Below are 43735 nucleotides of genomic sequence, written 5' to 3'. Positions count from 1 at the left end.
CGCTTGCGCCCTCGCTATTTAGCAACAGTCAACAAGCACAAACAAAAACGCAGAAGCCATGGCTTCTGCGTTTTTGTTTGCCGTCGCTCGGTCAGCTACATGACTCGCCCTGGCAGCCGAGGAACACTTCGGTAAACGACTCCAGTAGCGACTCGGTGTAGATCATGCTGCGGTGCGGCAGTGGTGAGTGGATCGAGGTGTGCAATTGGCCTGTCACGTTGTGGGCCCTGAGCAGTTGTTCCGAATACCGCACTTGCTCCAGGGTTTTATGCGACAGCGACCACCAGCAACTGGCCTTGACCTTGAGCAGCGGCAGCGAGAAGGCATTGAACGCGTCCACCAGGCGATCGTGAATCGCATAGGCCTGGGCGTTCATGATTTCCTGCTTGATGCCTTCCAGGGTCGCGATCATCTCTTGCTCGCCGGTGGCCGTCTGTTCGCTGGCCCAGCGATAGAAGGCCTTGAGGTCGGCCGTCGGGTTCCGGGCGATGAAGCTCGCCGCCGCCGGTTCCAGATGCGCGAACATCAGGTTGAAGACTTCGAGTGCTGCCAGCAGTTCGTTTTTCGCGCTGAGGTGGTTCGGGTTGTCTTCTTCCTGAGGCTTGCGCGGTAGATCGGCGGGCAGGTCACGTTCCGGCAGAGTGGTGTCAACGAGGCCGAGGAAGGTCACTTCCTTGCCCTGGCGCTCCAGGTGGGCGGCGACGGCCATGGCAATCGCGCCCCCCAATGACCAGCCCATCAATCGGTAGGGGCCGTGGGGCTGCTTCTCGACGATCTGTGCGCTGTAGTCGGCAATCATCTCGGCCCATGTCTGAGCGTTCGAGTCTTTGTCGGCAAAGCCCTTGTGCATCACGCCGAAGGTCCGGGCATGGGCACTGAGTTTTTTCGCCAGCGGCTGATAACAGAACACGATACCGCCGCTGGGGTGCAAGCAGAACAGTGGCGGTGCCGACGCTGTCGAGGCATTGAGTTCGATCACGCATTGCACATTCTGCTGATGCTCCCGTGCGATGAATCTGGCCAGTGCCTGGACATTGGGGTGAGCCAGCATGTGTTGCAGCGCCAGTTTGATGCCCAGGCGCGCGTTAAGGGTCGAGATGAATTGAATGGCCAGAATCGAGTGGCCACCGAGTTCGAAAAAGTTGTCGTCCAGGCTGACACGCTCGACCTGCAACGCTTCTTGCCAGAGTTCGGCGAGCGCCTTTTCCAATGGCGTTTCGGGGGCAATGAAGTGCCGCTGCGTCTGGCTGAGGTCGGGCTGCGGCAGGGCCTTGCGGTCGAGCTTGCCGTTGGGGCTCAACGGCATGGCGGCCAGTACCAGCAGATGACTGGGCACCATGTAGTCCGGCAGATTGGCCTTGAGCTCAGCCTTGAGGGTTTCGCGCAGGTCGAGTTGTTGCTGCTCGCTCAGCGAGTCGCTTTGAGCCACGACATAGCCGACCAACTGCAAACCCATCGCGCCTTCCCGGGCAACCACTAACGCCTCGCGGACCTGCGGCGATCGCAGCAGGCATGACTCGATTTCCCCGAGTTCGATGCGGAAGCCGCGAATCTTCACCTGGTGATCCAGCCGGCCTGCATACTCGATCACACCGTCGGCGCGATAGCGCGCCAGATCGCCGGTGCGGTAGAGACGACCGCCGCCTTGAACATCGAACGGGTCGGGGATGAAACGCTCGGCCGTAAGCTCAGGTCGCTTGAAGTAGCCGCGAGCGAGCAGGTCGCCGGCAATCATCAGTTCACCGACGACGCCCACCGGCACTGGCTGGCCGCCGGCATCGAGCAGGTAAATCGCCCGTCCGGCCAGAGGCTGGCCGATCGGCATGCTTTTGGGCAGGGCGATTTTCCCTGTCACGTAGTCGCTGCAATCCAGCACCGTGGTGCTGACTGTCGTTTCCGTCGGCCCGTAGGTGTTCAGCAGCTTCACGTGCCCGAGGCCGGCCTTGCCCCAGGCCGCCACGCCCTCCGGTGGCATCGCTTCGCCACCGACGATCACTTGCCGCAGTGCACCGTAGTCGCGCTGACCGGCTGCGGCGAAGTCCTTGGCCAGCATGTTCCAGTAGGTGGTGGTCAGGTCGCTGACGCTGAACTGTTTGTCGAGCAGTTCGCGGTACCAGGTTTCACTGTCCCAGATATCCGGCCCGCGCAGCACCACCGAGGCGCCGCAGATCAACGCCGGGTAAAGCTGCTCGACAAAGGCGTCGAAGTTGAACGTGGCGAACTGCAGGGACCGGTCCTGTGCGCTCAGGCCGAGAAACTCCAGCGCCACCTGAGCGTGACGGGTCAACGCCGCCTGGGTGATGCCGACCCCTTTGGGGCGACCGGTGGAACCGGACGTGAACATCACATAGGCGAGGTTTTGGCCGGTGGTGCGGCAGGGCGGGTCAAGTGCGGGCAGCGTCCCCCGGACATCGATGTCGTCGACGCAGCGTCGCTGGACGCCGGGCATCGATGGCAGCCGATCCAGCAGCGAACGCTGGCTCAGCAACACGCTCAGGCCACTGTCTTCAATCATCCAGGCCAAGCGTTCCTGCGGATAATCGGGGTCCAGTGGCACATAAGCGCCGCCGGCCTTGAGCACCGCCAGCAGGCTGACAATCATCTGCGCCGAACGCTCCACGGCAATGCCCACCAGCACCTCGGGGCCGACCCCGCATTCAATCAGGATGTGGGCCAGGCCGTTGGCCGCATGGTTGAGCTGCGCATAACTGAGTTCAAGGTCGTTGAAGATCAGCGCCACCGAATCGGGGGTTGCCAGCGCCTGGCGTTCGAACAACTGATGCACACCGTCCTCAGGCATGGCTGACGCGGGCGGATTCCACCGCTGCAACTGAACCTGGCGTTCGTCGCTTGCCAGCAACGGCAATTCGCCGAGCGCGCGATCAGGATCATCGACCAGTGCCTGGAGCAGATTCTGCCAGTGCCGGGCCAGACGCTCGATGGTTGCAGGGGTGTAGAGATCGCGGCTGTATTCCAGGCTCGCTGCCACGCCGTGTGGCGAGTACGTGACGTCCAGTGACACATCGAATTTGGCCTGGCTCGACCCCGCGTCAAGGAACTCCAGCGTCAGTCCGTCCAGATCGATGTGCGCCGGCTCTGCGCTGTCGGCACGCCAGTTGAACAGCACCTGGAACAGTGGATTGGCTTGCGCGCTGGTCTGCAATTGCAGGGCATCGAAACTCAACTCCAGCGGGTAATCCGCGTGGTCCAGCGCCGCCAGGGATTCACGGCGCAGGCGCTGCAGGAAATCGCTGGCGGACAGCAACGGATCAAGGCGTACGCGATACACCTGACTGCTGACAAAGAAGCCGACCAGCGCTTGGGTTTCGCTGCGATTGCGCGTGGCATTCGGCACGCCGACGGTAAAGTCCTGCTGACCGCTGTAGCGGCTCAACAACAGTTGCCAGGCCCCGAGCGCGACCACGAACGGCGTCAGGCCCTGTTGCTGGCAGAAGCGGTTCAGGGCAGCCGAAAGTGACCCCGGCAGTTCGAAATCATGCTTGCCGACCGGATGGCGGTGTTGCGCGCTGCGGGGGAAATCCACCGGCATATCCAGGGTCGGCAACGGAGTGCCGAGGTAGTTTTGCCAGTAGTCGGCGCTGCTGGCGCAGGTTGCGCTGTGCAGGTATTCGCCACGCTGCCAGGCGGCATAGTCGGCGTACTGGATGGCCGGGCGGGGCAAGGGTGATGTATCGCCGCTGCCGGCCTGGGCAAAGGCCCGTGTCAGGTCTTGCATCAGAATGGCATTGGACCAGGCATCGGAAACGATATGGTGCATGTTCATCAGCAATAGATGCTCGTCGGCCGAAATCTGCAGCAGTGTCGCCCGCATCAGCGGCGCCTGACGCAGATCGAACGGCGTGCCGGCCTGGGCCTCGATACGTAGCGCGATCCGGTTGGCGCGGGCCTCGACCGACAAACCCGACAGGTCTTCATGGCCGAGCACCAGTGTTGCCTGCGCATCCACCACCTGCATTGCGCAACCATCGATTTCGACGAAGGCACTGCGCAAAATATCGTGACGCTCAAGCACCTTGTTCAGGGCTGTTTCCAGCCGCCGGGGCGCCAGGGGGCCGGTGATGCGCATGACACGGGGCAGGTTGTAGGCGGCGTTGTCCGGTGACAGTTGCTGGAGAAACCACAGCCGCTGCTGGGCGAAAGACAGCGGCGCCGGGCGCTGGTTGGCGCGGGCGGTTATTCCTTGGGGTTGATCACCGGCATCGGCCAGCAACAGCGCCAGTACATCATCATCGATCAAATCGTTCATCGGGGCTCTCGTAGTCGGCGGTGGATCGTTCAGGCGGTCGCCAACGGTTTTTTTTGCGCGACGACCTTGCCGCCTTCCATTCGCACCAATTGGTCAGCGACATCGAAGTAACGGTCGTCGTGGGAAATGACGATGATGGTCTTGCCCAGGTATTTGAGTTCCGGCAACAGCTCGGTGTAGAAGATGCGCCGGAAGGCCGGGTCCTGGTCGGCCGCCCACTCGTCGAACACCAGCACCTGGCGTTCTTCCAGCCAGGCGTTCAACAGGGCCAGGCGTTTGCGCTGGCCGGTGGACAGGTCGGTGGTGCTGAAGGCGCCATCGCGGATGCTGACCTTGTGCGAGATTTCCAGGCGTTCCAGGTAACGGTTGGCGTCTTCGGGAACGTTCTGCTCGCCTTGTACCAATTCGTCGAACAGGTAGTAGTCGGCGAAAATCGTGGTGAACAACTGGCGATAGTCGTCGCGGTCATGCGCCAGGACCGGCTTACCGTTAAGGATGATTTCCCCGCCCTGCGGCGCATACAGCCCCAGCAACAACTTGATCAGCGTGGTCTTGCCGCCGCCATTCTCGCCGACGATAAACACGATCTCGCCCTGGGCGATGGACAGGTTGACCGGCCCGAGGGCGAAGGGCTTGCTGCCGTCCACCGCCGGGAAGGCGAAATGCACGTCGCGCAGTTCAAGGTGCTCGACCACCGGTTTCGGCGCGTCTTTGTCACTGAGCAGCAGGTGCGGTTCCGGCGAGGAAAACTGCTCCGCCAGGTCGGCAATGCGCTTGAACGCAATGTTGGCGCGGCTGACCACCGGCAGGGTGGTAACCAGGTATTCCATCGGGCCCTTCATGTACAGCAGCACCAGCACGAACCCGCTGAGCACCGCTTTATCGGTGCCCAGCCACAGCGATTGCAGGGCCAGCGCCAGACCGATCACCACGAAAAACAGCATCGAGCCAAGGGTCTTGGCCACCACGAAGGTGTTGACCGCGCGGATGTGCGTGTTGCAGATGAAGTCAGCGGTGCCTTCGATGCGCTGGCTGAACATGCGTTGGCGGCGCGGACGATGGATGCGCAGTTCCTTGGCGCCAGCGGCAATCGCGCTGTAGTGCTTTTGCAGTTCGTCCTCGGCTTCGCGAGCCGCCTGGAAACCCTTGATGCCCTTGGTCCGGGCCACGTATTGCAGCGCGGTGCCGATCACCAGGGCCACCAGCAGCAAGGCAAACATCGGCAACGACAGGTAGGCCAGGTAGCTCAGGCAGCCCAGGGTGACGGTGAACGCAATGGCCAGCGGCGCGAAGGAAAAGGCGAAATCACTGACGGTGTCGACGTCATGGGTCAGCACCGGAATCAGTCGATAACTGCGAAAGCGCTCGATCTGTTCGATCGGTGCCAACAGGACTTTTTCCCCCAGGGATTTACGCAGCCCGGCAATGATGTGCTGCCCGACATGGTTGGTGCCGATGTCCGACAGGATCGACGTCAGCAACGCCACCGCGCACAGGCCGATAAACGTTGCCAACACTCGGGTCGACGGGGTGTCGGCGGCGTTCAGCGCGTCATTGATGGTCGCCAGTAACGCGGTGATGCTGAGGCCACCGAGCATGCCGAGCATGATCGACACTACAACGATGACCCGGAAAGGCCTGAGCAGGCCGAGGACTTCACTGAAGGCTCCGCGGGATTTTGAGGTCATGGAAGTTTCCGCTTCAAGTGCCGCTAAAGGGCAAAGGTTCAAGAGTTTGGCTGCTTGAAAGACGAAACCCGTGGGCGGCGATTTAGCCGCGCACGGGTTCGTTGCAGGTCATGCGACAGGAGGTGGGAGCCTCAAAGATCCCGCGCGACGCGAAAACCGAGCCAGTCGCCACGGGTGTCGGGGTAGGTGGCATTGCGGTTGCCCGAACGCGAGAACACCGGAGCTTCGCCCCAGTCATTGCCGCGAATGCGCCGGGCGGTGCATTCGCCGGTCAACCAGGCGCTGCCATCGCTCGGTGCGCCGACGTAGTTGTCGTTGTAGCAATCGGCGGTCCACTCGTAGACGTTGCCGTGCATGTCGTACACGCCGAAGGCGTTGGCCGGGAAACTGCCCGCCGGTGAGGTGAAGTTGTAGCCATCGGCGGCGCCGTAGGTGTTAGCGTGCTTGGCGATGCTGTATTCCTTGCCTTCATCGAACGGGAAGGGGAACGGGCCGCTGCTGCCCGCACGGGCGGCATACTCACGCAGGGATTCGCTGACCAGTCGATAGTGCTTGCCGGTCTTCTTCGAGAGCCAGGCCACATAGGCATTGACCTCGGGGAAGTTCATGCACACCGCCGGATGCCTGGCCGTGCGTTCATAGCGCGGCACGCCAGCCTTGCACTCGCGGCCCGGGCGGGTGTCACCGTCGGGCATGACGTAACCGCTGTCGCGCAGGTACGCGTCCCACTCGCCGGCCAGCACCTGAAAGCGGCTGATGGCCAGCGGTTTGGCGAAGGTCACCGGGTGCAACGGACCTTCGTCGGGCTCACGACCCACCTCATTGTCCGGGGTGCCCATGGTGAAAGTCCCAGTGGGCAGCACGACCATCTCAGGGCAGTCCTTGCAGTCCTTGAACACTTTGCCGGGCGGGGCGGGGGCGGCGGCCTGAGCGGCGCCCGGCAGCAGGCCTGCAACCACGGCGGCGAAGGCCAGTGCGGGGAGCGTCTTCAGGGAAAAGCTACGCAGCTCACTGTTCATCATTGCTCTCGATAAAAAGTTAAAAGGAATCAGAGGGGGCTGGTGATCAGAGCTGTTTGCCGAGCAACGCGATGAAGCGGTCAACTTCAGCTTCGCTGTTGAGCAGCCCCGGCGCGGTGCGGATCACCGGGCCCACGTCGCGCTCCACGGCATCGGCGATCACGCGGTTTTGCATCAGCCAGGCGGCGATCTTGTCGCAGTTTTTGCCCTTGACCCGGAAGAAGCTGAAGCCGGACGACAGCTCGGGGCTCAGGGGCGTGACCAATTCGATCTGCGGGTGCGCTTGCAGGCGTTTTTTCATATAGCTGTTCAGCGTATGGATACGTGCCTGAACATCGGCCTTGCCCCATTGCAAATGCAGCTTGAAGGCTTCGTTCAGTGCCCAGCGGTGCTCGAACGAGTGGTAGCCGCCCGGGGTCATGGTGGTGGAGAACGCCGTGGCTTCGGAGAAGGTCGGAATGATCGGCGTGACGTATTTGACCTGTTCACTGCGGCTGCAAACGATGCCGGTGCCACGGGGGCCGAATAGCCATTTGTGGGTGCCGGCGATGAAGAAGTCGCAGTTCATGGCGGGAAAACTCAAGTCCTCGACACCAAAGCCGTGCACGCCGTCGACCAGGTAAATAATGCGGTCCTGGTCGGCGCGATTGCGGTTGTGCTTGTCCACCAGTGCGCCGATGTCGGCGATCGGCAGTTTCACGCCACTGCCGGAGTGCACCCAGGTCATGCCGAGTACGCGGGTTTGCGGTTTGATGTTCTGATCGATCGAGGCAAGGATCTCGGCTTTGGAGACCGTCTGCGGATTCTTGAACAGCTTGATCTTGCGCACCCGGGTGCCGTCCCGTTGGGTGCGCAGATCGAGAATGGTGTGGGTCGCGTAATGCTCGTGGGCCGTGGTGAGGATTTCCTGGTCGGGGCGCACATGAACGCCGCCGAAAATCATCGCCAGGCCTTCGGTGGTGCTGCCCGTCAATGCGATCTGTTTGGCATTGGCTTGCAGGTAACGACCGGCCCAGACACGCACCTCTTCTTCACGCTGCTCGATCACGCCCAGGTCCCAGTCCATCGCCAACCCGGGGTTTTTATCGAGGGCGGCACGGTGCATCTCGATCGCTTCACGCACAGGCTTTGGGTGCGAGGTGATCAGGAAATTGGAGAAATGCAGGTAATCCGGATCCTGGTCGAACAACTGCCGCAGCTGTGCCCATTTGTCCCCAGGCGGCGAGGGCACCGGCGTGGCGCTGGCGACGTTGTTCAGGCCGGCAGTCAACGGCAGGCCGGCGGCGAGGATCCCGGCCTGTTTCAGAAAGGTGCGACGATCGCTCATGGTGTGCTCGTGCCTTGTTGTGAAATCAGCGCTGGCTTGGCGGCTTTCTGCACCTGATCCCAGACCCGCAGGAAGTTGCCGCCCCAGAGCTTGGCAATGTCCGCTTCGGAGTAGCCGCGCGAGATCAGTTCCGCCGTGACATTGCGAATGTCACCGACGTTTTCCCAGCCTTTGACGCCGCCCCCTTCGTTGAAGTCGGAGCTGATGCCGACATGGTCAATGCCGATTTTGCGCACCGTGTAATCGATGGCGTCGCCGAGGTCTTTGAGGCTGGCTTTGGGTTCTTCTTCGAGAATCGCGTAGAGACGGCTGGCGTACTGGCCGAATTTTTTCTCTGACCAGGCAGCGATGACCGGGTCGCCCGGCATCAATGCCACGGCGAGGTTCGGCAGGGGCGGCAGGTCGAACGCTTTGCGCAGTTCGTTGAGTTTGTCCTGGGTGGTCTGGGTCAGCGGGCGCAGGTATTGGGAGAAACCGACCACCTGCACCACGCCGCCGCTGTTCTTGATCAGCTGCATTTCCTTGTCGCTGAGATTGCGCGGGATATCGACCATCGCCCGTGGCGCCGAGTGCGAAGCGACCATCGGTGTGCGGCTCAATTGCGCGACTTGCTCCAGGGCCTTGGTCGACATTTGCGATACGTCGATGATCACGCCCAGGTCATTCAAGCGATGTACCGCTTGCTTGCCAAGGTCCGAGAGGCCGTCGAGGGCATCTGGCGAATCGTTGAAAAACGGCAAGGGACGCGAAGAGTCGGCCCAGTCGTTATTGCCGATATAGCTGAAGCCGAACATGCGCATGCCGCGTGCTGTCCACAGATCCAGCAGCTTCAGGTCGTGGCCCAGCGGGTAGGCATTGAGCATGCTGATGAAAATCGCGAACTTGCCTTCGCCGTGCAAACGACGGAAATCGTCGGGGGTGTAGGCAATGGCGACCTGATTGGGAAAGTCGCGGACCATCCCGGAAATAATCTTGTAGCGAATCTCCTGCTGGTTGCGTGCCTCTTCGACAAAACCGGCGGTGGGCTTGTGCGGCGCGTTGGCGCCATTCCACAGTTCCGGCCAGCCGAAAATCGTCAGGGCCGCGCCGGACAGGCGTCCGCGGTTGGCCTTGACCAGGTCGAACTGGCCCTCGCCATCCTTGTCGGCTTCGTTGCCCTGGGTGCCGAAGTTCTGCATCAGGCTGATGTGGCTGTCGAAGGAGAGCATGCGCTCGTGCAACTCGTCGGCCTGTTGCATGACCTTGATCGGGTAACCGGGGTTGTCCTTGAACCCGTAATACCAGACCGCGAAGCTGGCGCCGGCGCTGATCGCCAGGGCCAGCGGCAGGCCGATGTAAAGAGCCTTTTTCGAACGTGGTTTTGTCATTGCCATCTCTGTCAGGTTCGCCGCCCCGGTGCAGGCGCAGGGGCCTTTGCTATCTGGGAGGAACGAGTGGCTGACAGGGAAATTTAGGTGAGCTTGCGGGCCTCTTCGCGGGCAAGCCTCGCTCCTACAGGTTTTGTGTCGTCCACATCATTGTGATCCACCACCAACTTGTAGGAGCGAGGCTTGGTCCGGGCGGCGATCCGACGAAGCTTCTAAATTTCCGGACCGAACAAACGTTCTAGCTTGGATAAAGCCTGCTTCATGGCTGACACAGGTAGGGCAATGACGATTTCTCGACGATGGTTCATGGCAGGCCTGGCGCTGACTGGCGCTGCCGTGCCTGCGGCTTATTATGGGCATCGCGAATGGACGAAGCCGGACCCGACGATCACCCCCGGCGAGGCGACGGTCGACCTCGCAGACACCGCGGGTCAGCAGTTGGCCAACTCGCTGCGCGGCATCTGGGATATCCGCTTCGAAGGTTCGCAAGCGGGCCTCGACGGTTTACCGCAGCACGGGCTGGAGCTGTTTCTCGACATCGCCCAGCGCGGCCGCGGTTTGCGTGGCTGCCTCGATACCGCGCAGCAGTTGCGCGGTGAAGCCGAGCCGCGTTACCGGCTGATCGGCGACCTGGTATCGCCGGACGCCAGCCAGCTGTATTGGCGCCTGATCGATCGGCAATCGGCCAGCGGTGCACCGGCTTATGAGCTGGCGGTCACGCTCGATGAGGTCTGGGCCGATTTCGGCAATGCCGGCAGTGGCACGCTCAGCGGGCGGATTCTGCGTCTGGATCGCCCGCTCGGTTTGCCGGAACTGGACAATCGCTTTGTCGCGTGCAAACGGCTGTTTCCCGAAGCCCGTGAGCGTGTCGGTCTGAATCCGCCGTTGCTGGCGTGGCTGATATCCGCCGAACACCGCTTGTTCCACCAGCTCTGGCACGCCTCGCGGGACAAATGGCACAAACTCTCCAAAGACCAACAAGGTGCCTTGCGTGGCATCGGCTGGCAGCCGGGCCCGCGGGGTAACGAGCGCGATGCCCGGGGGCCGCGCAAAGACCGTAATGGCTCGGGGATCGACTTTTTCTTCATGCACCGGCACATGCTCGGCACGGCGCGTTCGATGCAGGACCTGCCGTCCTGGTCGAGCTTCCCGATGCCGCAACCGGAGCTCGAACGCGACCGTCAGGGCTTCGCCCGCTATTTCGACAATCTCGATGGCACGGCGCTGCCGCCCACCTGGCTGGCCGCCGAAGACACCGAGTACACCCAGTGGGTCAGCGACATCAAGACTGCCGAGACCTACCACAGCAATTTTCAGGTATGGGAGTCCCGTTGCCGCGACCCGCGTTATCTGTCGAAGCTGACCCTGGGGCAGTTCGGTTCGGAGGTGGAACTGGGGCTGCACGACTGGCTGCACATGCGCTGGGCCTCGGTGCCACGGGATCCCTCCAACGGTCAGCCGGTGCCTTTCGCCCGGGATCCGGCGGACTTTTCCGCGCGTTGGTATGCGCCGGAAAACGATTTTCTCGGTGACCCGTTTTCATCCCACGTGAACCCGGTGTTCTGGCACTTCCATGGCTGGATCGACGATCGCCTGGAAGACTGGTTCCGCGCCCACGAGCGTTTCCATCCGGGGGAACTCAGTCGGCTTGAGGTCAATGGCGTGCCCTGGTTCGCCCCTGGGCGCTGGGTTGAAGTCGATGATCCGTGGCTCGGCCCGAGCACCCACGGTTGCAGCACCACGCCGGGATTGCAGGTCGGCAAGTCGGTGGAAATGGACCCGGAAACCATGAAGCTGGCGTTGCGCATCACCTTTGGCACTGATGAAAAGAAACTGGCGGACTTGTTCCGGCGAGTGCCGCAACGGCCGTGGTATGCGCGGAATCTGAAGGTCAAACCGCTGAGGTCGTAAGCCAGGCACTTGTGGCGAGGGAGCTTGCTCCCGCTGGGCCGCGAAGCGGCCCTGAAACCTGCAATCACAACCGACTGCGCAGGTTTTGCGACTGCTGCGCAGTCGAACGGGAGCAAGCTCCCTCGCCACATAGTTTTTGGTGACAGATAACCTCGATCAAAGCACCTGCCACCCCCCACCCAACGCCTTGTACAACGCAATGCTCGCCTGCACCCTCGACAACCGCAGTTGCACATTCGCATCCTGCGCCGCGTACAGCGTGCGCTGTGTCTCCAGCACCGTCAGCCAATCCTCGGCGCCAGCCTGATAGCGGCTTTGCGCGATGTTGAACGCGGCCTGGGCCTGGTCCAGCTCTTCGCGTTGCCACTGCCGCTGCTCATCCAGGCCGCGAATGCTGTTGAGGGCTTTTTCGACATCGGCAAAAGCATTGATGATCGCGCCTCGGTAGGCTTCCAGCAGTTCTTGTTGGCGGGCCGTGGCCTTGTCGCGCTCGGCGCCGAGGCGGCCGTTATTGAAGATCGGTGCGACCAGCCCGGCGGTGAGGTTGTAGAACGGGCTGCGCAGAATATCGCTGGCCGTGTTGGCGCCCGAGCCGATGTCGGCGCTGAGGGTCACGGCGGGCAACATGGCCGCGCGTGCGACCGTGACGTTGGCCTGGGCGGCGGCCAATTGCGCTTCGGCGCGGGCGATGTCCGGGCGGCGGCTGAGCAGTTCGCTGGGCAACCCGGCATCGATGGCAGGCCATTGCAGTTGATCGAAGGATTCGTGGCTGGGCGGCAGTTGCTGAACCGGCCGGCCGAGCAGGGCGGCGAGGCTGATCCGGGCGTCCTCGGCTTGCTGGCGAATCAGCGGCAGTTGCCGTTGTTGCGCCGCCACCAGGCTTTTCTGTTGCGCCAGTTCCAGTGCGGTGGCCGAGCCTGAGTCGAAACGGGTCTGCACCAGTTTCAAAACGTTCTGTGCATTGGCCAGGTTCAGCTCGGCAATGCGACTTTGTTCATCCAGCGACAAGGCTTGCGCGTAGCTGTTGGCCACCCCGCTGAGCAAGGTCAATTCAACCGTGGCCTGATCGAACTCGCTGGCGCGCAGCCCGAATTGCGCATTGTCCCGGGACGCGCGTTTGCCGCCCCAGAAGTCGATTTCGTAACTGGCGCTGAGGTTGGCGTCAAAGTAGTCCACGGCCTTGTTGCTGCTGTCGGCATCGAGTTGGCTATAGCCGTTGCCGCGCAGCAATTTCTGGCGGTTGGCGTTCATGCCGGCCTTGACCTCCGGCAGCTGCGAGCCGCCGGCAATCACCGTGTCGGCCCGGGCCTGATGCACCCGAGCGATGGCGGCGGCCAGGTCATAACCGCCGACGCGGGCCTGTTCGATCAGGCGATCAAGCTGCGGGCTGCCGAACTGCGTCCACCATTGTCGACTCGTCCGGGAGGCACTTTCATCGTGTGGCGATTGCCAGGCCGGCGGTGGTTGAATGCCGCTGTCCGGGCGCGGAGACGGGTGGCTGCATGCGCCGAGTACCAGGCAAAGGGTCAACAGGCTCAGTTGCGGTTTCATAGATCGATCATTCACTGGTAAGGGCCGTGACCGGGTCGAGCCGGGCAGCTTTGCGGGCCGGCATGAAGCCGAAGACAACGCCGGTGATCAGTGCGCAGGCGAAGGCGCCGATGACCGCCGCCAGGGAGAAGGCCACCGCCACTTTGCTGAGCACTAATACGCCACCGACGATCAGCGCCAGGGCGATGCCGGCAATCCCGCCGACCACCGAGAGCATCAGCGCTTCGGTGAGGAACTGGCGCAAAATGTCGCGCTGACGGGCGCCGGTGGCCATGCGGATACCGATCTCCCGGGTCCGTTCGCGCACGGTCATGAGCATGATGTTCATCACGCCGATGCCGCCCACCAGCAGCGAGATCGCCGCAATCGAACCGAGCATCAGCGACAGCGTATTTTGCGTGCGCGCCTCGGCCTGAATCATCGCGGCGTTGTTGGTCAGTTCGAAATCGTGTTTGCCGTCGTGCAGGCGCAGCATCAACTGCTCGATGGCCTTTTCGGTCTCTTTGACCTTGCGCGCATCGGCCGCGGCAATGGCCACGTATTCGGGGTTGTGGGTACCGAACAATCGGACACTGGCGGCCGAGTAGGGCACGGCAATCCGGTTGTCGCTGTCGGAGTCGCCGGAGCTGGCGCCTTTTTCTGCGAGCACACCGACGACCTGAAAGGGCACGTTTTCGATCAAGATATATTGGCCGATGGGGTTGGCGACATCCTTGAGCAACTTGCTGCGCACCTTGTGGCCTATCACCGCGACCGCTGCGGCGTTGCGCTCATCGGCCTCGGTGAAGTAACTGCCCTCGACCACCGGCCAGTTGAAGATCGCCGGAAAGTTGGTGTCATTGCCGCCGACGTAGCTCAGGTGATCGAGATTGCCGAAGCGCACCCCGGCTTCGGCGCCGTTGACCGGCATGATCCGCATGACTTGCGGCAGGCTGGCCAGCGACGCGACGTCATCCAGGGTCACGATGCCGGGCGGCGTGCGTGGATTGGGAGCGGAGCCGCTGAGGTAAATGATGTTCGAGCCGAACGCGCCCATCTGCGCCATGACCTGACGCTTGCTGCCTTCGCCGACCGCCAGCATCACCACCACCGAGGCGACGCCGATGATGATCCCCAACAGCGTCAGGGCGGTGCGGAAGCGGTTGATCCACATCACCCGCCAGGCTGCGTGTACGGCATCCACCAATTCGCCTTTCCAGGCACCGGTGGCCTCGCTGCCTTCGCTCAGCCGCTTGCGCAAATCCACCGCTTGCAGTGCACCGGGATTGGCCGAGGCCTGCACGGCGGGGTTGTCGCGGGCGCTGTCGCTGATGATCAGGCCGTCACGGATTTCGATCACGCGTTTGGCCCGGGCCGCCACGTCGCGGTCGTGGGTGATGAGGATCACCACGTGGCCCTGGCTCGCCAGTTCGTCGAGCAGCGCCATGACCTCGGCGCCGCTGTGGCTGTCGAGGGCGCCGGTGGGTTCGTCGGCGAGGATGATGTGGCCGCCATTCATTAATGCGCGAGCGATGGACACCCGTTGCTGCTGGCCGCCGGAGAGCTGGTGCGGACGGTTGCCGGTGCGCTCGGCCAAGCCCAGACGGTCGAGCAGGGCGGCGGCGCGGGCGTGGCGTTCGGCCGCTGGGGTGCCGGCGTAGATCGCCGGCATCTCGACGTTTTCCTGGGCCGAACCGGACGGAATCAGGTGGTAACCCTGAAACACGAAACCGAATGCCTCGCGACGCAGCCAGGCCAGTTCATCGCTGTCGAGTGCCGCGACATTTTCGCCGGCGAACAGATACTCGCCGGACGTTGGTCGGTCGAGGCAGCCGAGGATGTTCATCAGCGTCGATTTGCCGGAGCCGGAAGCGCCGACGATCGCTACGAACTCCCCGGCGTGGATCGACAGGTCGATGCCGCGCAACACATGAACTTCAGGCGCGTCGCCGCCACCGTAGGATTTACAAATGTCCTGCAGGTCGATCAGAGGCGTTTGCATTCAACCTCCGCTGCCGTCGGCGGGGCCGATCAACAGGTGATCGCCTTCGGCCAGTCCGTCGAGGATCTGCACCCTCAAGCGATCGCTGATGCCGGTGCGCACAGACCGTTGTTCGATCTCACCGTTTTGAGCGACCACTCGAGCCGTTTGACTGTCGGCCTGCGGGCCGCCCTGCAACGCCGCGACCGGCGCGGTAAGGACGTTTTTTGCCTGATTGGAAACGAAGAACACTTGGGCGGTCATTTCCGCCATCAGCGCGTTGTCGGCGTTGTCGACATCCAGCAGCACCGTGTACAGCACCACGCGGGCCGTCCCGCTTTTACTGGAACTGGCCGGACTGCCGCCGCCCTGGCTGGTCTGATCCAGCGGTTTGGGTGGTATCGGCAAAATCTGCCGCACCGTGCTGCTCCAGCGCCGGTTGCCGCCGCTGAGCGTGGTGAACCAGGCGGTCATGCCGGGTTTGACGTGGCCGATGTCAGCCTCCGAGACCTCGGCCCAGACCGTCATCGGCGACAGTTTGGCGATGCGCAGGATCAGCGGCGTTTGTTGCTGGGCGTTGAGGGTCTGGCCTTCGCGGGCATCGAGGGCCACGACCGTTCCGCTCATCGGCGCGTAAATGCGCGTGTAGCCGAGTTCGGCCTGATCGCTGCGCAGGTTGGCCTGGGCCTGGCGGATCTGCGCCTCGAACATGTCGATGCGCGCCTGGGTGGTGCGCAGTTCGGCTTGGGCCGTTTGCACGTCTTCGTCCCGTGTCGCGCCGCCGGCGGCGAGGTTCTGTTGACGCTGATATTTCTGCCGGGCCAGGTCGTGCTGTGCCCGCTGCTCCTGCAGCTGCGCCTTGAGGTTGTCGATGGAAAAACGCCCGGCGTCGAGTTTGGCCTGTTGGGTGGAGGGATCGATTTCCACCAGCAACTGGCCTTCCTTGACCACGTCACCGACCTCCACATGGATCTTGTGGATCTGCCCGGAGGCCTGGGCGCCGACATCGACATACCGCCTCGGTTGCAGGGTTCCCAATGCCGTGACGCTGCTTTCAATGTCGCCGCGCGCGACCTGGACCGTGGCGAACCGGTCACGACCCGCAGGCAAAACCTGCCAGGCCGCGATGGCGATAACGGGGATCAGACAAAGGGCTACAAGCAGGGCGCGTCGGGTGTGACGGGGACGTTTCATGCAGGGTTCCGGCCAAAAGGATTCGGCCCGTCATTCAACTTGCGCGCAAAACCTGGCGACAGCTGAACGCTGTCGGTGGGCCGACAGACACGGGGAGCTGTCCTGTAAACGAGGGAAGGGGCGGGGAATTTAAGCGTTGAGGCTTTGAGTGACAGACAGGTATAGAACAGCACTATTTGGCAGGCAAATGGAAACAGCACTTTAAATCTATATGAGAATTACTATAAATTACACACTCGAAATCGCCATCATCGTGCTACTGCCTACCTGGCGGTCGCGGATCTGGCTCAAGGATAGAAACCGCACCCCCATGCGGCCGGGAGTCATGTTGGAAAACTACTATCGCGAGCTGGTGTGTTTCCTGAACGCCAAGCTAGGCAACCGCCAGGTGGCCGAAGATGTGGTGCATGACGCGTATCTGCGGGTACTGGAGCGTTCCAGCGACACGCCGATCGAGCAACCCCGGGCATTCCTTTATCGCACCGCGCTCAACCTGGTGATCGACGACCACCGACGCAATGCCTTGCGTCAGGTCGAGTCCCTGGACGTGCTCGACAGCGAAGAGCGCTACTTTATCCCTTCGCCTCACAACAGCCTCGATCACGGTCAGCGCCTGGACATGCTCCAGCGCGCGCTGGCGGAGTTGCCACGGCTGTGTCGCGAGAGCTTTCTGTTGCGCAAGATCGAAGGCCTTTCACACCCGCAAATCGCCGAGCACCTGGGGATTTCCAAGGCGCTGGTGGAAAAGCACATCGTCAACGCCATGAAGCATTGCCGGGTGCGCATGCGCCAGTGGGACGTCGCTTGAATCGGCCACGTTAAATTTTTTTTCATTGTCCTCGTTCCTATTCAACAGACGATCTGCTGGCGCGAGAGGCCGGTCAGGTCACCCAGGCTTTATCCCCGCCGCTGCGGGGTTTATCCAGAGGACACTGGAAATGACACAGGCAATTGCATCGCCCATCGTTCACGACCTGATCGGCGTCGGTTTCGGCCCTTCGAACCTGGCCCTGGCCATCGCCCTGCAAGAGCGCGGGCCGAGCCAGGGCGAGCTGGATGTGCTGTTTCTCGACAAGCAGGCGGACTACCGCTGGCACGGCAACACCCTGGTCACCCAGAGCGAACTGCAGATCTCCTTCCTCAAGGACCTGGTGACGCTGCGCAACCCGACCAGCCCGTATTCCTTCGTCAACTACCTCAAGCACCACGGTCGTCTGGTGGACTTCATCAACCTCGGCACCTTCTATCCGTGTCGCATGGAGTACAACGACTACCTGCGTTGGGTCGCCGGGCAATTTACCGGGCAGAGCCGCTACGGCGAGGAAGTGCTGACCATCGAGCCGGTGCTGCATAACCAGCAGGTCGAGGCTTTGCGGGTAATCTCGCGTGATACTCAGGGTTTGCAGCATGTGCGCACCACCCGTTCGGTGGTGGTCAGCGCCGGCGGTACACCGCGCATTCCCGAAGCGTTCAAGGAATTGAAGGATGACGGTCGGGTGTTCCACCATTCCCAGTATCTGGAGCGCATGGCTACACAACCGTGTGTGAACAACCAACCGATGAGCATCGCAATCATCGGCGGTGGGCAGAGCGCGGCGGAAGCCTTCATCGACCTCAACGACAGCTTCCCGTCGGTGCAGGTGGACATGATCCTGCGCGGCTCAGCCCTCAAACCGGCCGATGACAGCCCCTTCGTCAACGAGGTGTTTTCGCCGGAATTCACCGACCTGGTGTTCCAGCAGGCCAGCAGTGAACGCGAGCGTCTGGTCAACGAGTACCACAACACCAACTATTCGGTGGTGGACATCGACCTGATCGAGCGCATCTACGGGATCTTCTACCGGCAGAAAGTCTCGGGCATTGCGCGGCATGCGTTCCGTACCCTGACCACCGTCGAAAAAGCCACCGCCGCCGAACGCGGTATTGAACTGACTGTGCGCAATAATGCCACCGGAGAAGTCTCGGTTCGTCGTTACGACGCGGTGGTGCTGGCCACCGGTTACGAGCGTCAGATGCACCGCAAACTGTTGGCGCCGCTGGAGCAATACCTGGGTGATTTCGAGGTCGATCGCAATTACAAGCTGATCACCGACGAGCGTTGCAAGGCCGGCATCTACATGCAGGGCTTCTGCCAGGCCAGCCACGGCTTGAGCGACACCTTGTTGTCGATCCTGCCGATCCGCGCCGATGAAATTGCCGGCTCGTTGTATGACCATGACAAAAGTCGTGGGCATGGCCGGTCGGTGAGGGACGTGTTGTTGGCCACTGCCAGCTGAGATTTTGTGGCGAGGGGGCTTGTCGGAACGCCGCACCGCCCCCTCGCCACAGGTTTGCGATCAACCTGAACCCTTCCTGAAGAACCCCGAGATTCCCCCTGCAACACCCCTGCGCAGCGTTTACTCTCTAGATATCGCGGCGTAAGCTTCACGCGTTTTCATCAATTAGCGGAGACCCACAGTGGGTACTTGTTCGAGTGACAGTTGTCGGCCGGTCTCGGTAACCGGCATTTTCCCGGCAAGATAACGCGCAGCCTTTTGTGCCGTTGTCTCGCCGTAAAGCGAGCAGCGGCATCCCGATCGTGGCCGGTTTTGGCCCGACTCCCGACGTCCTCTCATCGACGCTGAACAGCGTGTGATGTTCGACCCCGTGTCGTCATCGCAGCGCCTCGACACGCCTGCTCGACGGTTTCCCGGCTGACCCTGGGGGGCACTGCCATGAACCTGACCTGGCTGAAAGAATTCTTCGCCGGATTCCTGCGTAACCGTCACATCGCCCGGCACTTCCGTCGACTGGCGCTGCTGGAAAGCTTCACCGACACCACGGTCAGCCGTGAAGTCCCGCCGACGCTCGCGCAAACCCTGGTCGCCGCTGCCAACAGCGACACCGGCCAATTGCTGGATAACCTCGGCAGCCACCCTGACGGCCTGACTGAACCCGAGGCCGATGCGCTGCGCGAACAATACGGCCTCAATGAAGTCGAGCACGAGCAACCGCTGCCGTGGTGGACCCACCTGTGGCACTGCTACAAAAATCCGTTCAACCTGCTGCTGACTTTGCTGGCGGTGATCTCCTGGCTGACCGAAGACATGAAAGCCGCCATCGTGATTTTCTCGATGGTGGTGCTCTCGACCTTGCTGCGTTTCTGGCAGGAAACCAAGTCCAACCAGGCCGCCGACGCGCTCAAGGCGATGGTTAGCAACACCGCCACGGTGATGCGTCGGGAGGTGGCGAACAACGGTGCGCAACGCCTTGAATTGCCGATCAAGCAACTGGTGCCGGGTGACCTGATCGTGCTCTCGGCCGGTGACATGATTCCTGCCGATTGCCGAGTGCTCAACGCCAAGGACCTGTTCGTCAGCCAGGCCGCGATGACCGGTGAATCGATGCCGGTGGAAAAATTTCCCCGTCAGCAGGACAACCACACCCACAACCCGCTGGACCTCGACAACATCCTGTTCATGGGCACCAACGTGGTGTCCGGCACGGCGATGGCGCTGATTCTCACCACGGGCAACAACACCTATTTCGGCGCGCTGGCGCAGCGGGTCGGTGCTACCGATCGTGCGCCGACTTCGTTTCAGACCGGGGTCAACAAAGTCAGTTGGTTGCTGATCCGCTTCATGTTTGTCATGGCGCCGCTGGTGTTGTTCATCAACGGCTTCACCAAGGGTGACTGGACCGAAGCGTTGCTGTTCGCGCTGTCGATCGCCGTGGGCCTGACCCCGGAAATGTTGCCGATGATTGTTACCTCGACCCTGGCAAAGGGCGCGGTGTTCCTGTCGCGCAAAAAAGTCATCGTCAAACGCCTCGACGCGATCCAGAACTTCGGCGCCATGGACGTGCTCTGCACCGACAAGACTGGCACGCTGACCCAGGACAAAATCTTCCTCGCGCGCAACGTCGATGTCTGGGGTAACGATTCCGATGACGTGCTGGAAATGGCCTACCTCAACAGCTACTACCAGACCGGCTTGAAAAACCTGCTGGACGTGGCCGTGCTGGAGCACGTGGAAATCCACCGTGAGCTGAAAGTCGGCACGGCGTTTCGCAAGGTCGACGAGATTCCGTTCGACTTCACCCGTCGGCGCATGTCGGTGGTGGTGGCCGAGCGTGATCAGCCGCATCTGCTGATTTGCAAAGGCGCGGTGGAAGAAGTGCTGGCGGTGTGCACCCGGGTGCGCCATGGCGATGCCGACGAGGCGCTGAGCGATGAATTGCTGGCGCGGATTCGCCAGGTCACCGCTACCTTCAATGCCGAAGGCCTGCGGGTGGTGGCGGTCGCGGCGCGGCCGATGATCGAGGGGCGCGACACTTACAGCCTGGCCGATGAACAGGCGCTGACGCTGATCGGTTATGTGGCTTTCCTCGATCCACCGAAAGAAAGCACCGCGCCGGCGCTCAAGGCTCTGGCCGCGCACGGTGTGGCGGTGAAAGTGCTGACCGGCGACAACGAACTGGTGACCGCGAAAATCTGCCGTGAAGTCGGGCTGGAGCAGCAAGGCCTGCTGATGGGCAACGACATCGAACGCATGAGCGACGCCGAGCTGGCGGTGGCGGTGGAGACCACCAACGTCTTCGCCAAACTCACGCCGTCGCACAAGGAACGCATCGTCCGCCTGCTCAAGGGCAACGGTCACGTGGTCGGTTTCATGGGCGACGGCATCAACGATGCGCCAGCCCTGCGCACTGCCGACATCGGCATTTCAGTGGACAGCGCGGTGGACATTGCAAAGGAAGCGGCAGACATCATCCTTCTGGAAAAGAGTCTGATGGTGCTGGAGGAGGGCGTGCTGGAAGGGCGGCGTACCTTCGCCAACATGCTCAAGTACATCAAAATGACTGCCAGCTCGAACTTCGGCAATGTGTTTTCGGTGCTGGTGGCCAGTGCGTTCATTCCGTTTCTGCCCATGCTGCCGATGCACCTGCTGGTGCAGAACCTGCTCTACGACATTTCGCAGATCGCCATCCCGTTCGATAACGTCGATGAAGACATGCTGAAACAACCCCAACGCTGGCAGCCAGCGGACGTCGGACGCTTCATGCTGTTTTTCGGCCCGATCAGTTCGATCTTCGACATCAGCACCTTTGCGTTGATGTGGTACGTGTTCGATGCCAACACCCCGGACCACCAGACCCTGTTCCAGTCCGGCTGGTTCGTGGTCGGGCTGCTGACCCAGACGCTGATCGTGCACATGATCCGTACGCCGAAGGTTCCGTTCCTGCAAAGCCGCGCCGCCATGCCGCTGTTGGTGATGACCGGCGTCATCATGGCCGTGGGGATTTTCCTGCCGATGGGGCCGCTGGCGCATTACTTCAAACTGCAGGCGCTGCCGTCGCTGTATTTTGTGTTCCTGCCGGTGATTCTGCTGGCGTACATGGCACTGACCCAGGCGGTGAAAGGTTTCTATATCCGTAGGTTTGGCTGGCAGTAAACCGGCTTCGGCAGTTCCTGCAGAGGAGCTGCCGAAGGTTACGATCTTATATTTGGGAAATTTCCTACAGGTCAGGAGGACGAATCTGTCCTGTTGATTCATCTCCAGTCGCCACTATGCCGATCTTCAGGTCTGCGAAGTGATGAATGGAAGATGACCTCCCCACGTATTCTGGTACTGGAAAATCATGGGTTTGCACGCAGCGTGACGGTCAAGCTGCTGCAGCGCCTGGGTGTGCGTGATGTGGTGCAAGCCAGTGACGGCGAGCAGGCACTGGTGCAAATGCATTTGTCCGGCGGGGTCGATATCGTCCTGTGCGACCTTGCCGACAAAGGCCTCGATTGCCTGGAGTTCCTGAGCTACGCCAGTCAGGCCGGCATGGTGCGCGCGGTTGTGTTGTGCAGTGAGCTACGGCCGGAACTGCAACGCACACTGGGACAAATGGGTTCGCTGTCGGGGTTGCAGCTACTCGGCGTCATCAAGCAACCGATTCAGTTGCGGGCTTTGCACCGGGTGCTTCACCGTTACCGGGTACCTCACCCGGTGATGGAAACGCAGGCATTGCCCAGCGAGTTGCCCAGCGAAGAGGAAGTCCGTCGCGGGTTGGCGCTGGGGGAATTTCGTGCCTGGTTTCAACCAAAATTTGTCATGACCACGGGTACCATCGCCGGTGCCGAAGCGCTGGTGCGTTGGGAGCATCCGGCCAAAGGGGTATTGCTGCCAGGGGAGTTTCTCGCGGCAGTGCTGGCCTACGATCTGATCGATCAGATGTTCAAACAGCTTCTGGAACAGGGTTTGAGCCTGCTCGGAATCGTGCGTCGCCAGGGGTTGTCCCTGGAACTGTCATTCAACCTGCACGCCTCGCAACTGGCAGACAGCGATCTGATCGGGCATATCCGCCAGGCACTACAGCGTCATGCATTCCAGGGTTCCAGCTTGCAGTTCGAACTGACCGAAAACGGCCTGCTGGAGGTATCGCCGGCCACCCAGGAAAACCTGTTGCGGCTACGCATGCTGGGTTGCGGCCTGTCGATCGATGATTTCGGCGTCGGCTTTTCATCGCTGAAGCTGCTGTGTCAGTTGCCGTTCAATCAACTCAAGCTCGATGGCGAGTTTGTCCAGCGTCTGCACGAACCGGGCTGTCGTGCCATGGTTGCCAGCACCCTGGCATTGGCGCGCTCGCTGGAAATGCAACTGGTGATCGAGGGCGTCAGCAGCCAGCATATTCGTGATGCGCTGGTCGCCCTGGGCTGCGAGATCGGCCAGGGATTTCACCTGGCCCGGCCCATGACCGGACATGGTTTGCTGCAATGGCTGGCGGCGCCGGGTGATGAAAAATGATGCAACGCGCAAACCTGGCAGAAAAGCCCGAGAAAGTTCCTACACTGCACTCGCGCTGGTGTATTTTTGTGCCACGCGTCGAACGGTCAGTTCTTCCATTGTTGTCTTCGCCATGGACGATCTCGTCACTGGTCAATACCGGTGTGTCTTACAGGGGGTCATATGTTTAAAGCGTTGGTTGTAGACGATCATCCGTTCATTCGTTCGTCGGTCAAGATGCTGCTCAAACAGGAGCACTTCGAGGTGGTCGCCGAGGCCGACAACGGCGCCGACGCGGTGCAGCTGGCCCGAGAACACTCGCCTGACCTGATCATTCTCGATATCGCCATGCCCAAGCTCGATGGACTCGAAGTGATCAGCCGTATCAGTGCGCTGAACCTCAAAAGCAGGATTCTGGTGCTGACTTCGCAGTCGGCGCTGTTTTATTCGATGCGCTGCATGAAAGCCGGAGCCGCCGGTTTCATCTCCAAAACCAACGATCTCGACGAACTGGTCAAGGCGATCAAGGCCGTCATGGACGGCTATAACTTCTTTCCCAATCTGGCCACCAGTTCCGTGCGGCGCAGTGACGTCGAGGCCACGGATCTGGAGCTGATCCAGAAACTGTCCGACCGCGAACTGACCATTTTGCAGCAGTTGTCCAATGGGTTGAGCAACAAGGAAATTGGCGATGCCATGCTGTTGAGCAACAAGACGATCAGCACCTACAAAACCCGGCTGATCGAAAAGCTCAACGTGAAATCGGTGGTGTACCTGGCCGATTTTGCCAAGCGCAATAACCTGATCTGAATGAGCATGTCCTTTCGGAAATGGCTGCTCGCGTTCTCGCTGCTCGGCACCTTGAACACTGCGCTGGCGGCTGCCGTGCCGGTGGAAACCTTGCAGGTACTCGGCCGTTCGACGGTTGACGGCTACAGTGTTCCCCTGGATGAGCAGGACTGGCGTTGGCTGCGCAGCAAAGGCACTTTGCGCCTGGGCGCCTCGGCCCCTGATTACACACCGTTCAGCATCACCGGTAACGGCAATGATTACGAGGGATTGACGGCTGACTATGCGCAATTGCTTGGCCAATTGCTGCACGTGCGCGTCGAGGTGCAGCGCTACGCTTCGCGAGCCGATGTGCTGCAAGCGCTCAAGCTCGGCGAAGTGGATCTGCTGGGAACATCCAACGGCTTTGAAGCGGCGGACCCTGAACTGGTGATGTCCCGACCCTACGCCGATGACCTGCCCACCCTGGTCACCCGGGTAGGCGACAGTCAGAACCTGTCACCGGATCTGGCCGATAAGCAAGTGGCGATGCTCTATCACTACATGCCGCCCGAAGCGGTCAAGGCGTTCTACCCCAAGGCCCACGTGCAGCTCTATCCCTCGACACTCAGCGCAATCGGCGCCGTGGCGTTCGGCAGCGCCGATGTGTACCTGGGGGATTCCATCAGCGCCAACTACCTGATCAACAAGAACTACCTGAACAACGTGCAGCTGGCGGATTTCTCGCGGATGGAAGTGAAGAACTTCGCCTTCGCCCTGGCGCGTGACAATCAGACTCTGCTGCGGATCGTCAATGCTGCGCTGGCGGCGATTCCGGTGGGGGAGCGCATGACCATTCTGCGTCGCTGGAGCGCCGGCGGGACCAGCATGCCGGGGCAGCAGATGCTGCATTTCAGCATTAATGAGCAGCGCTGGATCGACAAGCATCCGCGGCTGCGGGTGGCGATCGATGACAGTTTTCTACCGCTGTCATTTTACAGTCAGGACGGCGAGTTCCGCGGAATCAGCGCCGACGTGCTGGCCAAGGTGGCGTTGCGCACCGGCCTGAAATTCGACGTGCAGCGCGCTCACTCGGTGCCGGAGCTGATCGAACAGATTCGCAGCGGGCAGACAGACCTGCTGATCACCCTGACGCCAAGCGCCGAGCGTGAAGGGACGCTGCGCTTCACTCGGCCTTACCTGAGCACACCTTTTGTATTGGTCAGCCGTATCGGCGCTGACAGTCCTGCCACCCTCGATGACATGGCGGGCAAACGGCTGGCAGTGATTCGTGGCAACCCGGTGCGCGATCTGTTGATCGAGGACTATCCGCGAGTGGCGCTGGTGGATGCCGACAATGCTCAACAGGCGATGGCGCTGGTGGCAAACGGTCAGGCCGACGCGGCGGTCAATTCGCTGATTACTGCGCGCTACATGATTTCGCGCCAGTACCGCGACCGCTTGCGCGTCACCAGCACCGTCGGCACCCAGTCGGCGCGGGTGGCCTTTGCGACCGCACGGGGTTCGCTGGAGTTGTACTCGATTCTCGACAAGGCGCTGCTGAGCATCGCGCCGGAAGAAATGGATGAGGTGACCAACCGTTGGCGCAGTGAAGTGGTGGTCGATGACAGTTATTGGCTGCGCCATCGTACCGCGATCATTCAGGGATTTGCCCTGGCGGCGATATTACTGCTGGTGGCGCTGGGCTGGATCGCCTATTTGCGATTGTTGATGCGCAAGCGTCGGCAAGCGGAAATCGCCCTCAATGATCAACTGGAATTCATGCGGGTATTGATCGACGGTACGCCGCACCCGATTTATGTGCGTGATCGCGAGGGGCGCCTGCTGATCTGCAACGCCGGTTACTTGCAGGTGTTTGGCGTCGAGCGAGAAGCGGTGATCGGCAAGACTGTGGTCGAAGGTGTGCTGAATAACCTCGATGAGGCGACGACCTACCACGACGATTACCTGCAAGTGATGCGCGAAGGCCTGCCGCGAGTGCAGGATCGCAGCCTGACCATGGCCGACAAAGTGCTGACTATTTATCACTGGATGCTGCCGTATCGCGGTAGTGACGGTGAAGTCAGCGGCATGATTGGAGGCTGGATCGACGTCAGCGAGCGCCAGCGTTTGCTCGAAGAACTGCGCGAGGCCAAGGAGGGCGCCGACGATGCCAACCGGGCCAAGACCACTTTCCTGGCGACCATGAGTCACGAAATCCGCACGCCTATGAATGCGGTGATCGGCATGCTCGAACTGGCCATGAAAAAGGCCGATCAAGGGGTCATGGACCGGTTTGCCATCGAAGTCGCTTCCGGTGCCGCCCGGGGCCTGCTTGACCTGATCGGCGATATCCTCGACATCGCCCGGATCGAATCCGGACGCCTGTCACTGGCGCCGGAGCGGGCCAATCTGCGTGAGTTGGTGGAATCGGTGGCTCGGATCTTCGAAGGCCTGGCGCGGCAGAAGCAGTTGCGTCTGGTGCTGGAGCTGGACGCCACGGTCAATCGCGATGTGCTGATCGATCCGTTGCGGTTCAAGCAGGTGGTGTCGAACCTGATGAGCAACGCGATCAAGTTCACCAACCAAGGCCAGGTGCGTCTGGTAGTGAATGCGCAGCCGACCGTGGACGATGAGCGCCTGGATATATGCCTGCGGGTCGAGGACACCGGCAGGGGGATCTCCAACGAAGATCAGCAGCGCCTGTTCAGTCCGTTTGCCCAGGCCAGCAACAACGACCAGTCGGCCCGCAGCGGGTCCGGTCTGGGCCTGGTCATCAGCCGCACCCTGTGTGAAATGATGGGCGGCCGCTTGAGCATGAGCAGTGTACTGGGGCAGGGGACGCGGATCGACGTGCAGCTGTCGTTGCCGACCCTGCAACCGTTGGCCGAACCTGCACCAGTGGAGGTCGCCCTCACAATCCCCGGTCGCGCCCTGAACATTCTGGTGATCGACGATTACCCTGCCAATCGCCTGTTGCTGTCGCAGCAGTTGAGTTACCTGGGCCACCGGGTCAAGGACGCCGAAGACGGTGCCCATGGCTTGCGTGCCTGGCGCAGTCAGCCGTTCGACGTGGTGATCACCGATTGCAACATGCCGATCATGAATGGCTATGAACTGGCCCGGGCCATTCGCGAAGAGGAAACGGCGCGCGGCTTGGCGCCGGGGCTGATTCTCGGTTTCACCGCTAATGCCCAACCCGAGGAAGCACAGCGCTGTCGACTCGCGGGCATGGACGATTGCCTGTTCAAGCCTATCAGCCTCAAGGATCTGAACACGCGCCTGGCCTCGGTGACGCCGAATGGGATAGACGTTGCAAGTGCGCAGGAGCACGAGACCCTGAGCGATGACATTGACCTCACCAGCCTTGAGCAATTGACCCGTGGTGACAGCGCGTCGATCAAGAGTCTGCTGGGCGATCTGGCCAGCAGCAACGATGAAGACATGGCGCGCCTGATGCGCCTGTTTACCCAACATGATTTGCCGGGGCTGGCGGATCTGGCGCATCGGGTCAAGGGCGGCGCGCGGATCATCAGGGCCGGTGTATTGATCCAGGCGTGCGAAACGTTGGAGGCAGCCTGCAACGGGCTGGACTCGGCGGTGTTGACCGAAGCGGTCGATGCATTGCAACAGGCGATGGAGCGGTTGGCCGAGCGGTTGGAGGGCTCTCTCGGCTGATCCGGGCGTTTTTCACAGTAGCGAGTTGTGGGAAACGTCCTACAAGTTGCAGGGATTGCGCCTACAGGACGCACACCTTCAAAAGACGATGATCACTTCGTCGCCCAGGCAGATGGCTTGTATCCACCACGACGCTTCCGCGTCTGGCAACCCATCCAGGCTTTCGCGACAGGTTCGAAATCTTACTTTTGGAGTTGTCCCATGAATCGCAAAGCCCTTGCCATCGCTGTACTGGTTTCCGCTACCGGCGCTCAGTTCGCCAACGCTGCCGACGGCACCATCAATTTCAACGGTGAACTGGTCAACCAGACCTGCACCATCGCTGTAGACGGCGTGGTGACCCCGGCCGTTGCAACAGTGACCCTGCCGACCATCTCTACCGGCTTGCTGACGACAGCCGGCCAGGCCGAAGGCCGCACCGGTTTCAACATCCAGCTGAGCAGCTGTGTCGGTACCGCCACCACCGCGGCGGCCTTCTTCAACTCGGGTTCGACCGTTGACCCGGTCAGCGGCAACCTGAACAACATGACGGGCACGGCCACCAACGTGCAGCTGCAATTGGTCGACGCGCAAGGTGGCGCGGTTATCCAGGCGGGTAACACCAACCAGAAGACCAACACCACCCGCAACACCATCGACGCCACCGGCGCGGCCAACATGCCGTATGCCGTCCAGTACTTCGCCACCGGTACCACCACTCCAGGAACCGTGGTCAGCTCCGTGACTTACAACGTCGACTACCAGTAAACCAGGGCCACGACGGCGCGCTCCTGTCCAGGCGGGCAGGGGGCGCGTCAGCGTGCGGTGGATGAGGTGCGTTATGTCTTGTGTCAAAACAGTTCGTCGCAGTGTGATGCTGATGCTCGCGACGTTGGTCTGCACCCAGGCCATGGCCGGTGTGGTGATCACCGGGACGCGTCTGGTGTACCCGGCGAGTCAGAAAGAAATCACCGTCAAATTGAACAACAACGGCACGCGGCCGGCCCTGGTGCAATCCTGGGTCGACAGTGGCGATGTGAAGTCCAGCCCCACCAGCTCGAAAGCACCGTTCGTGCTGTCGCCGCCGGTGTCGCGCATCGATCCGGGCAAAGGCCAGAGCCTGCGCCTGATGTTCACCGGCGCAAACTTGCCGGCCAATAAGGAGTCAGTGTTCTGGCTCAATGTGCTGGAGATTCCACCCAAGGCCGAAGGCCCGGCGGACATGAACGTACTGCAGATGGCGTTCCGTTCGCGGATCAAGATTTTCTACCGCCCCGACGGCTTGCCCGGCAACCCGAACGAGGCGCCGCAGCAGGTGCAATGGAAGGTGATTGCGGCGGACGGCGGCTTAGCACTGCAAGCGTTCAACCCGACAGCGTTTCATGTGTCCCAGGTCGAATTGGCGCTGGTTGCGGGCAATCAACGTCATGAGAGTGAAAACGGCATGGTCGGCCCCGGTGAAACCAAAGTCTTTGCTGTACCGACGCTCAAGTCGATGCCCGGTGCAACGGCTCAGGTCGAGTTCAATGCGATCAACGACTACGGCGCTTTGATGCCAACCAAACAACCGCTCAAGCCTTGATTCCTTCGCGAACGTTCTAGCGCACGAGTAACTTATGACGACTTTTCCAAGCCAGGGGGCTCGCCCGCAGGCACGCCCTCGCTTTGCCCTGAATCCGCTGACGGTCTTGATCCTCAAGACGCTGGCGAGTGTCACAGGTGTATTGGCGGCCCAGACGGCTTTGGCTGAAGACGTGCAGTTCAACGACGCATTCTTGCCCGAGGACTCGCGCAGCCTTGACCTGACCCAATATCAGCAAGGCAACCCGGTGTTGCCCGGTGAGTACCGCGCAGACGTGGCGGTCAACGGTAAACTGGTCAATCGCCAGGACATTCGCATCAATGCCGAGGCCGACGGCAGCCGCCCGACCGTGTGTTTCAGCCGCGGCTTGCTGGAGCTGATCGGCGTGGACCTGCGTCGGCTGTCGCCTGAGGCCACCTTGAGTGTGGAAAGCGGCGCGTCGTGTCTGGACATTGCGCAGTTGATCGAAGGCGCCAGTGCGAACTTTTCGCCGTCTAGCCAGCAATTGGATGTCAGCATCCCGCAGATCGCCCTGCGCCGTGATGCCCGGGGTTACGTCAGCCCCGAGCTGTGGGATCGCGGCGTTACCGCCGGGACGCTGAGCTATAACTTCAACGCTAACCACAACAAGACCGACAGCGGCAATTATGACTCGGCCTACCTGGGCCTGAATGCCGGGTTGAACCTCGGTGACTGGCGTCTGCGTCATAACGGCTCGGCGAGCTGGGACAAGCAGACCGGTCAGGCTTATCAAGTGTTGAACACCTACGCCCAGCGCGATATCACCTCGCTCAAGAGCCAGTTGACGGTGGGCGAGGCCAACACCAGTGGCGAGATTTTCGACACCCTGGCCTATCGCGGTGTGCAACTGGGCACCGATGACCGCATGCTGCCCGAGTCCCAGCGTGGTTATGCCCCGGTGATCCGTGGCATTGCCCGCACCAGCGCCCGGGTGGCGGTGCGGCAGGCCGGCAATCTTCTTTTCGAGACCACGGTGGCGCCGGGCGCCTTCGTGATCGATGACCTGTACTCCACCGGCTACGGTGGCGACCTGGAAGTCACTGTCTACGAAGCCGATGGCAGTGAGCAGACATTCATTGTGCCGTTCGCTTCTACCGCGCAGTTGCTGCGCCCCGGCACGTCGCGCTTCAACGTCACCGCCGGTGAAACCCGCAACAACTACATCGACAGTCAGGCAAAACTGTTGCAGGGCACCTATCAACGCGGCTTGAACAATGTCTTCACCGGTTATGGCGGTACTCAGCTCAGTAACGACTATCACTCGGCGCTCGGCGGCCTGGCCTTCAGCACGCCGATCGGTGCCATGGCGGTCGACCTGACCCACGCCCAGACTGATCTGAAAAGCGGCCCGGCGAGTGGTCAGAGTGCGCGTCTGAGCTACAGCAAAAACATCCTCAGCACCGGCAGTAACTTTGCCGTGGCCGCCACGCGCTTCTCCACGGAAAACTACCTGGACTTCAGCAACGCCGTGCAACTGCTCGACGCCGAGCGCAATGGCCTGGACACCAGCCTGTACGGTCGCCCGCGCAGTCGTCTGTCATTGACCGCCAACCAGAGCCTGGGGGACTGGGGCCAGGTGGCGTTCAGCGGTTATACCCAGAATTACTGGAACCTGCCGGGCAGGGATCTTCAGTACCAGTTCAGCTACAACAAACAGGTGCGTTCGGTCAGCTATGGCGTGAGTGCCAACCGCAGCCGTATCGGTCTGGGCGACATGGATAACAGCTTGCTGTTTACCGTGAGCATGCCCCTGGAATTCGGCTCCACGGTCAACCGTCCGCAACTGTCGGCGCGCGTCATGCGTGACACCAACGGCAACTTCAGCGAGCAGGCGACCCTCAGTGGGACCGCCGGTGAAGATCGTCAGTACAACTATGGCGTCACCGGCGGCCACGATGGCGCGACGCGTACCAATAGCACCTCGGTCAACGGTCAGTACATCGGCCCGAAAGCCATCGTCGGCGCAACAGTCAGCCGTGGCGAGGGTTACGACAGCCTGTCACTCAATGCCAGCGGCAGTGTGGTGGCTCACCCGAACGGCGTGACTCTGACCCCTTACCGCGGCGAAACCATGGCGGTGATCACGGCCGAAGGCGCCGAGGGCGCGAAAGTGGTCGGCTTCCCGGGCCTGAGACTCGACGGTCGCGGCAATGCGGTGGTGCCGTACTTGCGGCCTTATGAATTGAACGAAGTGGCGATCGATCCGCTGGGCACCTCCATGGATGTCGAACTGACCGAAACCAGTCAGCAAGTAGCGCCGCGGGCCGGTGCCGTGGTGGCGTTGAAATACGGCACCAACAATGGTCAGGCGTTGTTGCTCAACGTGACGTTGGCTGACGGCAGCCCGCTGCCGTTCGGCGCCGGTGTGGTCGATGACCGTGGTGTGTCGGTGGGTGTGGTCGGGCAGGGCGGACAGCTCTATGCCCGGGTCAAGGAAGACGCGCGCCGGCTGTTGATCAGTTGGGGCACTCAGGCCGGTCAGCAATGTGCGCTGCCGTTGCCACCCGGCAACAGCGCCGGCCAGCAACTGCGTCAGGTGGACGCGGTGTGCGCGGTCGCTCAATCAGACAATCGCGTTGCTTCTGTGAACAGCGCACAGGGGATCAAGTGATGAAGAAGATGCGAATGTTCAAGTCGAGTGGGGCGGTACTGGGGTTGTCGTTGGTAGCGGGGATGGCGATGGCTGATTGTCAGTTCACGCAAGGCGCTCCTGCGTTCAATACCATGCAGCTGCTGGGCGGCAGTATCACTGTTGGACGAGATGTTCCGCTGGGAGCTGAAGTCTATCGGCAGACCTTTCAAGTCCCGGCCAGTACCGTAATCACTTGTACAGTTGCAAGCGCAAACATACAGCGTATCCGCACATTACCGGTGACTCCGTTGCCTTTATCCAGTTGGACCGGCTCGCCGTGGGGAGGGCATGTTTACCAGACCGGAGTCCCTGGTATCGGCGTAGCTGTCTGGTTCTCCGGTAGGGCATTACCGTCCACTGAGAATTATGGGAACTGTGGGGGCGGGACAGTTAACTGTAATTGGACAGGTGTTCAAGGAGCGATGTCCTATGACTTGTCTTTTATCAAGATTGGTGACGTATCCCCCGGCACTATTCAGGGGGCTTCTTTGCCGACCATGGATCAGAAATGGGTTAGTACCAACACTCTTGATATGCAGCGTGTAAACGTCTCAGGCAGCTTGAATGTCGTGTCCCGGACCTGCTCGACTCCGGATGTACCGGTGCCTATGGGCACCTACATGCTCAGCGAGTTCTCGGGCAAAAACAGCTTTACACCCTGGAAGGATTTCTCCATTGCGCTGAATAACTGTCCTGCCTTCAATGGTTACTATCAGGACACTGGGCCACGCTGGTTGAATGATGGCACCACTAACAACCTGGACTCGCGCAAAAATAACGTACTGCAAGTGCGCCTGGACCCGACCCGAGCGGCGATCACTCCTAACCTGGGAATCATGAGTCTTAACCCCAGCGCCCCCGGCGACGATCCGGCGGCGACCGGTGTCGGTCTGCAAGTGGCCGACAAAGATGGCACACCGTTGCCGTTGGCCACGTTGCGCGCCAGCGGCATCACACCCAGGCCGCAGGAAGGCGGCAGTTACACCATCCCGTTGAAGGCGCGCTACATCCAGACCGGCGACAGCATCACTGCCGGCCCGGCCAATGCCACCGCGACTTTCACCATCAATTACTACTGACCGTTGTTTTGTTTGAGTTCACTTCACTGTTAGGAGCGTTAGATGACTATTGAACGTATGTTTTGCCGTGCGCGTGTTTCAGCGTGCCTGTTGATCATGACCGGGGCCTTGAGTGCTTGCGCCAGTGCGCCGATTCCCGAGCAACAGATAACGCTGTCCAGGGATGCGCTGACTCGCGCGGTGTCTGCCGAGGCGACGCAATATGCGCCATTGGAAATGAAGTCTGCTCAGGACAAAAACCTGCTGATGGAACGTGCTCTTGGCGAGAAAAACTATACCCAGGCCAAAACCCTGGCCGAGCAAGTCGAAGCCGACGCCAACCTCGCCGAGCGCAAGGCCCGGGCCTTGAAATGGCAGCGGCAATTGACCGATGCCCGTAACGGTATCCAGGTGCTCAAGCAAGAAATGCTGCAAGACCCGGCCACCGGCTTCAATCCACCGTCCAGTGCTCAATAAGGAGCCGACCATGCGTACTTCTCTGCTGTTGCCTGCCGTATCCGTCGTGGGCCTGATGCTTGCCGGTTGCGCCACACCGCCGGAAAACCCACAACTGTTGCAGGCCCGCGATCATTTCAGTGCCCTGCAAAGCAAACCGGAATCGAACACCCTGGCGGCCATCGAAACCAAGGATGCATTTGCTGCGCTGAACAAGGCTGACCAGGCCTCGCTCGTCGATCGCAAGGCTCCACAGGTCGAGCAATTGGCGTACCTGGCAAGCCAGAAAATCGCCCTGGCGGAACAAACCATTGCCGGGCGCAAAGCCGAAGCCGATCTGAAAAACATTGATGCCGAACGCACCCGAGTGCAACTCGACGTGCGCACTCAGCAACTCAAGGCATTGCAAGCGTTGAAGGCCAAAAAGACCGAGCGAGGAGAGGTGGTCACCTTCGGTGACGTGCTGTTCGATACAGGCAAGGCCGACCTGAAGTACGGCAGCCAGCGCAATTTCCAGAAGCTGGCGCAGTACCTGTCCGACAACCCGGAGCGCAAGGTACGCATCGAAGGCTTTACCGATGATGTGGGCAGCGATGCCTTCAACCAGCGTCTGTCTGAGCGTCGCGCCGATGCGGTGGCCTTTGCTCTCAAGCAAATGGGCATCGGTGCAGAGCGTTTGATTACCACGGGCTATGGCAAGCAATACCCCATTGCTGATAACGGCAACGCACAATCCCGGCAGATGAATCGTCGTGTGGAAGTAATTATTTCCTACGGTGCTACCGCTGTCGGGTCTCGTAACTAGCCCATGATCGCGAGCTTCAAGTGAGCTCGCCTTTATGCTCTGGAGTGTCGTACCCGGGTTGTCCGTACTTGGGTTATCGCTACCTTTGGCAAGCCAGGCAGGTCGATCGGATAACCGGGCCTGCTTGCTCACTTTCGGCTTTTCATGGGCCGAGCGTTGAAATGTTGCTTGAGAAAATTCCTACAATTTTTCAGACGTTTCCTAAATAGTCTGCCCTTCATGTCATGGACAATCGTCCTGCCTATCTACAGACGAGACGACCTCCATGCCTATCCTGCCGCTTCGTGTCCTGGTGCTTGAAGACCATCCCTTCCAGCGTTCCGTGGCCGTGAACATGCTCCGTTCGTCAGGTTGCCGCGAGGTCTTCGAAGCCAGTGACGGTGCTCAGGCATTGGCCGTTCTGCAAGCGCACGGCCCGGTGGATATCGCCCTTTGTGATTTGCAGATGGAAGGCATGGACGGCCTGGAGTTTTTGCAGCGGGTCGGCGCGTCGGGGCAGGTGAAGTCGATCATCATCAGCAGTTCGCTTTCAGCCGATCTGCGTCGGGCGGTGCATCAAATTGTTTCCCTGCTGGGCCTGGCATTGCTGGGTGATGTCGGCAAGCCTCTGCATGCGCAAGTGCTGGAGCATCTATTGAAAAAATATGTTCACGGCCCGACCACCGAGCACCTGTCGTCGCCCCCCGTGGAGCTGGCCACCGAGCAAGACGTGCGACAGGCATTGGCCGAGCAGCAATTGCAACCCTGGTATCAACCCAAATTCAACCTGCTGACCGGTGAAGTTTGTGGCGTCGAGGTGCTCTGTCGCTGGCTGCATCCATTGCGGGGGGTTATTTCACCCGCGATGTTCATGCCGATCCTGGAGCGCTGCGGGTTGATGGACGAGTTGCTGTTCTCTCAACTGGATCAGGCGTTGCGGTTGCAGCGACATGCCAGGCATCGCGGTTTCGCGCTGGATATGGCGTTCAACCTGCAAGCGCTGCAATTGGCCAACAGCGAGCTGACTTCAACCATCAAAGGCATTCTGGCGGGGCATTCGGCTTCCGGTTCCAGCCTGACTTTCGAACTGACCGAAAGTGGCCTGCTGGAAGCGCCGGCCACCAGTCTGGAAAGCCTGGTGCGTTTGCGGATGATGGGCTGCCGATTGTCGATCGACGATTTCGGCGCCGGATTCTCATCACTGCAGCGCCTGTGTCAGTTGCCGTTCAACGAGATCAAGCTCGACGCCGAATTCGTCCGTACCCTGGAACACGAGCCACGCTGCCGGGCGGTGATCAGCAGCACTTTGGCGCTAGGCGAGACCCTCGGCATGACGGTAGTGATTGAAGGCATCGAGACCGACGCGCAGCGCCAGCAGTTGCTGGAATTGGGGTGCACACAAGGTCAGGGCTATTGGTATGCGCGGCCAATGAGCGGGGAGGACCTGCTGAACTGGTTGCAACTGCGTGGCGAAAGCCGATCCCTTTCCTGAGCGCTACGTGCTTTGGGGGATAGGTCGCGTAATTTTTAGGAAGAGTCCTACAGAACATTTCGTGGGCCTTCCGTAGCCTTGCCGCCTCACTCATCAGCCATAGACCTGGAGGCCCGCGATGATCAACAAAGCCTTGCGCATCCTGATCGCCGACGAACAGCATTTTCACCGGATGAAAACCGAGCGGTTGTTCAATCAGCTCGGTTATTACCGAGTGGCACCGGTGCAAAACCTCGCCGACATGCTGAACCTGGTCGAGTACGGTTGTGAGCCGTTCGACCTGGTGCTCATCAATGCCTCTCTGGCGGCAGGGGCATTGGATTTGTCCGGGTTCTTCCGCGATAACCGCCAGGTTCACCACGCCTTGATCTACGACGACCACGCGACGATGCCGGATTTGGCAGCCATTCGACGGCTGATGGCGCACATCGATCTGTCTGTGTATGAAGCTGCACCGCTTCTGGATCACGAGCGGAGTCGCCAACGGATTGGCTGAGTTCAGGGTTACCGTTCGTCGCTACTATCATTTCTGACAGGTACATTTTTTCTGCTTTCCATGCAAAAGTCATCGCGTAGCCGCTGCGTCTATCCCGGCGGTTAGCGGCGGGCAATCGTTGAGTTTTTGCAAAGGAATTGCCATGAAGAAAGCGCTGCTTGTGGACGATCATCCGGTGATACGCGCCGCAGTCAGACTTGTACTCGAGCGGGAGGGTTTCAACCACTTCTATGAGGCGTCCAGTGTTGGCGAGGCCTTGTCGATACTTCGTGAGCATGCAGTCGATCTGGTGGTACTGGATCTGGTGATGCCCGGTGGTGATGGGCTGGAGCTGCTGAGCCGGATCAAGGCCAATGATTGGTTATGTCTGGTATTGGTTTTCACCTCCCTGGATCCGCTGTTTTTTCAAGAGCGTTGCATGCGCGCTGGGGCCATGGCGTACGTCGCCAAGACCAACGACTTGAATCAATTGCAAAAAGCCGCGCACGCAGTCATGGCCAACTACACCTTTTTCGTCCGACTGCCTTCGGTGTCGCAGGACCCCCTGCAACGCAGCGAGAAAGAGATGATCGACAAACTTTCCAACCGCGAACTGACGATCCTGCGGTATTTGGCTCAGGGCATGAGTAACAAGGCTATCGCCGAGCTTATGCACCTGAGTCACAAGACCGTCAGCACCTACAAGACCCGTTTGGTCGAAAAACTGGGGGTGAATGCAGCAGTGCACCTGCGCGATTTCGCCAAGCGCAATCATCTGATCTGAGTGAACCCGACCGTGCGCATCTTCCTGTGGGCGTTGATGTTGTGCCTTGCAACGCAGGTTTCCCCTGCGATGGCCGACGAGCCGCACCCGCTGCGTCTGCTGGGACGTTCCACAGTGGAGAGTTTCCAGGTCAAGCTGGATGAAAAGGACTGGCGATGGCTGCGCGATAAACGGGTTCTGCGCCTGGGGGTGACGGGGCTCGACTACCCGCCATTCGAGGTGACGCGCCACAGCGATGAGCTGGAGGGTATCACGGCCGATTACGCCGAACTGTTGGGGCAACTGCTGCATGTCAGGATCGAGGTGCTGCGGTATGCCACCCGTGAAGTCGCCATGGACGCCCTCAAGCGCCATGAGCTGGATCTGCTCGGAACATCGAACAACTTCGAGGCGGCCGATCCGTCGCTGACCAGATCCCGGGCCTATGCCGAAGATCAGCCGATGCTGGCCACTCGGCTGGACGAGCGTATGCCTGTCGATCTTGCCGGCAAATGTATTGCCATGGTTGAAGACTATTTGCAGGCGCAGGCGGTTGAAGATTTCTATCCCGACGCTCACTTGCGGCGTTACCCCTCGACCCTTGACGCGCTCGGGGCCGTGGCGTTCGATCAGTGCGATGTGTACCTGGGCGACTTCATCAGCGCCAATTACCTGATCAACAACAATTACCTCAATAACGTTCATCTGGTGGGGCCTTCCGGTCTGGATGCCAACCCGTTTGGCTTCGCTCTGGCATTGGATAACCCGCGTCTGAAAGGCATCGTCGACAAGGCGCTGGCGGCGATCCCCATGGATCAGCGCTTGGCCATCGAGGTGCGCTGGAGTGCGGGCAGGGCCAGTACGATGGGTCAACAACAAGTGCAATTGAGCGCCAACGAGCAACGCTGGCTGGACCGGCATCCGACGGTCACCGTCGGCGCGATCGACGACTTCGCCCCGCTGACATTCTATGACTCCCAAGGTCGGTTGAGCGGGTTGACGGCACAGTTGCTGACGCTGATCAGCCAGCGCAGTGGTTTGACCTTCGAGGTGCAACGCGGCCACTCGCTGGACCGGCAAATCGAGCAACTTCAGGGCGGCGAGATCGACCTGTTGCCAGTGGTCACGCCCAGTACCGAGCGCGAAAACACGTTGCTCTTTACCCGCGCCTACCTCAATAACCCCTTCGTGCTGGTCAGTAAAACGAAAGCGGACAGCCCCAGGACGCTGGATGATCTGGCCGGTAAACGCCTGGCAATTTATCGCGGTCATCCGTTGTTCGGGTTCATTCAGGCCCGGGGGCCGCAGGTGCGCCTGGTTGAGGTGCAAAGTCCGGCCGAGGGCATGGAACGGGTGATCGAGGGACAGGCTGACGCGACGCTCAGTTCATTGATCGTCGCCCGTTACCTGATCGCCCGGCAGTATCGCGAGCAACTGCGTGTCAGCAGCACCGTGGGCGATCAGCCCGCCCGTATCGCCCTGGCCACTGCCCGTGGCGCGCAGGAGTTGCATTCGATTCTGAACAAGGCATTGCTGAGCATTTCGCCGCAGGAAATGGACGAGCTGGTGGCACGTTGGAGCCATGATGTGGTGGTGGATGACAGCTATTGGCTGCGCCATCGCCAGGGCATTCTTCAGGCCTTTGCCGTGGCGGGCGCCTTGCTGTTGCTCGCCCTGGGCTGGATTGCCTGGCAGCGTCGGCAGATCCGCCAGCGCCAGCAATGGTTGCAGCAATTACAGGACGCCAAGGACGTGGCGGACGACGCCAATCGCGCCAAATCCACCTTTCTGGCGACCATGAGTCATGAGATCCGCACGCCGATGAACGCGCTGATCGGCATGCTCGAACTGGCCTTGAAGCGCGCGGACGAGGGCGTCACCGACCGTTCTGCCATTGAGGTGGCGTCCAGTGCCGGCCAACAATTGTTGGCATTGATCGGCGACATTCTGGATATCGCGCGGATCGAGTCAGGGCATTTATCCCTGACCCCTGAGCGAGCCAATCTGCAGGCGCTGGTGGCGTCGGTGTGTCGGGTTTTCGAAGGCCTTGCACGGCAGAAAGCGCTGGCGTGGCGAATCGATCTGGACGAATACAGCGACTGCGATGTGTTGATCGACCCCATCCGTTTCAAGCAGGTGTTGTCCAATCTGCTGAGCAACGCCATCAAGTTCACCCGTGAGGGTGAAGTGAGCTTGACGCTGCGAGTGGCGCCCGCCATGTCGGGGCATCTGGCGGTCAGCGTGCGCATTAAAGACACCGGCATTGGCATCAGCGCCGTCGACCGGCAACGGCTGTTCAGCCCGTTCAGCCAGGCCGATAACGGCCGACAGTCCGCTCGAAGCGGTTCTGGCCTGGGGTTGGTGATCAGCCGCACCGTGTGCGAAATGATGGGTGGCCGATTGCAACTCGACAGCGTCCTCGGACAGGGCACGCGAGTGGACATTGACCTTGAGCTGACCGCCTTGTCACCGTTGGCTTCCAGTGGCGAGGTGGAGAGCGGGTTGCAGGTGCCGACGCGGGCGCTAACGATTCTGGTAGTCGATGATCACCCGGCCAACCGCTTGTTGCTTTCGCGACAACTGAACCACCTGGGGCATCAGGTTCTGGAGGCCGAGGAGGGCGCGCGGGGGCTTGAGATGTGGCGCGAGCATGGCTTCGATCTGGTCGTTACCGACTGCAATATGCCGATGTTCAGTGGTTATAAGCTGGCGGAAGCCATACGCAAAGAAGAGCGCGCCCAAGGATTGCCACCGACGCTGATTCTGGGGTTTACCGCCAATGCGCAACCCGAGGAGAAGGTCCGATGCGCGGGGGCAGGCATGGACGACTGCCTGTTCAAACCCATCCTGCTGGCGGATTTGAACGCTTGGCTGGCGTCCAGGTTTGCCAGTCAGACGCCAGAGCACATCGATGAAACATCAACGCCCGAGATGGACCTGAGTGGCCTGGAGCAATACGTCGGTGCAGACCGCACGTTGATTGATAGTCTGGTGCGCGAACTGAAGGTGACCAATCGGGTGGATCGGGATGATTTGCTCGAGGCGCACGCCAATGGCAATCACCGTGTGCTGCGCGACCTGGCGCACCGCATAAAGGGCGGTGCGCGCATGGTTCGGGCACAGCGCTTGATCGAGGGCTGCGAGCAACTGGAGCTTGTCATCAACGGGGGAGATCCGGTGCTGCTCAAGCAAGCTGTCGATCGATTGCAGCACGCGATGTCATCACTGGATGAACGCTTGAAGCAACGCTGAAACTCAATCCCATTGTGGTGCAATGCCTTTGGGGCTGGTCAGTCGCTGGCCGCGATCCAGGCCGGCGATCAGCGCCATGTCGGCGTCGCTCAGGGTCAGGGCGCAGGCGCGCAGGTTGCTTTGCAGGTTGGCGCGTTTGGTTGAAGAAGGGATCACCGCATATCCCAGCTGCATGGCCCAAGCCAGGGTGACTTGGGCCGGTGTCGCCTGAAGGCGATCGGCGATCTGCTGGATGACCCGATCTTTCAGCACTTCGCCGTAGGCCAGGGTCATGTAAGAGGTGATCTGGATGCCCTGGCTTTGCGCGAACTCGACGACCTTGCGGTTTTGCAGGTACGGGTGCAGCTCGATCTGGTGGGTGGCAATGTTTTCGGCGCCGACCGCAGCGATGGCTTGCTTCATCAGGTCGACCGTGAAGTTGGACACGCCGATCCGGCGGGTCAGGCCCAGTCGTTTGGCTTCGAGCAGCGCACCCATGAATTCTTCGACCGGCACCTGATCTTCCGGCGACGGCCAGTGGATCAGCGTCAGGTCCAGATAGTCGGTTTGCAGCTTATCCAGGCTCTCTTTGAGGCTATCGATCAACCGGTCTTTGGCGTAATTGGCGACCCAGATTTTGCTGGTGATGAACAACTCTTCACGGGCAATGCCGCTGGCGGCGATGGCCTGGCCGACTTCGGCTTCGTTCTCGTAGATCTGCGCGGTGTCGATGACCCGGTAGCCCAGTTCAAGGCCGGTGCTCACCGAATCGATGACCACCTGACCTTGCAGGCGAAACGTACCAAGACCGAATGCGGGAATAGACATCAATGACTCCGAGGGTTGCAGTGGGAATGGGCGTGAGTATCCCCGGCTGTACCTTTGAGAAAAACCGCTGCCGGGACAAAACACTGTTTACCGCAAATCATGAATGGGATGTTTCAAGGGGCATTGATGGTGTTTGGGCTGATGCCATCGCGAGCAGGCTCGCTTCCGCAGGGAATCTGTGGTGGATACAGATCCAATGTGGGAGCGAGCCTGCTCGCGATGGCCGCGACACGGTTCAGAGTCTTGATCCTAAGCCATATCGCTACGACTGAATTCCTCACCGAGAAAGTCGATCAAGGTGCGCACCGACGGCAGCAGTCCGCGGCGTGAAGGGAAGATCGCATGCACGATCCCGCACTTGGGCGTCCAGCCCGGCACCAGTTCCACCAGTCGGCCGGCGGCCATGTCATCACGCACCACCACTTTGGGCAGGTGGGCGATGCCGATGCCGGCGAGCACCGCGTGACGCAAGGCCAGCAAGTCGTCGGTGACCATTCGCGGGGTATGGCGAATCAGCGCGCTGGCACCGTCGGCGCCAAACAATTCCCACTGATATTCACGCTGCGCGCTACCCCAGTGCACGCTCGGCAAGCCGCTGAGATCTGCCGGCGTGGCCGGTGACGACAGGCGCTGAGCAAACGCCGGGCTCCCCACCAGGCACTGGGTGCTGTTGCCCAGCACCTTCATCACCATGTCGGTGTTTTCCAGCGGCGGAAAACGCACGCGCAGGGCGATGTCGATCCCCTCGTGGATCAGATCGACCCGACGGTTGGTGCTTTCGATGAACAACTCCACCAACGGGTATTTGAGCATGTAGCGGGTGAGCATCGGCCCGACCCAGGTATTCAGCAGCGCGGTAGGACAACTGATGCGCACCACGCCCTGGGGTTCGGAACGGTTGCGTTCGATCAGTTCGGCGGCACTTTCGGCTTCCACCCGCATGGCCAGGCAGCGCTGGTAATAAGCCTGGCCGATTTCGGTCAATGAGCAATGCCGGCTGCTGCGGTGCAGCAAGCGCACACCCAGGCGTTCTTCAAGCTCGGCGATGCGCCGGCTGAGCTTGGATTTGGGCATGTCCAGCGCACGCCCGGCCGGGGCGAAACCGTGATGTTCCACCACTTGGGTGAAGTAATAGAGGGTGTTGAGGTCTTCCACCATCGTTCTCCAAATAGAACGCTAAGGTTGATTTTTGCAGTCTAGCGCACCAAAGGTCACGGTTTTAAGCTTTGTCCATCGCGTCACACAACAGATTCGGAGGCAAAGATGAAAAACATCATCGGTATCTACACCAGCCCGCGACCTCATTGGGTCGGCGACGGTTTTCCGGTTCGCACGCTGTTTTCCTACGACAATCTGGGTAAACACATCAGCCCGTTCCTGCTGCTGGATCACGCAGGCCCCGCCGAATTCACCCCGACCACCGAGCGTCGTGGCGTGGGTCAGCATCCGCACCGCGGGTTCGAAACCGTGACGATCGTCTACAAGGGCGAACTGGAGCACCGCGACTCCACCGGCAGCGGCGGCAAGATCGGCCCCGGCGACGTGCAATGGATGACCGCAGCCTCGGGGATTCTTCATGAAGAGTTCCACTCCGAAGGTTTCGCCAAAACCGGCGGCACCCTGGAAATGGTGCAGCTGTGGGTCAACCTGCCGGCCAGGGACAAGATGGCCGAGCCCGGTTACCAGACGATTCTCGATGGCGACATCCCGCGCCTCCCGCTGAAAAACAACGCCGGCAGCCTGCGCTTGATTGCCGGTGAGTTTGACGGCCACAAAGGCCCGGCACGGACGTTCACGCCGATTGACGTGTGGGATGTGCGCTTGAACGGCGGCAAGTTGCTGACCCTGGATCTGCATGAAGGGCGCAACACCGCAGTGGTGGTGCTGCGCGGCACGGTTCAGGTCAATCAAAAGGAACTGGTGCGTGAAGGGCAGTTGGCGTTGTTCGAACGCAACGGTGATCAGCTCAGCCTGGAAGCCAACAACAACGACGCTGTGGTGCTGCTGCTCAGCGGCGAGCCGATCGACGAACCCATCGTCGGCCACGGTCCGTTTGTGATGAACACCGAACAAGAGATCCACCAGGCCTTCGTCGACTTCCAGTCCGGCCGGTTCGGTCGGATGAGCGGTTGAATTCAATGCAGTACTGCGGCGGGCTTGACTGACTGCGTTCACCCAGCCGCGTTTAAACGAAAAATCAGTGTTCACTTACGCCGGCCCGTTCGGCATCGATTAAAAGCGAGGATTACCCCATGACGACTTCCTACAAACGTCTCGACAAAGATAACGCCGCCGTTCTGCTGGTCGATCATCAGGCAGGTCTGCTGTCGCTGGTGCGCGACATCGACCCGGACCGCTTCAAGAACAACGTGCTGGCCCTGGCCGACCTGGCCAAGTACTTCAAGCTGCCGACGATCCTGACCACCAGTTTTGAAACCGGCCCCAACGGCCCGCTGATGCCGGAACTCAAGGCACTGTTCCCGGACGCGCCCTATATCGCTCGCCCTGGCCAGATCAACGCCTGGGACAACGAAGACTTCGTCAAGGCGATCAAGGCTACTGGCAAGAAACAGTTGATCATCGCCGGTGTGGTGACCGAAGTCTGCGTGGCGTTCCCGGCACTGGCGGCCCTGGCCGAAGGCTTTGAAGTGTTCGTGGTGACCGACGCCTCCGGCACGTTCAACGAACTGACCCGTCAATCGGCATGGGACCGCATGTCGTCATCCGGCGCCCAGCTGATGACCTGGTTCGGCCTGGCTTGTGAGCTGCATCGCGACTGGCGTAACGACGTGGAAGGTCTGGCGACTCTGTTCTCCAATCACATCCCGGACTACCGCAACCTGATGACCAGCTACAACACCCTGACCAACAGCAAGTAACAACCAATGGTGGGAGCGGGCTTGCTCGCGAAGGCTGCTTAACATTCAACAATAATGTTGACTGTTACACCGC

Annotated in this window: 29 protein-coding genes; 19 read left to right on the top strand and 10 right to left on the bottom strand. The window is 60.7% G+C overall.

All coding sequences use genetic code 11. The features are described from left to right. Window positions 1–91: 91 nt before the first annotated feature. The 5 genes from AC30D7_RS27000 to pvdM all read right to left on the bottom strand — a co-directional run bounded on the left by AC30D7_RS27000 (window position 92) and on the right by pvdM (window position 9668). Window positions 92–4267 (bottom strand): amino acid adenylation domain-containing protein, encoded by a 4176-nt coding sequence (locus tag AC30D7_RS27000; protein ID WP_490136110.1) that lies wholly within the window; start codon window positions 4265–4267, stop codon window positions 92–94. Between the two features lie 29 nt (window positions 4268–4296). Next, a complete protein-coding gene (locus AC30D7_RS26995) occupies window positions 4297–5955 on the bottom strand; it encodes a cyclic peptide export ABC transporter (protein WP_490136109.1) in 1659 nt (552 codons plus the stop codon). 131 nt (window positions 5956–6086) lie between these two features. After that, window positions 6087–6974, bottom strand: coding sequence for a dihydropyoverdine dehydrogenase (gene pvdO, locus AC30D7_RS26990; RefSeq protein ID WP_490136108.1), 888 nt, complete (start codon window positions 6972–6974; stop codon window positions 6087–6089). Between the two features lie 46 nt (window positions 6975–7020). Beyond that, window positions 7021–8301: a pyoverdine-tailoring periplasmic protein PvdN gene (pvdN, locus tag AC30D7_RS26985; RefSeq protein WP_490136107.1), complete on the bottom strand. Its 1281-nt coding sequence runs from the start codon at window positions 8299–8301 to the stop codon at window positions 7021–7023. Beyond that, window positions 8298–9668: a pyoverdine-tailoring dipeptidase-like protein PvdM gene (pvdM, locus tag AC30D7_RS26980; RefSeq protein WP_490136106.1), complete on the bottom strand. Its 1371-nt coding sequence runs from the start codon at window positions 9666–9668 to the stop codon at window positions 8298–8300. Before pvdM ends, pvdN begins: the two co-directional genes overlap by 4 nt. 282 nt (window positions 9669–9950) lie before the next feature. Here pvdM and pvdP point away from each other — a divergent pair, with 282 nt between their 5' ends. Continuing rightward, window positions 9951–11579, top strand: coding sequence for a pyoverdine maturation tyrosinase PvdP (gene pvdP, locus AC30D7_RS26975; RefSeq protein WP_490136105.1), 1629 nt, complete (start codon window positions 9951–9953; stop codon window positions 11577–11579). A gap of 156 nt (window positions 11580–11735) precedes the next feature. Here pvdP and AC30D7_RS26970 read toward each other — a convergent pair whose 3' ends face one another. From AC30D7_RS26970 to AC30D7_RS26960, 3 genes are read right to left on the bottom strand one after another with little or no spacing between them, the layout of a single operon-like run. Then, window positions 11736–13130, bottom strand: coding sequence for an efflux transporter outer membrane subunit (locus AC30D7_RS26970; RefSeq protein WP_490136104.1), 1395 nt, complete (start codon window positions 13128–13130; stop codon window positions 11736–11738). A gap of 7 nt (window positions 13131–13137) precedes the next feature. Further along, window positions 13138–15111, bottom strand: coding sequence for a MacB family efflux pump subunit (locus AC30D7_RS26965; RefSeq protein WP_490136103.1), 1974 nt, complete (start codon window positions 15109–15111; stop codon window positions 13138–13140). After that, complete coding sequence (locus AC30D7_RS26960) at window positions 15112–16284, bottom strand: efflux RND transporter periplasmic adaptor subunit (protein WP_490136102.1); 1173 nt, start codon at window positions 16282–16284, stop codon at window positions 15112–15114. A gap of 325 nt (window positions 16285–16609) precedes the next feature. Here AC30D7_RS26960 and AC30D7_RS26955 point away from each other — a divergent pair, with 325 nt between their 5' ends. From AC30D7_RS26955 to AC30D7_RS26880, 16 genes are all read left to right on the top strand, one after another. Next, complete coding sequence (locus AC30D7_RS26955) at window positions 16610–17092, top strand: sigma-70 family RNA polymerase sigma factor (protein ID WP_019579945.1); 483 nt, start codon at window positions 16610–16612, stop codon at window positions 17090–17092. A gap of 130 nt (window positions 17093–17222) precedes the next feature. Next, the gene (locus AC30D7_RS26950) at window positions 17223–18560 is read left to right on the top strand and encodes a lysine N(6)-hydroxylase/L-ornithine N(5)-oxygenase family protein (RefSeq protein WP_490136101.1); all 1338 of its coding nucleotides are present in this window, start codon (window positions 17223–17225) and stop codon (window positions 18558–18560) included. 438 nt (window positions 18561–18998) lie between these two features. Then, window positions 18999–21716: a magnesium-translocating P-type ATPase gene (gene mgtA / locus AC30D7_RS26945; protein WP_105344252.1), complete on the top strand. Its 2718-nt coding sequence runs from the start codon at window positions 18999–19001 to the stop codon at window positions 21714–21716. 153 nt (window positions 21717–21869) lie between these two features. Continuing rightward, entirely contained in the window at window positions 21870–23057 is a 1188-nt protein-coding gene (locus AC30D7_RS26940) for an EAL domain-containing response regulator (protein WP_490136100.1), read from the top strand. Between the two features lie 162 nt (window positions 23058–23219). Then, entirely contained in the window at window positions 23220–23846 is a 627-nt protein-coding gene (locus AC30D7_RS26935; protein ID WP_490136099.1) for a response regulator, read from the top strand. Between the two features lie 6 nt (window positions 23847–23852). Then, window positions 23853–27482 carry a transporter substrate-binding domain-containing protein gene (locus tag AC30D7_RS26930; protein WP_490136098.1) on the top strand — a complete coding sequence of 1210 codons (3630 nt, stop codon included), beginning with the start codon at window positions 23853–23855 and terminating at the stop codon, window positions 27480–27482. A gap of 201 nt (window positions 27483–27683) precedes the next feature. Continuing rightward, window positions 27684–28229, top strand: a complete 546-nt coding sequence (locus AC30D7_RS26925; RefSeq protein WP_490136097.1) for a fimbrial protein — start codon at window positions 27684–27686, stop codon at window positions 28227–28229. Window positions 28230–28302: 73 nt separating this feature from the next. Next, window positions 28303–29043 carry a fimbria/pilus periplasmic chaperone gene (locus AC30D7_RS26920; RefSeq protein WP_490136096.1) on the top strand — a complete coding sequence of 247 codons (741 nt, stop codon included), beginning with the start codon at window positions 28303–28305 and terminating at the stop codon, window positions 29041–29043. A gap of 34 nt (window positions 29044–29077) precedes the next feature. Continuing rightward, a complete protein-coding gene (locus AC30D7_RS26915) occupies window positions 29078–31675 on the top strand; it encodes a fimbria/pilus outer membrane usher protein (protein ID WP_490136095.1) in 2598 nt (865 codons plus the stop codon). Between the two features lie 443 nt (window positions 31676–32118). After that, window positions 32119–32775, top strand: coding sequence for a fimbrial protein (locus tag AC30D7_RS26910; protein WP_490136094.1), 657 nt, complete (start codon window positions 32119–32121; stop codon window positions 32773–32775). A 42-nt stretch (window positions 32776–32817) separates the two neighbouring features. Then, window positions 32818–33231, top strand: a complete 414-nt coding sequence (locus AC30D7_RS26905) for a DUF4398 domain-containing protein (RefSeq protein ID WP_490136093.1) — start codon at window positions 32818–32820, stop codon at window positions 33229–33231. A gap of 10 nt (window positions 33232–33241) precedes the next feature. Then, window positions 33242–34015, top strand: coding sequence for an OmpA family protein (locus tag AC30D7_RS26900; RefSeq protein WP_490136092.1), 774 nt, complete (start codon window positions 33242–33244; stop codon window positions 34013–34015). A 265-nt stretch (window positions 34016–34280) separates the two neighbouring features. Then, window positions 34281–35486 (top strand): EAL domain-containing response regulator, encoded by a 1206-nt coding sequence (locus tag AC30D7_RS26895; protein WP_490136091.1) that lies wholly within the window; start codon window positions 34281–34283, stop codon window positions 35484–35486. Between the two features lie 118 nt (window positions 35487–35604). After that, the gene (locus AC30D7_RS26890) at window positions 35605–35982 is read left to right on the top strand and encodes a response regulator (RefSeq protein WP_490136090.1); all 378 of its coding nucleotides are present in this window, start codon (window positions 35605–35607) and stop codon (window positions 35980–35982) included. A 142-nt stretch (window positions 35983–36124) separates the two neighbouring features. Next, a complete protein-coding gene (locus tag AC30D7_RS26885) occupies window positions 36125–36745 on the top strand; it encodes a response regulator (protein WP_490136089.1) in 621 nt (206 codons plus the stop codon). Between the two features lie 36 nt (window positions 36746–36781). Then, entirely contained in the window at window positions 36782–39976 is a 3195-nt protein-coding gene (locus AC30D7_RS26880; RefSeq protein WP_490136111.1) for a transporter substrate-binding domain-containing protein, read from the top strand. Between the two features lie 3 nt (window positions 39977–39979). On the opposite strand, the gene dkgB is transcribed toward AC30D7_RS26880, so the two are convergent. Together dkgB and AC30D7_RS26870 are read right to left on the bottom strand one after the other, a co-directional pair. Beyond that, the gene (gene dkgB, locus AC30D7_RS26875) at window positions 39980–40783 is read right to left on the bottom strand and encodes a 2,5-didehydrogluconate reductase DkgB (RefSeq protein ID WP_490136088.1); all 804 of its coding nucleotides are present in this window, start codon (window positions 40781–40783) and stop codon (window positions 39980–39982) included. Window positions 40784–41032: 249 nt separating this feature from the next. Beyond that, window positions 41033–41941 carry a LysR substrate-binding domain-containing protein gene (locus tag AC30D7_RS26870; RefSeq protein WP_490136087.1) on the bottom strand — a complete coding sequence of 303 codons (909 nt, stop codon included), beginning with the start codon at window positions 41939–41941 and terminating at the stop codon, window positions 41033–41035. 105 nt (window positions 41942–42046) lie between these two features. Here AC30D7_RS26870 and AC30D7_RS26865 point away from each other — a divergent pair, with 105 nt between their 5' ends. Further along, window positions 42047–42916, top strand: a complete 870-nt coding sequence (locus AC30D7_RS26865) for a pirin family protein (protein WP_490136086.1) — start codon at window positions 42047–42049, stop codon at window positions 42914–42916. Between the two features lie 119 nt (window positions 42917–43035). Further along, entirely contained in the window at window positions 43036–43662 is a 627-nt protein-coding gene (ycaC, locus tag AC30D7_RS26860; RefSeq protein WP_490136085.1) for an isochorismate family cysteine hydrolase YcaC, read from the top strand. Window positions 43663–43735 lie beyond the last annotated feature (73 nt).

The sequence above is a fragment of the Pseudomonas sp. DF5 genome (assembly GCF_058148225.1).
Note: the sequence above shows the minus strand (reverse complement) of the source record. Positions and strands in the feature narration are given on the sequence as shown.

Coding starts and splice junctions, on each gene's coding strand:
- AC30D7_RS27000 (WP_490136110.1), bottom strand. CDS start 4,267: ATGAACGATTTGATCGATGATGATGTACTGGCGCTGTTGCTGGCCGAT.
- AC30D7_RS26995 (WP_490136109.1), bottom strand. CDS start 5,955: ATGACCTCAAAATCCCGCGGAGCCTTCAGTGAAGTCCTCGGCCTGCTC.
- pvdO (WP_490136108.1), bottom strand. CDS start 6,974: ATGAACAGTGAGCTGCGTAGCTTTTCCCTGAAGACGCTCCCCGCACTG.
- pvdN (WP_490136107.1), bottom strand. CDS start 8,301: ATGAGCGATCGTCGCACCTTTCTGAAACAGGCCGGGATCCTCGCCGCC.
- pvdM (WP_490136106.1), bottom strand. CDS start 9,668: ATGACAAAACCACGTTCGAAAAAGGCTCTTTACATCGGCCTGCCGCTG.
- pvdP (WP_490136105.1), top strand. CDS start 9,951: ATGACGATTTCTCGACGATGGTTCATGGCAGGCCTGGCGCTGACTGGC.
- AC30D7_RS26970 (WP_490136104.1), bottom strand. CDS start 13,130: ATGAAACCGCAACTGAGCCTGTTGACCCTTTGCCTGGTACTCGGCGCA.
- AC30D7_RS26965 (WP_490136103.1), bottom strand. CDS start 15,111: ATGCAAACGCCTCTGATCGACCTGCAGGACATTTGTAAATCCTACGGT.
- AC30D7_RS26960 (WP_490136102.1), bottom strand. CDS start 16,284: ATGAAACGTCCCCGTCACACCCGACGCGCCCTGCTTGTAGCCCTTTGT.
- AC30D7_RS26955 (WP_019579945.1), top strand. CDS start 16,610: ATGTTGGAAAACTACTATCGCGAGCTGGTGTGTTTCCTGAACGCCAAG.
- AC30D7_RS26950 (WP_490136101.1), top strand. CDS start 17,223: ATGACACAGGCAATTGCATCGCCCATCGTTCACGACCTGATCGGCGTC.
- mgtA (WP_105344252.1), top strand. CDS start 18,999: ATGAACCTGACCTGGCTGAAAGAATTCTTCGCCGGATTCCTGCGTAAC.
- AC30D7_RS26940 (WP_490136100.1), top strand. CDS start 21,870: ATGACCTCCCCACGTATTCTGGTACTGGAAAATCATGGGTTTGCACGC.
- AC30D7_RS26935 (WP_490136099.1), top strand. CDS start 23,220: ATGTTTAAAGCGTTGGTTGTAGACGATCATCCGTTCATTCGTTCGTCG.
- AC30D7_RS26930 (WP_490136098.1), top strand. CDS start 23,853: ATGTCCTTTCGGAAATGGCTGCTCGCGTTCTCGCTGCTCGGCACCTTG.
- AC30D7_RS26925 (WP_490136097.1), top strand. CDS start 27,684: ATGAATCGCAAAGCCCTTGCCATCGCTGTACTGGTTTCCGCTACCGGC.
- AC30D7_RS26920 (WP_490136096.1), top strand. CDS start 28,303: ATGTCTTGTGTCAAAACAGTTCGTCGCAGTGTGATGCTGATGCTCGCG.
- AC30D7_RS26915 (WP_490136095.1), top strand. CDS start 29,078: ATGACGACTTTTCCAAGCCAGGGGGCTCGCCCGCAGGCACGCCCTCGC.
- AC30D7_RS26910 (WP_490136094.1), top strand. CDS start 32,119: ATGTCCTATGACTTGTCTTTTATCAAGATTGGTGACGTATCCCCCGGC.
- AC30D7_RS26905 (WP_490136093.1), top strand. CDS start 32,818: ATGACTATTGAACGTATGTTTTGCCGTGCGCGTGTTTCAGCGTGCCTG.
- AC30D7_RS26900 (WP_490136092.1), top strand. CDS start 33,242: ATGCGTACTTCTCTGCTGTTGCCTGCCGTATCCGTCGTGGGCCTGATG.
- AC30D7_RS26895 (WP_490136091.1), top strand. CDS start 34,281: ATGCCTATCCTGCCGCTTCGTGTCCTGGTGCTTGAAGACCATCCCTTC.
- AC30D7_RS26890 (WP_490136090.1), top strand. CDS start 35,605: ATGATCAACAAAGCCTTGCGCATCCTGATCGCCGACGAACAGCATTTT.
- AC30D7_RS26885 (WP_490136089.1), top strand. CDS start 36,125: ATGAAGAAAGCGCTGCTTGTGGACGATCATCCGGTGATACGCGCCGCA.
- AC30D7_RS26880 (WP_490136111.1), top strand. CDS start 36,782: ATGTTGTGCCTTGCAACGCAGGTTTCCCCTGCGATGGCCGACGAGCCG.
- dkgB (WP_490136088.1), bottom strand. CDS start 40,783: ATGTCTATTCCCGCATTCGGTCTTGGTACGTTTCGCCTGCAAGGTCAG.
- AC30D7_RS26870 (WP_490136087.1), bottom strand. CDS start 41,941: ATGGTGGAAGACCTCAACACCCTCTATTACTTCACCCAAGTGGTGGAA.
- AC30D7_RS26865 (WP_490136086.1), top strand. CDS start 42,047: ATGAAAAACATCATCGGTATCTACACCAGCCCGCGACCTCATTGGGTC.
- ycaC (WP_490136085.1), top strand. CDS start 43,036: ATGACGACTTCCTACAAACGTCTCGACAAAGATAACGCCGCCGTTCTG.